General features: G+C 63.2%; 52 protein-coding genes, 1 tRNA gene and 1 other RNA gene (2 of these 54 running past the window's edge). 29 read left to right on the forward strand and 25 right to left on the reverse strand.

The genetic code is table 11. From position 1 onward, the window contains the following. The 3 genes in view from LSG43_RS03095 to LSG43_RS03105 are tightly spaced (at most 9 nt apart) and all read left to right on the forward strand, a layout consistent with a single transcriptional unit that may run on beyond the window. Window positions 1-387, forward strand: the end of a protein-coding gene (locus LSG43_RS03095; protein ID WP_231801185.1) for a TadA family conjugal transfer-associated ATPase. 1,101 nt of this gene lie to the left of the window's left edge; the window shows 387 of its 1,488 coding nt (coding positions 1,102-1,488); its start codon lies beyond the left edge, outside the window; its stop codon occupies window positions 385-387. Window positions 388-391: 4 nt separating this feature from the next. After that, the gene (locus tag LSG43_RS03100) at window positions 392-1,369 is read left to right on the forward strand and encodes a type II secretion system F family protein (RefSeq protein ID WP_231801186.1); all 978 of its coding nucleotides are present in this window, start codon (window positions 392-394) and stop codon (window positions 1,367-1,369) included. A gap of 9 nt (window positions 1,370-1,378) precedes the next feature. After that, window positions 1,379-2,371 (forward strand): type II secretion system F family protein, encoded by a 993-nt coding sequence (locus LSG43_RS03105; RefSeq protein WP_231801187.1) that lies wholly within the window; start codon window positions 1,379-1,381, stop codon window positions 2,369-2,371. A gap of 110 nt (window positions 2,372-2,481) precedes the next feature. Here LSG43_RS03105 and LSG43_RS03110 read toward each other — a convergent pair whose 3' ends face one another. Then, window positions 2,482-3,264 carry a tetratricopeptide repeat protein gene (locus LSG43_RS03110; protein WP_231801188.1) on the reverse strand — a complete coding sequence of 261 codons (783 nt, stop codon included), beginning with the start codon at window positions 3,262-3,264 and terminating at the stop codon, window positions 2,482-2,484. Window positions 3,265-3,436: 172 nt separating this feature from the next. Here LSG43_RS03110 and LSG43_RS03115 point away from each other — a divergent pair, with 172 nt between their 5' ends. Continuing rightward, a complete protein-coding gene (locus tag LSG43_RS03115) occupies window positions 3,437-4,777 on the forward strand; it encodes a leucyl aminopeptidase family protein (protein WP_231801189.1) in 1,341 nt (446 codons plus the stop codon). Window positions 4,778-4,840: 63 nt separating this feature from the next. Next, the gene (locus LSG43_RS03120; protein WP_231801190.1) at window positions 4,841-5,767 is read left to right on the forward strand and encodes a bifunctional helix-turn-helix transcriptional regulator/GNAT family N-acetyltransferase; all 927 of its coding nucleotides are present in this window, start codon (window positions 4,841-4,843) and stop codon (window positions 5,765-5,767) included. Window positions 5,768-5,805: 38 nt separating this feature from the next. Here the strand turns inward: LSG43_RS03120 and LSG43_RS03125 are convergent, their stop codons facing one another. After that, window positions 5,806-6,747 carry a 2-hydroxyacid dehydrogenase gene (locus LSG43_RS03125; RefSeq protein ID WP_231801191.1) on the reverse strand — a complete coding sequence of 314 codons (942 nt, stop codon included), beginning with the start codon at window positions 6,745-6,747 and terminating at the stop codon, window positions 5,806-5,808. Window positions 6,748-6,842: 95 nt separating this feature from the next. After that, a complete protein-coding gene (locus LSG43_RS03130; RefSeq protein ID WP_231801192.1) occupies window positions 6,843-7,646 on the reverse strand; it encodes a c-type cytochrome in 804 nt (267 codons plus the stop codon). Between the two features lie 293 nt (window positions 7,647-7,939). On the opposite strand from LSG43_RS03130, the gene LSG43_RS03135 reads away from it, so the two are divergent. The 6 genes from LSG43_RS03135 to LSG43_RS03160 all read left to right on the forward strand — a co-directional run bounded on the left by LSG43_RS03135 (window position 7,940) and on the right by LSG43_RS03160 (window position 14,191). After that, window positions 7,940-8,782, forward strand: a complete 843-nt coding sequence (locus LSG43_RS03135; RefSeq protein ID WP_231801193.1) for a prephenate dehydratase — start codon at window positions 7,940-7,942, stop codon at window positions 8,780-8,782. Between the two features lie 42 nt (window positions 8,783-8,824). After that, window positions 8,825-8,919: signal recognition particle sRNA small type (gene ffs / locus LSG43_RS03140), an RNA gene on the forward strand. A gap of 70 nt (window positions 8,920-8,989) precedes the next feature. Further along, entirely contained in the window at window positions 8,990-10,735 is a 1,746-nt protein-coding gene (locus LSG43_RS03145) for a DNA polymerase III subunit gamma/tau (protein ID WP_439651994.1), read from the forward strand. Continuing rightward, window positions 10,732-11,055, forward strand: a complete 324-nt coding sequence (locus tag LSG43_RS03150) for a YbaB/EbfC family nucleoid-associated protein (RefSeq protein ID WP_231801195.1) — start codon at window positions 10,732-10,734, stop codon at window positions 11,053-11,055. Before LSG43_RS03145 ends, LSG43_RS03150 begins: the two co-directional genes overlap by 4 nt. 10 nt (window positions 11,056-11,065) lie before the next feature. After that, window positions 11,066-11,668: a recombination mediator RecR gene (gene recR, locus LSG43_RS03155; protein WP_231801196.1), complete on the forward strand. Its 603-nt coding sequence runs from the start codon at window positions 11,066-11,068 to the stop codon at window positions 11,666-11,668. A 123-nt stretch (window positions 11,669-11,791) separates the two neighbouring features. Continuing rightward, window positions 11,792-14,191 carry a bifunctional diguanylate cyclase/phosphodiesterase gene (locus tag LSG43_RS03160; RefSeq protein WP_231801198.1) on the forward strand — a complete coding sequence of 800 codons (2,400 nt, stop codon included), beginning with the start codon at window positions 11,792-11,794 and terminating at the stop codon, window positions 14,189-14,191. On the opposite strand, the gene LSG43_RS03165 is transcribed toward LSG43_RS03160, so the two are convergent. After that, window positions 14,188-15,330 carry a DNA recombination protein RmuC gene (locus tag LSG43_RS03165; protein ID WP_231801200.1) on the reverse strand — a complete coding sequence of 381 codons (1,143 nt, stop codon included), beginning with the start codon at window positions 15,328-15,330 and terminating at the stop codon, window positions 14,188-14,190. The two genes, LSG43_RS03160 and LSG43_RS03165, sit on opposite strands and share 4 nt — an antisense overlap. A gap of 105 nt (window positions 15,331-15,435) precedes the next feature. On the opposite strand from LSG43_RS03165, the gene def reads away from it, so the two are divergent. The 3 genes from def to truA are packed head-to-tail and all read left to right on the forward strand — an operon-like array spanning window position 15,436 to window position 17,648. Then, window positions 15,436-15,951, forward strand: coding sequence for a peptide deformylase (gene def, locus LSG43_RS03170; RefSeq protein ID WP_231801202.1), 516 nt, complete (start codon window positions 15,436-15,438; stop codon window positions 15,949-15,951). Between the two features lie 33 nt (window positions 15,952-15,984). After that, entirely contained in the window at window positions 15,985-16,908 is a 924-nt protein-coding gene (gene fmt, locus LSG43_RS03175) for a methionyl-tRNA formyltransferase (protein WP_231801205.1), read from the forward strand. A 2-nt stretch (window positions 16,909-16,910) separates the two neighbouring features. Beyond that, on the forward strand, window positions 16,911-17,648 hold the full coding sequence (truA, locus tag LSG43_RS03180; protein WP_231801207.1) for a tRNA pseudouridine(38-40) synthase TruA: 738 nt from the start codon (window positions 16,911-16,913) through the stop codon (window positions 17,646-17,648). 4 nt (window positions 17,649-17,652) lie between these two features. On the opposite strand, the gene LSG43_RS03185 is transcribed toward truA, so the two are convergent. The 4 genes from LSG43_RS03185 to dapD are packed head-to-tail and all read right to left on the reverse strand — an operon-like array spanning window position 17,653 to window position 20,791. Next, window positions 17,653-18,216: a hypothetical protein gene (locus tag LSG43_RS03185; RefSeq protein WP_231801209.1), complete on the reverse strand. Its 564-nt coding sequence runs from the start codon at window positions 18,214-18,216 to the stop codon at window positions 17,653-17,655. A 26-nt stretch (window positions 18,217-18,242) separates the two neighbouring features. Next, complete coding sequence (locus LSG43_RS03190; RefSeq protein ID WP_231801211.1) at window positions 18,243-18,779, reverse strand: hypothetical protein; 537 nt, start codon at window positions 18,777-18,779, stop codon at window positions 18,243-18,245. Then, entirely contained in the window at window positions 18,776-19,945 is a 1,170-nt protein-coding gene (dapE, locus tag LSG43_RS03195) for a succinyl-diaminopimelate desuccinylase (RefSeq protein WP_231801213.1), read from the reverse strand. Before dapE ends, LSG43_RS03190 begins: the two co-directional genes overlap by 4 nt. Continuing rightward, complete coding sequence (dapD, locus tag LSG43_RS03200) at window positions 19,946-20,791, reverse strand: 2,3,4,5-tetrahydropyridine-2,6-dicarboxylate N-succinyltransferase (RefSeq protein ID WP_231801215.1); 846 nt, start codon at window positions 20,789-20,791, stop codon at window positions 19,946-19,948. 694 nt (window positions 20,792-21,485) lie between these two features. Between dapD and LSG43_RS03205 the strand changes: the two genes are divergently transcribed. Then, window positions 21,486-22,337, forward strand: a complete 852-nt coding sequence (locus LSG43_RS03205) for an LOG family protein (protein ID WP_231801219.1) — start codon at window positions 21,486-21,488, stop codon at window positions 22,335-22,337. Window positions 22,338-22,415: 78 nt separating this feature from the next. Here LSG43_RS03205 and LSG43_RS03210 read toward each other — a convergent pair whose 3' ends face one another. The 3 genes from LSG43_RS03210 to argB all read right to left on the reverse strand — a co-directional run bounded on the left by LSG43_RS03210 (window position 22,416) and on the right by argB (window position 25,478). After that, window positions 22,416-23,630 (reverse strand): aq_1923 C-terminal domain, encoded by a 1,215-nt coding sequence (locus LSG43_RS03210; protein ID WP_231801221.1) that lies wholly within the window; start codon window positions 23,628-23,630, stop codon window positions 22,416-22,418. 151 nt (window positions 23,631-23,781) lie between these two features. Next, the gene (locus LSG43_RS03215) at window positions 23,782-24,486 is read right to left on the reverse strand and encodes a pyrimidine 5'-nucleotidase (protein WP_231801223.1); all 705 of its coding nucleotides are present in this window, start codon (window positions 24,484-24,486) and stop codon (window positions 23,782-23,784) included. A gap of 101 nt (window positions 24,487-24,587) precedes the next feature. Beyond that, window positions 24,588-25,478, reverse strand: coding sequence for an acetylglutamate kinase (gene argB / locus LSG43_RS03220; RefSeq protein WP_231801225.1), 891 nt, complete (start codon window positions 25,476-25,478; stop codon window positions 24,588-24,590). Between the two features lie 140 nt (window positions 25,479-25,618). On the opposite strand from argB, the gene LSG43_RS03225 reads away from it, so the two are divergent. The 5 genes from LSG43_RS03225 (at window position 25,619) to LSG43_RS03245 (ending at window position 29,022) form a co-directional block, all read left to right on the forward strand. Further along, window positions 25,619-26,164 carry a sigma-70 family RNA polymerase sigma factor gene (locus tag LSG43_RS03225; protein WP_231801227.1) on the forward strand — a complete coding sequence of 182 codons (546 nt, stop codon included), beginning with the start codon at window positions 25,619-25,621 and terminating at the stop codon, window positions 26,162-26,164. Continuing rightward, window positions 26,161-26,877: an anti-sigma factor gene (locus tag LSG43_RS03230; protein ID WP_231801229.1), complete on the forward strand. Its 717-nt coding sequence runs from the start codon at window positions 26,161-26,163 to the stop codon at window positions 26,875-26,877. Before LSG43_RS03225 ends, LSG43_RS03230 begins: the two co-directional genes overlap by 4 nt. A 107-nt stretch (window positions 26,878-26,984) precedes the next feature. Beyond that, window positions 26,985-27,536, forward strand: coding sequence for a fasciclin domain-containing protein (locus tag LSG43_RS03235; RefSeq protein WP_231801230.1), 552 nt, complete (start codon window positions 26,985-26,987; stop codon window positions 27,534-27,536). 211 nt (window positions 27,537-27,747) lie between these two features. After that, entirely contained in the window at window positions 27,748-28,242 is a 495-nt protein-coding gene (gene msrB, locus LSG43_RS03240) for a peptide-methionine (R)-S-oxide reductase MsrB (RefSeq protein WP_231801231.1), read from the forward strand. Window positions 28,243-28,317: 75 nt separating this feature from the next. Beyond that, a complete protein-coding gene (locus LSG43_RS03245; protein ID WP_231801232.1) occupies window positions 28,318-29,022 on the forward strand; it encodes a glutamine amidotransferase-related protein in 705 nt (234 codons plus the stop codon). Window positions 29,023-29,075: 53 nt separating this feature from the next. On the opposite strand, the gene yihA is transcribed toward LSG43_RS03245, so the two are convergent. From yihA to rpmH, 4 genes are all read right to left on the reverse strand, one after another. Beyond that, window positions 29,076-29,708: a ribosome biogenesis GTP-binding protein YihA/YsxC gene (gene yihA / locus LSG43_RS03250; RefSeq protein ID WP_231801233.1), complete on the reverse strand. Its 633-nt coding sequence runs from the start codon at window positions 29,706-29,708 to the stop codon at window positions 29,076-29,078. Between the two features lie 132 nt (window positions 29,709-29,840). Continuing rightward, complete coding sequence (gene yidC / locus LSG43_RS03255) at window positions 29,841-31,661, reverse strand: membrane protein insertase YidC (protein WP_231801234.1); 1,821 nt, start codon at window positions 31,659-31,661, stop codon at window positions 29,841-29,843. Beyond that, window positions 31,654-32,025: a ribonuclease P protein component gene (rnpA, locus tag LSG43_RS03260; protein WP_231801235.1), complete on the reverse strand. Its 372-nt coding sequence runs from the start codon at window positions 32,023-32,025 to the stop codon at window positions 31,654-31,656. The genes yidC and rnpA overlap by 8 nt, the downstream gene beginning before the upstream one ends. 19 nt (window positions 32,026-32,044) lie before the next feature. Next, window positions 32,045-32,179: a 50S ribosomal protein L34 gene (gene rpmH, locus LSG43_RS03265; RefSeq protein ID WP_127073147.1), complete on the reverse strand. Its 135-nt coding sequence runs from the start codon at window positions 32,177-32,179 to the stop codon at window positions 32,045-32,047. A 238-nt stretch (window positions 32,180-32,417) separates the two neighbouring features. Here rpmH and LSG43_RS03270 point away from each other — a divergent pair, with 238 nt between their 5' ends. From LSG43_RS03270 to LSG43_RS03300, 7 genes are all read left to right on the forward strand, one after another. Then, a complete protein-coding gene (locus LSG43_RS03270) occupies window positions 32,418-33,857 on the forward strand; it encodes a dihydrolipoyl dehydrogenase family protein (protein ID WP_231801236.1) in 1,440 nt (479 codons plus the stop codon). 54 nt (window positions 33,858-33,911) lie between these two features. Next, window positions 33,912-35,324 carry a sensor histidine kinase gene (locus tag LSG43_RS03275; protein ID WP_231801237.1) on the forward strand — a complete coding sequence of 471 codons (1,413 nt, stop codon included), beginning with the start codon at window positions 33,912-33,914 and terminating at the stop codon, window positions 35,322-35,324. Window positions 35,325-35,461: 137 nt separating this feature from the next. Next, window positions 35,462-35,538: transfer RNA gene (locus LSG43_RS03280), tRNA-Arg, on the forward strand. A 388-nt stretch (window positions 35,539-35,926) separates the two neighbouring features. Continuing rightward, window positions 35,927-36,505 (forward strand): transglutaminase-like cysteine peptidase, encoded by a 579-nt coding sequence (locus LSG43_RS03285; protein WP_231801239.1) that lies wholly within the window; start codon window positions 35,927-35,929, stop codon window positions 36,503-36,505. Window positions 36,506-36,637: 132 nt separating this feature from the next. Next, entirely contained in the window at window positions 36,638-36,856 is a 219-nt protein-coding gene (locus LSG43_RS03290; protein WP_231801241.1) for a hypothetical protein, read from the forward strand. Between the two features lie 261 nt (window positions 36,857-37,117). Further along, entirely contained in the window at window positions 37,118-37,918 is an 801-nt protein-coding gene (locus LSG43_RS03295; protein WP_231801243.1) for a sugar transferase, read from the forward strand. Window positions 37,919-37,969: 51 nt separating this feature from the next. Continuing rightward, a complete protein-coding gene (locus LSG43_RS03300; RefSeq protein WP_231801245.1) occupies window positions 37,970-39,028 on the forward strand; it encodes a UDP-glucuronic acid decarboxylase family protein in 1,059 nt (352 codons plus the stop codon). Window positions 39,029-39,071: 43 nt separating this feature from the next. On the opposite strand, the gene LSG43_RS03305 is transcribed toward LSG43_RS03300, so the two are convergent. The 8 genes from LSG43_RS03305 to LSG43_RS03340 form a co-directional block, all read right to left on the reverse strand. Next, window positions 39,072-40,166, reverse strand: a complete 1,095-nt coding sequence (locus LSG43_RS03305; RefSeq protein WP_231801247.1) for a glycosyltransferase family 4 protein — start codon at window positions 40,164-40,166, stop codon at window positions 39,072-39,074. A gap of 8 nt (window positions 40,167-40,174) precedes the next feature. Continuing rightward, window positions 40,175-41,134, reverse strand: coding sequence for a glycosyltransferase family 2 protein (locus LSG43_RS03310; protein WP_231801248.1), 960 nt, complete (start codon window positions 41,132-41,134; stop codon window positions 40,175-40,177). Continuing rightward, window positions 41,100-42,446, reverse strand: coding sequence for an O-antigen ligase family protein (locus tag LSG43_RS03315; protein ID WP_231801250.1), 1,347 nt, complete (start codon window positions 42,444-42,446; stop codon window positions 41,100-41,102). Before LSG43_RS03315 ends, LSG43_RS03310 begins: the two co-directional genes overlap by 35 nt. A 5-nt stretch (window positions 42,447-42,451) precedes the next feature. After that, window positions 42,452-43,717, reverse strand: coding sequence for a lipopolysaccharide biosynthesis protein (locus LSG43_RS03320; protein ID WP_231801251.1), 1,266 nt, complete (start codon window positions 43,715-43,717; stop codon window positions 42,452-42,454). 183 nt (window positions 43,718-43,900) lie between these two features. Continuing rightward, the gene (locus LSG43_RS03325) at window positions 43,901-44,329 is read right to left on the reverse strand and encodes a hypothetical protein (protein ID WP_231801252.1); all 429 of its coding nucleotides are present in this window, start codon (window positions 44,327-44,329) and stop codon (window positions 43,901-43,903) included. Between the two features lie 112 nt (window positions 44,330-44,441). Further along, the gene (locus LSG43_RS03330) at window positions 44,442-46,589 is read right to left on the reverse strand and encodes a GumC family protein (RefSeq protein ID WP_231801254.1); all 2,148 of its coding nucleotides are present in this window, start codon (window positions 46,587-46,589) and stop codon (window positions 44,442-44,444) included. 77 nt (window positions 46,590-46,666) lie between these two features. Continuing rightward, window positions 46,667-48,094: an O-antigen ligase family protein gene (locus LSG43_RS03335; protein WP_231801256.1), complete on the reverse strand. Its 1,428-nt coding sequence runs from the start codon at window positions 48,092-48,094 to the stop codon at window positions 46,667-46,669. 15 nt (window positions 48,095-48,109) lie between these two features. Beyond that, a complete protein-coding gene (locus LSG43_RS03340; protein WP_231801258.1) occupies window positions 48,110-48,796 on the reverse strand; it encodes a hypothetical protein in 687 nt (228 codons plus the stop codon). 339 nt (window positions 48,797-49,135) lie between these two features. Between LSG43_RS03340 and LSG43_RS03345 the strand changes: the two genes are divergently transcribed. Beyond that, window positions 49,136-50,992, forward strand: a complete 1,857-nt coding sequence (locus tag LSG43_RS03345) for an ABC transporter ATP-binding protein (RefSeq protein WP_439651995.1) — start codon at window positions 49,136-49,138, stop codon at window positions 50,990-50,992. 43 nt (window positions 50,993-51,035) lie between these two features. Here LSG43_RS03345 and LSG43_RS03350 read toward each other — a convergent pair whose 3' ends face one another. Next, on the reverse strand, window positions 51,036-52,082 hold the full coding sequence (locus tag LSG43_RS03350; protein ID WP_231801259.1) for a dipeptidase: 1,047 nt from the start codon (window positions 52,080-52,082) through the stop codon (window positions 51,036-51,038). Between the two features lie 173 nt (window positions 52,083-52,255). Here LSG43_RS03350 and LSG43_RS03355 point away from each other — a divergent pair, with 173 nt between their 5' ends. Next, a complete protein-coding gene (locus tag LSG43_RS03355) occupies window positions 52,256-53,458 on the forward strand; it encodes an endonuclease/exonuclease/phosphatase family protein (protein WP_231801261.1) in 1,203 nt (400 codons plus the stop codon). Window positions 53,459-53,462: 4 nt separating this feature from the next. Here the strand turns inward: LSG43_RS03355 and amt are convergent, their stop codons facing one another. Continuing rightward, on the reverse strand, window positions 53,463-56,642 hold the 3' portion of the coding sequence (gene amt / locus LSG43_RS03360) for an ammonium transporter (protein WP_231801263.1). Its footprint extends 60 nt past the window's final position; the window shows 3,180 of its 3,240 coding nt (coding positions 61-3,240); its start codon lies beyond the right edge, outside the window; its stop codon occupies window positions 53,463-53,465.

The following is a 56,642-nucleotide window of genomic DNA, read 5'->3' on the forward strand; positions in this document are numbered from 1 at the left end:
CACGCCAACTCGCCGCGCGAGGCGCTTTCGCGTCTGGAATCCATGATCACCATGGGCGGCTTCGCGCTGCCCTCGCGCACGATCCGCGAAATGATCGTCTCTTCGATCGATGTCATCGTCCAGGCCGCGCGCCTGCGCGACGGCTCGCGCCGGATCACGCACATTTCCGAAGTGCTCGGAATGGAAGGCGATGTGATCGTCACCCAGGACGTCTTCCTTTACGACATCCTGGGCGAGGACGCCGGCGGCAACCTTCTGGGCCGTCACCGCTCGACCGGTATCACCAAGCCTCACTTCACCGAGAAGGCGCGCTACTTCAACGAGGAAGCGGCTCTGGTCGACGCTCTCGAACGCGCCAATGTCGAACACAACGAGATGATCCGGTAAACCGATGTCGCCATTGCTCCTGGGAATTCTGGTGATCGTTTGCATTGGGGCGCTGGGCTTTGCCTTCGTGCCGGCGCTATCTGGCGGCGACCGCGCAGCCAAGCGCATGAAGGCCATGCAGCGCGACCCGCAGGTCAACCGGCAGATGGCGAGCGCGCAGCGGAGCCGCGAGACGCGCCGGCGCACGGTTCAGGACGCGCTCAAATCCCAGACGGACGCGCTCAATGCCAAGCGCAAGAAGAATACGCTCAAGAACCGGCTATTTCAGGCCGGGATCAAGACCGATACCCGCGTGTGGATACGCAACTGCATCATTTTGGGCACGGTGTTGTTCGTCGTGCTCTTCTTCTTGCAGATCCCTGTGCTCTTCGCGCTCGTATTTGCGGTCGCCGGCGCGTATGTGCTGCCCAACATGTTTCTCTCGGCCCGCCGCAAGCGCTATCAGGCGGCCTATCTCGATGAACTGCCCAACGCCGTGGAGGCCATCGTGCGCGGCGTCAAATCGGGCCTCCCCCTCAACGATTCCATCCGGCTCGTTGCCAAGGAACTCAAGGAGCCGGTCAAGTCCGAGTTCACGCGGGTGCTCGAGCAGCAATCGGTCGGCAAGTCGATGACCGAGGCGGTCGAAGTTCTTTTCGACCGCGTGCCGTTGCCCGAGGTCAACTTCTTCGTCGTCGTGATCACCGTGCAGCAGCAGGCGGGCGGCAACCTCTCCGAGGCGTTGTCCAACCTTGCCCGGGTGTTGCGCGACCGCAAGAAGATGAAGGGCAAGATCAAGGCGATGAGCTCCGAGGCCAAGTCCTCCGCCATGATTATCGGCGCGCTGCCGCTTTTTGTGATCGCGGCGATTTCCGTGGTGAGCCCGTCCTATCTGGTGCCGCTCTGGACCACGAGCGGCGGGCTCGTGGCGCTTGGCGGCGCGGTGTGCATGCTGGCGATGGGTATCTTCGTCATGTACCGCATGGTCCAGTTCGAGTACTAGGAGCGTTCGGTGTCGATCCTCGATCAAATCGCAAGCTCTGATTTTCTCATCGCTGTCTTCGCCGCGATTTCGGCGGCGGCGATTGTCTTTACCCTCGGTGCGCAGCTTTCCGAAAAGGTGGAACGCAAGGACCGGATCAAGAAGGTCGCGCTCGAACGCGAGCAGATGCGCGCGCGAGAGATGTCGCGCCTGCGCAACCAGGCCAGCGCAAAAGCCGATGGCGGTGCCGCACGGGGTATCCGGGGAGCCGAAACCAAGTCCTACATGCGCGATGTCGTCGATCGCTTTTCTCTGCAAAAGGCGTTCGTGGACGAAAATACCGTCGAAAAGCTCGCGCAGGCCGGCCAGCGCGGTCAGGCCGCGCTCACACGGCACCTGTTCATACGGTTCGTGACCCCCATCGTCCTGCTTGTCGTTGCGGTACTCTATCTCATCGTTCTGGCGCCGGGCGGGCGCCCGCTCTATCTCAACGTGACCTATGCGGTCGGCGTTGGCCTGGTCGGCGCCTACCTGCCGATCCTGCTGCTCAAGAACCAGACCCAGAAGCGTCAGCAATCGATCAAGCGTGCCTGGCCCGATGCGCTCGACCTCGTACTCTTGTGCGTGGAATCGGGCATGTCGATCGAACATGCCCTCAAGCGCGTCGCCAAGGAAATCGGACTCCAAAGCCCCGAGCTTGCAGAGGAAATGGCGTTGACGACGGCGGAACTCTCTTTCCTCGAGGACCGCACCCGGGCGTTCGAAAATCTCGGCCGCCGGACCGGGCTCGACGCTGTCCGTTCCGTCATGACGGCGCTCATCCAGGCGGATCGCTACGGCACGTCGGTGGGGCAGGCATTGCGCGTCATGGCCGAGGAAAGCCGCGAGGCGCGCATGATGGAGGCTGAAAAGAAGGCCGCAGCGCTACCGCCCAAGATGACGGTGCCGCTGATCCTGTTCTTCCTGCCGGTACTCTTCATTATCATCATGGCACCGGCCATCATTACAGCGATGACGATGTAACGGTAGGGCTCTGTCGGTCGTGTAGAGATCGATCCGGCGCGCGCCGCAGGCTCGCGCGTTCGGCCTTCAAATCATGCCACTGGCATGATTTGCCCCTTCGGGTCGGCGCCTCACCCCTGGGTATCGCCCCGGATTTCGTCCCAGCGGTTCTGTTGGGTGAGCATGGCGCGGATATAGGCCATATTGGCCTCGACTTCCTCGGCTGGAAGCTCCTGCGCGTAGATGGCACGTGCTTCGTCGAAGCGGCCCTGAAGGCCGAGCACGAGGGCAAGGTTCTGCCGCACGCGGGTCGACGCGCCGGGCAGAGAGACCGCGTAGCGCAGGTGCTGTTCGGCCTGGCGCAGATCGCCGGTCATCGAATAGGAAAGCCCCATATTGGCATGCAGCGCGGGGCGGTCCGGCGCCAGCAGCAGCGCCTGGGAATAGGCTTGCCGCGCGGCCTCGTGCTGGCCCATCTGATCGAGGATCGCGCCTTTGACCGAAAGCGCCTCCCAATCGGGCGCGACGGGGTCCATCGTGTTGCCGAGCACGGAAAGCGCCTGATCGAACCGTCCGTCGGCGGCGAGCGCTTTGGCGTAGGCAAGGCTTACGGCCGGCCCGCCGCGTGATTGGCCCACAAGATATTCCATGACCTGGACCGCCGGCGCCGTCTGTCCGGCCGCGCGCAACGCCGCGGCGTAGTGAATGCCCAGCGTCGCATCGCGCGGATCGTTGCGGTAGCGGCTCGCGAGATCGGCGACGGTGGCCTGGATCTGGGGGCCCGAAAGGTTGGAATAGTCCGCGTTGACCGCCGCCGTGCGGTTGGTCGCGCACGCCGACAACGCCACAAGCGCGACGGAGGCAAGAAGCGCCGAACGGCTCGCTGAGACAATGCGCGCAAGGCCAGTGGCCATGAAGGGAACTCCGTTGACGTCCATAGAGGCGGGTTTCCGCCCGATTATCCCTTAAGCGAACGTAAATCATTAACCCTAACGGGCGGTTAAAGCGGCCGGGCGGAGATTGCCCGGACGCAGGCGAGCGGCTACATCTGGAAGTCCCGCCCAAGCTTTTCCGGAGATTCGCGCCATGACCGATCCGATCCCCCTCGTCTGCGTCCCCAAAGGCATGCTCTGCGAGGCGCCGCTTTCCGAGGCGCACCGTGTCTGGGCCGAGGCCAACGGGTTCGATGGGCAGGAAGGGAAGCTCGTCGCACTGCCCGGCGAGGATGGCGTTTCGGGCTATGTCCTCGGCGTTGGCGCCGAAGGCGCGGGTTCGCCATTGGTCACGGGCCTCGCCGCCGCGATGCTCAAGCCCGGCTCGTACCGCCTCGAAGGCGCCTATGGCGATCCGACGCTCGGCGCCTTGGGTTTTCGCCTCGGCGCCTATCGGTTCACGCGCTACAAAAGCGCCGATGCGGCCCCCGAACTCGTGCTGCCTGACGGCGCCGATGCGGCCGAAGTCGAGCGGCTGACCCAGGCTGCATTCATTGCCCGCGATCTCGTCAACACCCCGGCCAACGACCTGGGACCGAACCGCTATGAGGCCGTCATCCGCGAATTCGCAAAGGTCCGCGGGATGGACGTCAAGGTCGTCGCCGGCGACGACCTGATTGACGCAAACTTCCCCATGATCCACGCCGTCGGGCGCGCCAGCCCCGAGGCGCCGCGTCTTCTCGACCTCACATGGGGGCGCGAGGGAGACCCGAAAGTGACGCTGGTGGGCAAGGGCGTCACCTTCGATACCGGCGGGCTCAACATCAAGCCGGGCAACTCCATGGCCCTGATGAAAAAGGATATGGGCGGCTCGGCGAACGTCCTGGGGCTCGCACACGCCATCGTCGACGCCAGGCTCAAGGTCCGGCTCCGCGTGTTGATCCCCGTCGTCGAAAACGCGATTTCAGGCGCAGCCTTCCGCCCTGGCGACATCCTGCCCTCGCGCAAGGGGATCAGCGTCGAGATCGGCAATACCGACGCCGAAGGCCGTCTGATCCTGGCCGACGCACTGGCCCTCGGGGACGAGGACAGCCCGGATCTCATGGTCGACATGGCGACGCTGACCGGCGCCGCGCGCGTCGCGCTCGGGCCGGAGCTGCCGGCGCTTTATGCGCGCGACGATGCGTTCGCCAGGGACCTCGTCGAAGCCGGGATGGCGATCGACGACCCGCTTTGGCACATGCCGCTCTGGAGCTCCTACGACAAGCTCCTCGCGTCCAAGATCGCCGACGTCAACCACATCTCCTCGGGCGGGCTGGCCGGTTCCATCACGGCCGCGCTGTTTCTCAACCGTTTCGTCACACCCCAGACCGATTGGGCCCATCTCGACATCTTCGCCTGGGCGCCCGAGGCGCGGCCGGGCCGCCCGTTCGGCGGCACGGATCAGGGCGTCCGCGCGCTTTATGCCGTCCTCAAGGAGCGTTACGGCGCGTGATTTGATTGACTCTGGTGCGTATATTGTTGACTATATCAACAATTATGCTCTCCAGGGTTTGTCATGTCTACCGTTGCAGAGGACGACATAGCCGCTTTTCGCGCCTTCAACCGCTTCTACACGAAGGTCATCGGCCTTCTCGAGGAGGGAATGCTCAAAAGCCCGTTCTCGCTTGTCGAGGCGCGGCTGATCCACGAGATCGGGCGCCGTGGCGCAACGACGGCGGCGGCGCTCGCAGAAGAGCTGGACATGGACCGGGGGCAGTTGAGCCGCCTCATCCGTCGGCTCTCCGACCAGGACCATCTTTCGATTGTCCCCGATGACGGCGACCGGCGCACCAACAGGCTCATGCTGACGACCTCGGGCGAGATCGCCTGCGCAGAACTCAACGCCCTCAGCGACGATGCCGCCGAGGCGTTGCTGGAACCGCTCGACGCCGCTCGCCGTACCAGGCTGCTCGCGAGCATGCGCGCCATTCGCGACATCCTCGCTCCTGCCGACATGAGCGGTGCCCTCGTCCTGCGCCCGCCGCGGATTGGCGACATCGGTCATCTTATCGAGCGCCAGGCCGCGCTCTACAACAGCGAGTACGGCTGGAACGCCGAGTTCGAAGCGCTCATCGCGCGGATATACGCCGAATACGCCGAGGCGCCCGCAACCCCGCCAAAATATCTATGGGTCGCCGAAATCGGAGGGCAAATCGCGGGGTCGGTTTTCGTTCTGCCGGCACACGAAACGGAGACAGCGCAGTTGCGCATGCTCTACGTGGAACCCTGCTTCCGCGGGCGCAGGCTCGGGCGGCTGCTGGTGGATGCCGCCGTGACCTTTTCACGCGACTCCGGCTATCGCCGCGTTATCCTGTGGACACAAGACTGCCTCGCTTCGGCGCGCAGGATTTATCAGGCCGCGGGCTTCGAGCTCCAGCGTGAGGAGCGCCACCACGCGTTTGGGCACGACCTCAATGGACAGTATTGGGCGCTGGATCTCTAGAGGCTGTTCCGGCGCCGCGTCCGCCCGGCATCGCCCCCCTAATACCCCCGCTCCCGATCCACCAGGTTCGTCAGCGGCGCGCCGCGCTCGTGCGCCCTAAGCATATCCGAAAAATACCGCACCCCGTTCGCTTCGTTCGAAACCGCGGCGATGTGCGGGGTGATGTAGCAGTTGTCGAGCGCCCAGAGCGGGCTCTGCTTGGGAAGCGGCTCCACCTCAAAGACGTCGACGCTCGCCGCGCCCAGGGTACCGTCCTTCAGCGCCTCGACGAGGTCCGCCTCGATCTGATGCCGGCCGCGCGCGGCGTTGACGACGACGGGGCCACCGGGCAGCTTGCCGCGGCGCAGGCCCTTGAACGTTGCCATGTTGAGGATGCCTTGCGTTTCTTCGGTCAGTGGCAGCAGATTGACGAGGATGTCCGTCGCCGCGAGGAAATCGGCAAACGCTTCCGCACCCGCAAACGTCTCGACGCCGTCGATCGATTTCCGGCTGCGGCTCCAGCCGTTGACTGTAAAGCCGAGCATGCCGAGCTTGCGCGCGGCGTCTTCTCCCAGAACGCCCAGCCCCATGACGCCGACCGCTATGGCGGTCGCAGGCGGCGGGTAGAGTTGCGTCCAGACCTTGGCCCTCTGATGTGCCTGGTAGCGCGAGATGAGCCGGTGATGCATGGTCACTTGCGCAATGACATAGTCGCTCATGGACTGCGTCATATCCGCATCGACAAACCGCACGATGGGCACGTCGGGCAGGTTGGGGTGCGTTAGAAGCGCGTCGACGCCCGCGCCGAGCGAAAAGATCGCCCTGAGACTGTCGAGCCCCTCGAAGGCGTCGGGCGCGGGCTTCCAGGCGAAGACGTAACGGATCTCCGAACGCGGAACGGCGTCGCCCTCCGCGTAGACCGGATACCCATCAAGCGCGCGCCGGAATCGTTCCACCCAGGGAGATTGATCGAGGCCGGGGAGATGGACGAGAAGCGCCATGGGATAATCCTGTGAACCAAAAAAAATAGGCCGCGCCGGAGACCGGCACGGCCATGATAGGGAATTTTCCAGGCGCTGTCAGTGCGCGGCGGGGGCTACTGTCCCGCGGCTTCGCCGTCTTCCTGGGCTTCAACGGTATCTTCGACAGGAACCGGCTCTAGCGTAGCGTCCCCGTCTTCGACGGGCGCCGTTTCTTCGGCGCCGGTCTCAGGAGCTGCCTCGCTCTCGCCTGCCTCGGCCGGCGCAGCTTCACCTTCGCCCTCGACCGGGACCTCGACGGTTTCGGCGGGGCTGGCGCCCTCATCGGCCAGTTCGGCCTCGTCCTGTGCTTCGCTCGGAGCCTCGGCCGCAGGGGCCTCGGGCAGCGGCGCCGGCGTATCGGCCTGCTCGCGCAGGAAGGCGATGAGGTTGGCACGGTCTTCGGGGTTGGAAAGACCCGCGAAGGTCATCTTCGTGCCCGGCGCGAAATTGCGCGGGGATTCGATGAACGCGTCGAGGTTTTCGTACGACCAGACTTCCCCGGCAGCACCCAGAGAGGCAAGCGCGTCCGAATAGGCAAAGCCATCATGGGCCGCGATGGGGCGCTCTACGATACCCCAGAGACCCGGACCGGTGCGGTCTTCGTTGGACGCGGAAAAATCGTGGCACGACTGGCAGCGGTTGATGAGGTTCGCCCCGGCCTCGGCGCTTGCGGTCTGCATGCGCTCGGCAATCGAGGCGACTTCCGGTGCGGCTTCGGCAGCCTCTTCGCCGGTCCCCTCGGGCATCGGCAGCTCATAGGTGGCGCCGCGGCCCTCGATCGGATGATAGATGGCCTCGGCAAGAAAGCCGACGCCCATGACAAAGACGAGCGTGCCAAGAATGGCGCCGAAGATCTTGTTGAGTTCGAATGAATCCATAGTCTCGGTCTCTCCGTACCGTTTCCCTCGCCGGCGCCGGCCGTGCAAAAATCTCGTAAGGCATAAGCGGACGCTGGGCCACCCGGTCCATGACCCGCAAAAGAAGGGTCGCGCCAAAGTCCCGGATTCGCCCACCAAGCCCGCGCGCGGACCTTATAATAGAAGTTTTGGCGCGCGCAACCGGCATCGGTAAAGGTGCGACAATTGCCGCAAATCCCGCCAAGATTGACTCCGCCGCGGGCGGGGGCCATTAGAGGCGCGCACCGATCATAATTCGATATGGATACCGGACAATGGGTCACAAGATAGCGTTTCAGGGCGAGATGGGAGCCTTCAGTCATGCGGCGGCGCACGGCTTTTTTCCCGACGACGAACCGATGCCCTGCGTGACCTTCGAGGAGACCATCGGCGCGGTGCAGAAGGGCGAGGCGGACTATGCCGTCGTCCCGGTGGAAAATTCGCTCTATGGCCGGATCACCGACATCCACCACATCCTGCCCGAAAGCGGGCTGCACATTATCGGGGAATACTACCTGCCCGTGCGCATGAACCTGCTCGCGGTCCCCGGCGCGACGCTCGCGGATATCAAGTCTGTTCAGAGCCTTTCGGTGGCGCTCGGACAGTGCCGCAAGTTCATTGCCGAGCACAAGCTGCGCACGGTCAATGCCGTCGACACCGCGGGTTCGGCGCGCGAGGTCGCGCAAAAGGGCGACAAGTCGCTCGCCGCCATCGCCTCGCGCTTTGCTGCCGAAATCTACGGGCTCGACGTTCTCGCCGAAAATATCGAGGACGCGTCTCACAACACCACGCGCTTTCTGATCATGGCGCGCGACCCCAAATACGCAACGCCGAACGGCACGAGGGTCAAGACGACCTTCGTCTTTCGCGTGCGCAACGTGCCCGCCGCGCTTTACAAGGCCATGGGCGGGTTCGCGACCAACGGGGTCAACATGACCAAACTCGAAAGCTACATGGTCGACGGCTCGTTCACCGCAACGCAGTTTTACGCCGATATCGAAGGGCACCCCGAAGACCGGAACGTCACGTTCGCGCTCGAGGAGCTCGGGTTTTTCTCCGATCACTTCAAGATACTGGGTGTCTATCCTGTTGCGGAGAACGCGCCGGATTCCGAGTAGGGCCCTTGCATTCGGCGCGCCGATGTAACACATAGGGCGTTGGGAGGTTGGTGACGGACGAACCGCTCGCCAACCGGGTCAGGTCCGGAAGGAAGCAGCCCTAACGAGTACGGCACGGGTCGTCGTCAGCCTCCTGCTACTTGGCGCCAAGCTCAGGCCATTCATCAAGCCCGACAGTCACAGCCGGCGCCCCGTCCGCATTTGGCGATGGGCACGCGACAGGAAGATATGGCGACCTCCGACCCGCAAAAGACCCCCTATCAGGTTCTGGCTCGCAAGTACCGGCCAGGCAGTTTTGAAAGCCTGATCGGGCAGGATGCAATGGTGAGGACGCTTTCGAACGCGTTCAAGTCCGGCCGAATCCACCACGCTTTCATCCTGACCGGCGTCCGCGGCGTGGGCAAGACGACGACGGCGCGGATTCTGGCGCGCGCCTTCAACTACGCGGATGAAACCGGGGCGCACCCGACGCTGGACCTTCAGAAGGAAGGCCTGCACTGCGCCGAGATCATCGCAGGCACCCATGTCGATGTGATGGAGATGGACGCCGCTTCCAATACCGGCATCGATTCCATCCGCGAAATCAACGCGATGACCCGCACGCCGCCGATGAGCGCACCCTATAAGGTGTTCATCATCGACGAAGTGCACATGCTCTCGACCTCGGCCTTTAACGGGCTATTGAAGACCCTCGAAGAGCCGCCCCCTTATGTGAAGTTCATCTTCGCGACCACCGAAATCCGCAAGGTTCCCGTCACCATCCTTTCGCGCTGTCAGCGGTTCGACCTGCGGCGGATCACGCCCGAGGTGATGACTCAATATCTCACGGGGCTGCTCGAAAAGGAGGGCGTCCCGTTCGAGCCCGAAGCGCTGGCGATGATCGTGCGTGCGGGCGAGGGGTCGGCGCGCGACTGCCTTTCTTTGACCGACCAGGCGATTGCCCATGGCGACGGGCGGATCACCGCCGAGGCGGTGCGCATGATGCTCGGGCTCGCCGACCGCGCGCAGGTGATCGACCTTTTCGAGAACGTCATGCACGGGAACGTCGCCGCCGCGCTCGACGGGCTGCGTAATCTTTACGATTCGGGCGCCGATCCTTCGACGATCATCGCCGATCTCGCGGAATTCACCCATCTGGTGACCCGCATCAAGATCGTGCCCTCCGCCGCCGAGGACCCGGTGCTGACCCCGGACGAAAAGACCCGTGGCGCCGACCTGGCCAACCGGCTGGGCCTGCGCATTCTCACCCGCACCTGGCAGATCCTGTCCAACGGGCTCACAGAAATCGCCCAGTCGGGGAACGGATTGCAGGCGGCCGAAATGGTGTTGATCCGGCTCGCTTACGCCGCCGATCTTCCCAGCCCCGACGAACTGATCGAAAAGCTGACCGGCCAGCCCCCCGAAACGACAACGGCCCCCTCGGCGCCGGCCCCGGGCGGCGGCGGTGCCAACGCGCGCGCAGCCGCGCCGATGGCCCGGCCTCAGGCCCATGCCGCACCCGCAGCGGAAACGACGCTGCCCGCACCGGGCAGCTATGCCGAACTCGTGGCGCTTGCCGGGGAAAAACGCGATATACTGCTCAAGCACGCGCTCGAATCCGACATGAAGCCTGTGAGCTTCGAAACCGGACGGATCGAGGTGGCGCTGACGCCGACGGCGAACCCGTCGATTGTCTCGGTACTGTCGGCCCGGCTCAAGGACTGGACCGGACGACCCTGGCTCGTGACGGTGTCGACCAAGGAAATCGATGCTCCGACCTTGCGCGAGGCACGCGAAGCGGACCGGCGCAACGCCCGCGACGCGGCGCTAGAAGATCCGATGGTGAAGGCGGTGATGGAAACCTTCCCCGGCGCCCGGCTCGTCGACATCAAGACGCGTGAAACGGCGCCCGAAAACGAGGCGCTCGAAGACCCCGAGGCGATTGAAGGCCTCGAGACGGAGGACGACGAATGAAAGACATTATGGGCATGATGAAGAAGGCCCAGGAATTCCAGCAGCGCGCCCAGGAAATGCAGCAAGAGGCCGCTTCGACGATCGTCGAAGGCACATCCGGCGGTGGCCTGGTGACGGTCTCGATGACCGCCAAGGGCGATCTTCGCGGCATGAAGATCGATCCGTCGCTTCTCAAACCCGAAGAGGCGGAAATTCTCGAGGACCTGATCGTCGCCGCGCATGCGGACGCGCGCCGCAAGGGCGACGACTTCATGCAGTCGAAAATGAGCGAAATGACCGCCGGCCTGCCCATCCCGCCGGGCATGAAGTTCCCGTTCTAGAGCAACGCCGATGGCAAACCCGTCCGGCGGACCGGAGATCGAACAGCTCATCCAACTGCTTTCGCGGCTGCCCGGGCTCGGGCCGCGCTCGGGACGGCGCGCCGTGCTGCACCTCATCAAGAAAAAAGAGCAGCTGATGATCCCGCTGGCCGCCGCGCTCGACCGCGCGGTCGAGGCGGTCAAGGTCTGCGGGACCTGCGGCAATGTCGATACGGTCTCGCCGTGCACGATCTGCGCGGACCCCCGCCGGGCAGAGAGTGGGCTTCTGATCGTCGTCGAGGACGTCGCCGACCTCTGGGCCCTCGAACGCGCCGGCATCGGTCCGGTGCGCTACCATGTGCTCGGCGGCGTGCTCTCGCCGCTCGACGGTGTGGGGCCGGATGACATTTCCATCGACGCCCTGATCGCCCGGGCCCCTGAATACAGGGAAATCGTCATCGGCGTGAACGCCACGGTCGAGGGGCAGACCACTGCTCACTACATTACCGACCGCCTTGCCGGGTCGGGCGTCAAGATCACGCGCCTGGCGCATGGCGTGCCGGTGGGCGGCGAGCTCGACTATCTCGACGAAGGCACGCTGAGCCAGGCACTCAAGGCCAGGACCAGCTTCTAGCGGTTCTGGTGACCATTGGTTAAGCATGGGGGACGCGAACGGCGCGCGTCTCCAGTCCCGTCCGAGTTTGTTTACGTATTTGCCCCAAAACACGTCACGTGTGGGACGAATTACGCGTGACTCATGATTGATGTACTCAATACGCTGCTTTTCGAACACGAATTGCGGCTCGTGGCCCTGGCCGTCATTGTTTGCATATTGGCCTCGTTTTCCTGCGTGTCTGTGCTCGTGCACGCGCGGCGCACCGAAGGCGTCTGGCGCTATGTCTGGCTGGGCGTTGCCGCTGCATCCGTGGGCTTCGGTATCTGGACGACGCACTTCATCGCCATGGTTGCGTTCGACGCGGGCTTTCCCGCCGGTTACGACATCGGGCTGAGCGTTCTCTCCCTTCTGGTTGCCGTCGCGATCAGCGGGCTCGGACTGTGGTTCGCCGCGACGGGGAACAAGCGCTCCGATCTGATCTTGGGCGGCGCTGTCGTGGGGATTGGTATCACCACCATGCACTATACCGGCATGGCCGCCATGCTGGTCGGCGGCCAGATCGGCTGGGACTGGGGTCTCGTTGCCGCCTCGATCCTCTTTGGCATCGTTTTCGGCGGCCTCGCGCTCTGGTTTGGAGCGGATTCCGTTTCGCGGCGCTCGCGCTGGATCGGGACCGGTTTTCTGACGCTCGCCGTGGCGTCCATGCACTTTACCGCGATGGGTGCGGCAGGGTTCGAGAACTGCTTTGCCATCGTGACGCCCAATCAGGTCACCACAAACGTGATAGCGGTCGTGGCGGGCGGCCTTTCCATTCTCATCTTGCTCCTGGTTCTCGGCGCGATCTACGTCGATCTGCGCGACCGCATGCACGCAGCACGCGAAGCCTCGCGCATGCGCGGTCTGGCCGATGCGGCGGTTGAGGGTCTGATCGTGTGCGACGGGCTCGACGTCGTAACGGTCAATGCCAGCTTTCAGCGTTTGATCGGAGATCGGGCGGTCGATCTTGTCGGGCACAAGGTGACCGATTTTCTGCCGGCATCCGCCGTCCAGTCCGTGGGTGGCCGGGCCGACGGACTCGTCGAAACCGAGCTGCGCACGCTCGAGGGAAAGATCATCCCGGTGGAAATCGTGTTGCGCGAAGTGGACTTCGGCGGGAAAGCCCACAAGGCAATCGCGGTACGCGACCTGCGGGCGCGCAAGGATGCCGAACGTCACATACGCTTTCTCGCTCACCACGACGCGATGACCGGACTTGCCAACAGGGCAAGCTTCAATACCCGTCTCGATGAGGAAATCGCGACTGCCGGTCGTCTTCAGCAGCGCTTTGCCATTCTCTATCTCGACCTTGATCGCTTCAAAGAGGTCAACGATCTGTTCGGTCACGCCGCGGGCGACGCCATGCTGCAAAAAGTTGCCGGCGCGCTTGAAGAAACGCTCGGCGGCCAGAACCTCGCGGCGCGCCTTGGCGGGGACGAATTCGCCGTGATCCTGTCCAACCTGTCTTCGCCCGCCCAGGCCGGGAACGTCGCCCAAACCATTCTCGATGCATTTGCGCACGAAAATGCGTCTGCGGACAACGGCATTGTTATCTCGGCTTCGATCGGCATTACGGTTTTTCCGGACGATGCGCAGGACGCCGAAAGCCTGATGACTTACGCCGATACCGCGCTTTATTGCGCCAAGGAAGAAGGGCGCGGGGTCTACCGGTTCTTCGAAAGCGAAATGGGCACCCAGGTCCGCGACCGGCGGCAACTCGAATACGAGCTGCGCCAGGCCGTAGCCAACGAGGAACTCACGCTCGTCTACCAACCGCAAGTCGACCTTGCTACGGGCGATACCACGGGATTTGAGGCGTTGGTGCGATGGGACCATCCGGAGCGCGGCGCGGTGCCTCCAGGCGATTTCATTCCGATCGCCGAAGAAAGCGCGCTGATCCTCTCCATCGGCGAATGGGTGCTGCGCGAGGCCTGTATGGAGGCTGCGCGGTGGAGGGCGCCGCTGACGATTGCGGTCAACGTTTCGCCCTTGCAACTCCATGCGCCGCATTTCGCGCGTTTCGTTGAAGAGACGCTGATCCAGTCGGGACTGGCGCCGTACCGGCTCGAGATCGAAATCACGGAAACCGCGCTCATTCGCAACATGAACCGCGCGCTCACCAGCCTGCGCAAGATCAAGGCCATGGGGGTAAAAATCGCCATGGACGACTTCGGCACAGGCTATTCGTCGCTTTCCAATCTGCGGGCGTTCCCCTTCGACAAGATAAAGGTGGATCAGCAGTTTATCCGCGCCGTTCACGACAACGACCAGTCCGCCACAATCGTTCGGGCGGTGTTGGGGCTGGGCAAGGGCCTGAACCTGCCGGTCCTCGCCGAAGGCGTCGAACGGGCCGAGGAGGTCGAGTTCCTCAAGGGCGAGGTTTGCGACAGCGCGCAGGGTTACTGGCTGGGCCGTCCGCAGACCATCGACAATTATGCGGCCATCGTGTCTGGCCGTGCCACCAAAATCTCCCCCGCTCCGACCCCCACGCGGGCCATCGCCTAATCGGACAGCCGGGGCCGCTCTTCGAAATCGAGCGCCTCGATCCGCTCGCCGCGCTTGGAGATCTTGCCGCTCGATGTGAGGATCTGGTCGATATCGGTATTTGCCTGGGTGAAATGGGACTGGAGCTTCTGCACCCGGTCGGTGAGCCGGCCCACATCGGCAAGAAGCATCGAGACTTCCTTCTGGATGACGTGCGCCTGCTCGCGCATGCGCACGTCGCGCAACAGCGCCTGCACCACCTGGATCGACAGCATCAGAAGCGACGGTGAAACGATGACGACTCGAGCCCGTGCGGCGCGCTGGACGACGTCTTCGAAACGCTCGTGGAGATCCGCGAAGATCGATTCCGAGGGCACGAACATGAAGGCGGTGTCCTGGGTTTCCCCGGCAATCAGGTATTTTTCCGAGATCGCCTTGATGTGGACGCCAAGATCGTTGCGGAACGCGGTCATCGCCTGGCGCGCGGCATCGGGGTTTTCCGCTTCGTTGATCCGCTGCCATCCCTCAAGCGGGAACTTGGCGTCGATCGCAAGCGACGGCGCGTCGTTGGGCATGTGAACGAGCGCGTCGGGCCGCGACCCGTTCGAAAGCGTCGCCTGGAACGAATAGGCGTTCGACGCCAGCCCGTCCGAGATGATTGCCTCCATCCGGCCCTGGCCGAATGCGCCACGCTGCTGCTTGTTGGCAAGGATCGACTGGAGCGAAACGATCTCGCCCGACAGCTGGGTGATGTTGGTCTGCGCCCGGTCGATCACGGCCAGCCGCTCGTTGAGCTTGGTGAGCGTTTCCTCGGTTTTGGTGCGCGTCTCGGTCATCGACTGATTGACGCGGTGGCTCGAGGCGTCGATGCGCTCGGTGAGCGCGCGCGCGAGATCGGAGGTGCGGGTGCCGAAGATTTCGCTCATCGTCTGCATGCGCCCGGTCATTTCCGACTGCACACGCATAAGGTCCGCGAGGTGGCGTTCCATCTCGCTCGTGCGCTTGGCGTCTTCGAGCGCCGCGTCCTCGCGCGCCCGCGCGCCGCGCATCTGCACGGCGATCGAGACGATGAGCAACACAACCGTGAGCGCCAGCCCCACAGCGAGCGCCAGGGTCAATGTGATGGGCGTTCCGCCCAGTTCGAACAGAACCGTTTCCATAATGTTCTTGTTATCTGATTCGCGCGCGACCATATGGGGTTTGCTTGACCGCAAAGGCCCAACTGCTCTATCGAAAGCGCCAACAGCCGATAAACAGAGACGTTCATGACCATTCGCCCGATCCTCATCCTGCCCGATCCCCTGCTGCGCAAAGTGGCCGAGCCCGTCGAGAGCTTCGACGACGAGCTCAAGAACACGGTCGAGGATATGTTCGAGACCATGTACGACGCACCCGGCATTGGCCTTGCGGGACCACAGATCGGATATATGAGGCGCGTCGTCGTGATCGATCTGGCGGATGAGGAGAACCCGGATTCGGGCAAGATCGCCATGATCAACCCCGAGATCGTCGCCATGAGCGACGAGACCGTGGTGAGCGAAGAGGGCTGCCTGTCGATCCCGGACCTGGTCTACGACGTCGAGCGGCCCTCTGAGGTGACGGTCAAATACTTCACGCCCGAGGGCGAAGAGGTGACCCGGGAAGCCAAGGGGCGACTTGCCGTATGCATGCAGCACGAGATCGATCACCTCGACGGCGTGCTCTATATCGACTACCTCTCGCGGCTCAAGCGCGACCGGGTCATCAAGAAATTCCAGAAAGCCGCCAAGCGCGCGAGCTGACCGGCGGACGCTCCGCCTGAAAAGGAGTACGCCTTGCGAGTCGTCTTTATGGGGACGCCGGACTTCGCCGTCCCGACGCTGACCGAAATCGTCATGCGCGGGCACGAGGTGCTGGCGGTCTATACCCGCGCGCCGCGCCCGGCGGGACGCGGGCAGGACGTGCGCAAGTCGCCCGTGCATGCCGCGGCGGAGGAATTCGGCATTCCCGTCTTCACGCCGAAGAATTTCAAGGACCAGGCAGATCGCGATACCTTCGCCGCGCTGGGCGCCGAGGTCGCCGTGGTGGTGGCCTATGGATTGCTGCTGCCACCCGAGGTGCTTGGGGCTCCCGAAAAAGGTTGCCTCAACCTCCACGGTTCGCTTCTCCCCCGCTGGCGGGGTGCCGCGCCCATTCAGCGTGCCGTGATGGCGGGCGATGCCCGGACGGCGGCGAGCATCATGCGAATGGAAGAGGGGCTCGATACCGGGCCGGTGGGGCTGGTCGAGGAAATCCCTATCGGACCGGATACGACCGCGGGCGAATTGCACGACGAGATGATGCGGCGCGGGGCCGATCTGATGGGCCGCGCGCTGGCGGCGCTCGACCGCGATGCGCTCGAATTCACCCCGCAGCCCGAAGACGGCGTCACTTACGCGAAAAAGATCGAGAAGGCGGAAACGCGGATCGACTTTTCGCTGCCGGCGCAAGAGGTGCACAATCACATTCGCGGTCTTTCGCCGTTCCCGGGCGCCTGGTTCGAATTCGAACGCGGCGGCAAGACGGTGCGGGTGAAGGCACTGCGCTCGACGCTCGCGGAGGGCGCGGGCGCGCCGGGCACGGTGCTCGGAGGGCTGACGATCGCATGCGGCGAGGGCGCCGTGCGGCTGATGCAGGTCCAGCGCGAAGGCAAGGGGGCCATGGACGCGGAAGCCTTTCTGCGCGGCGCGGGCGACCTTGCGGGCCAAGCCGTCGGCTAGCGATGCCACGCTACAAGCTCACTATCGAATATGACGGCACCCCCTTCGTGGGGTGGCAGCGGCAGGCGGATGCCTTGTCCGTGCAGGAGGCACTGGAGACGGCGATCCTCGCGTTTTCCGGCGAGGACGTAAGGACGCAGACGGCGGGGCGCACGGATGCTGGCGTGCACGCGCTGGGGCAGGTGGCCCATTTCGATCTTGAACGGGAATGGGATCCGTTCCGCATATCCGAAGCCCTCAACTTCCACCTCAAGCCGCATCCGGTGGCCATTCTCGCATGCGAGGCGGTGGGGGGAGATTTCGAGGCCCGGTTCTCGGCAACCGCGCGGCATTACGAATACCGCATCCTCAATCGGAGGGCGCGCCCTGCGCTCGAGGCGAGCCGGGTATGGCACGTTTCCGTGCCGCTCGATGCCGAAGCGATGCACAAGGCCGCCAAACCGCTTCTGGGCAAGCACGATTTTACAACGTTTCGATCGGCGCAATGCCAGGCCAACTCGCCCATCCGCACGCTCGACCGGCTCGACGTTTCCCGCGAAGGCGAGATGGTCGTGATCCGCGCCTCGGCGCGGTCGTTTCTGCACCACCAGGTCCGCTCGCTTGTGGGGTCACTCAAACTCGTGGGCGAGGGCAAGTGGGCGGTGGCGGACGTGCGCGCTGCGCTCGAGACACGGGACCGGACCCGCTGCGGGGCGATGGCGCCTTCGGCGGGGCTCTATCTCGTCGCCGTGGACTACTGAGCCGTCACGATTGCAGCGCCGGGCCGAGAATGGCACCGGCGACCAGAAGCCCGATCATTACGCCCACGACCTGGCCGACCATCAACATCGCGATGCCGGCGGCGCGCAGCCCGACGACCAGCCGGGCGTTGTTGATGTAAGTGGCAAGGCCCGCTACCAGCGCGATCAACAGGATCGCCTCGCCCGGCAATCCCACGAGCGCGAGAATCTGGAACGCGATGCCGAAGAATGTGCTGAGCCAGTTGCTGACGGTGAGATAGGCGACGAACCTGTCGGCCTTGTCGAGAAATCTCAGAACCACCCACGACGCGCCCGTCAGGATGCCGTAGAGCAGGACGTCGGAAAAAAAGAAGCTGAAGCTGGTGACGCCGGATGCCGACGGCACGGTGATCGCGGTTACGATCAGCGCGATCGCGACAGAGACGATCAGCCCGATGAAGCTCGAGACCAGCCCGCTCAAATCGTCGGAAAAATAGCTCGGCGCTTCACGCCGCCCGATCGCAAGCCGCCAACAGCCGTCTGCGGCAGAGAAGGCTTCCTGGACCAGGCTTGAAGTCTTTGCACTCACCGTGGACGCTCCGATGCTCTTGTGGGCTAAGCGAAAACGGCGAAGCCGCCGCCCATCATGTAGAGCGCCAGCGGCAGGCCCGCAAGGAAGTTGATGAGCGCAAATCCGAGCGCCGGTGCGAAATCGGCTCCGGCGGCTACCCGGGCAAGCCGAAAAAGAAAAAACGCCGTCAGCGTAACGATCACGCCCCAGAGCTGAACGCCGACGAGCAGCGTGAGCCCGCCGATAAAGGCCATCAGCGCGAGCATATAAAGACCCGGAACGTAGATCGTGACGATCGGCGCCTCGAATTTCAGGACCCGCTTGCCGAGGCTGGTCGCGAAAATAAAGGCGAGGACCGGGAGGATATAGCCCGCCATGACAATCAGCATCACGACCGGCACCGGCATGCCATAGCGCACGGCGAGCGCGACGATGGAAAACAGCACGCCGGCGAAATAAAGGACGAACCCGCGATTGAGCGCCGGGGCATCGAAAGCGAAGTGCTCGTTCCAGTCCGGCTTGCCGGCGAGGATTTTCGACCAGCCCGACCCGGCATTGGTAATCGCTTCGACAAATGTCATTCTTGGTCCCCCGACAAAAACCGCGCGATGAACCGCCCATAGAGCGCCGAGAGACGCTCGACATCTCCAAGCGGTACGCGTTCATCGATCTGGTGCATGGTGGCCCCCACAAGCCCGCATTCAACCACGGGACAATAATCGGAAATGAACCGCGCGTCCGACGTGCCGCCGCCGGTCGAAAGCGCCGGTTCAGTCCCCAATTCGTCCTTCATGATAGCGCACAGCAACGCCACATGGCCAACCGGGGCGGAGAGGAAGCATTTCGAAACGCGGCCCCTGGGGGTGAAGGAGAGGGCGCAGCCTTTCGCATCGACGCTTTCGAGCCGGCGCGCGATCTCGGCTTCGATCGTTTCGGCGGACCATGTGTCGTTGAACCGGATGTTGAACCGAAGCGTCGAGCGCGCCGGGATGACGTTCGAGGTCGGATTGCCGGTATCGATCGAGGTGATTTCGAGATTGCTGGGCTGGAAATGATCCGTGCCTTCGTCCCATTTCGCATCGAGCGCCAGCGCCGCGCCGCAAAGAACCGGCAGGGGGTTGGCAGCCTTTTCGGGATAGGCGACATGCCCCTGTGTCCCGGTGACGACGATCTCGCCCGAAAGCGAACCGCGCCGGCCGATCTTGATCGAATCCCCCAGCGTTTCGGCCGAGGACGGTTCCCCGACGATGGCGAAATCGAACTTGTGTCCCTGCGCCTTCGCCCACGCCATGAGCTTGTCGGTGCCGTTGACGGCATCGGCCTCCTCGTCATTGGTGATGGCGAGCGAGATCTGGCCCATTTCGAGCGCATTGGTGTTTGCGAGGCTGGCCAGCGCGGCGCAGAAGGCCGCGACGCCGCTCTTCATGTCCGTCGCGCCCCGGCCCCAGAGCACGCCGTCAGCGACATCCGCAGCGAAGGGATCGTGCGACCATGCTGCGGCGTCGCCCGGCGGGACGACGTCCGTATGCCCGGCAAAAAGCAGATGCGGGCCGGGCGCGGCGCCCTTGCGGGTGGCGAAGAGGTTTTCGACCGGATACGACCCGTCGCCCTCGAATGTGAGACGCGTCACCGTGAACCCGAGCGGGACGAGGAAGGCTTCGAGCACATCGAATGCGCCCGCCGTCTCGGGGGTGACCGAGGGGCAGCGGATCAGGTCGGCGAGAAGCGTTTCGGCGGTCGATGCCATCTAGTCCCGCAGCAGCTCGTTGATCGAGGTCTTCGAGCGGGTCTGGGCGTCGACGCGTTTGACGATGACCGCGCAGTAGAGGTTCGGTCCCGGCGTGCCGTCGGGGAAGGGTTTCCCCGGCAGGCTGCCCGAGACGACGACCGAATAGGGGGGCACTTCGCCGATGAAGACTTCGCCGGTGTTGCGGTCGACGATCTTGGTCGACTTGCCGATGAAAACGCCCATCGAAATGACCGAGCCCTCGCGCACGATCACGCCCTCGACGACTTCGGACCGGGCGCCGATGAAGCAGTTGTCCTCGATGATGACGGGCCCCGCCTGCAGCGGTTCGAGCACCCCGCCAATGCCGACGCCGCCCGAAAGGTGCACGTTCTTGCCGATCTGCGCGCACGAGCCGACGGTGGCCCAGGTATCGACCATTGCGCCGTCGTCGACATAGGCGCCGAGATTGACGAAGGACGGCATGAGGACGACATTTTTCCCGATATGGGCCGAATGGCGCACGAAGGTGCCGGGCACGGCGCGGAAGCCCGCCTCGCGGAAACGGTTTTCGCTCCAGCCGGCGAACTTCGAGGGCACCTTGTCCCACCAGTTCGCTCCGCCCGGACCGCCGGGAATAGGGGCCATGTCATTAAGGCGGAAGGAGAGGAGGACCGCCTTCTTGAGCCACTCATTGACCTGCCAGTCGCCGTCCGCGCCCTTTTCAGCCACCCGCGCCTTGCCGGAATCGAGGAGCGCCAGCGCTTCGTTGACCGCGTCGCGGACCTCGCCCTTGGTGTCGTGGTTGACGGCGTCGCGATTGTCGAAAGCGGAATCGATGGTCTGGGCGAGCTGGGCGTGGGACATTGGCAAAGCCTCTTGTTGGTCTCGATTTGCGGCGGACCATAGCCCAAGGGGGTGGCGCACGGAACCCCGGATGTTGGGGATGAAGACGCGCCAAAGTGTCCGATGGCGCGTGCACCTCGGGTGTCATTGAACGTGGACGGTATGCGGCGAGACGCGCCTCATACTGAAATATAAAATAGCGAGACGAGCCTCGCCGCATACGCCCGGGATTTTCGGCTTATGGCGGCGTCCCGGGCTGGGGTTTGTTGGTCTTTAGTGGGTCGGTTGGTCGAACCGAAATAGTGGAAGCCACTTTTTCTGCCAACCTCCCAAGCCCCCAATTGACCGGTGCCCCTCTCCCTTTCGGGAGTACGACGGGGATATCAGTCCCCGTCCGGCCTCTGTCCGCTTTGGGCCTTCCCCGCAGCGACCCGCGAGGAACCCGGACCGGACCCGCCCAAACGTTCGTTGCGCTCGCGCCCATCAGAAGCGGGTCCGTAACGAGCATCATATTTGACATTCTGGGGGCGGGGATAAGTTTGATCCTGGAAGGCTTCGGCACAGCCTCCGGATCGGCAGCGCTTGTGACGACGGGTGCGGAGCCGCCGCGCATCATTTCCGCAGTCGGTCGGAATTCCCCTTGCCCCCATCGTTAGCCGGTCATACACACCGCTTATGCCAGAATGACCGCGCAGACGGGAACCAAGGAGCCGCTATGGGTCGCAAACGCCACTCCTCGCTGAGGTCCTCCAAGGATGACATCGAGGTTGTCCGCCATTCACCACAAACACCGCAGACCCAATCCTCCGCCTACCGGCTCGCCTTTGCCGATGACGAGTTCCTGACCTCCGAGGACCTGCGCGGCATCCGGTTCCAGCTCGAATATACGAAAATCGAAACCCGCCTGCGTGACGCCGGTGTCAATTCGACGGTCGTGCTGTTCGGCGGCGCGCGCATTCCCGAGCCGGGCAAGCCCGCCTGGGCCGCCAAGACCGAGACGGCAAAAAAGAACCTCGAGGAAAATTCTGTCTATTATACCGAAGCCCGGCGTTTCGCGCAGCTCGCTTCGACCACCGCCAAGGCGACGGGCTATTCGGAATACGTGGTGGTGACCGGCGGCGGGCCGGGGGTGATGGAGGCGGGCAATCGCGGGGCGACGGACGTGGGGGCGCCGTCGATCGGGCTCAACATCGTTCTGCCGCACGAACAGGCGCCCAACGTCTACGTGACGCCGCAGTTCTCGTTCAACTTCCATTATTTCGCGACGCGGAAAATCCATTTCCTCGTCCGCGCCAAGGTCGTCGCGATCTTCCCCGGCGGGTTCGGGACGCTCGACGAGTTCTTCGAAACGCTGACGCTCATCCAGACCGGGCGCATGGAGCGTATCCCGCTCCTGCTCTTCGGCAAGGCGTTCTGGAGCCGTGTGATCAACCTCGACGCGCTTGTCGAGGAAGGCACCGTATCGCCCGACGACGTCAAGCTCTTCACGGTCGTCGATACGGCCGAAGAGGCGTGGGAGATCGTGCGCAAGACGTATAATCTGCCGGAGATTGAGGTGGAGGCTTAGGGCGCCTGGTGTCGCAGGACGCAAAAAGCAAAGGGGCGCTCCGTTGCGCCCCTTTTTTGTGCCTGCTGCGGGCCGGGCCTACTGGTTGGCCCGGACCTGAAGGTTGAGCAGATCGATCAGGAGCATCGGATCGTCCTCGACCCCCATGAATTCCTCCACGCCCACCGGCTGGGCCGGCTCGGCGGCGATTTCGAAGTTCTGCGGATCGTCGATGAAGGCGTTGACCGCGCCCGACACCATTTCCGAGAAATTCGCGTTGTCCAGTTCGGCGAGCAGCATCGGGACGGTGAACTTGAGCCCCTGTGCGAAGGTTGCGCCGTCAAGCCCCTGCTCGGCCGCGGCGAAATCGAGCGCCTTCATGAAGAGCGAGGCGTCGTTGTAGCGGATCGAGGCGCTGTCGAGCTTGAGAGCTGCGAATTCCGCGAGCATAGACTGCGACAGCCGTTCCATCTGTGCCTCGTCGATCTCCTCGCCGGCTTCGCTGAGTTCGGCCATCTTGAGGTTGATCTTCATGAGTTCGCGATAGAGTTCGCGGGTATAGCCTTCGACGGCGAAATTCATCGAGAGCGAGCCCAGCTCGTCGAGCACGATCGACATATCGGTCATCTCGGCCCGCCCGGTATCCGGCCACCAGGTGCCTTCGCCGGAAAGCTCGGCGCCGAACTGCGCGATGCCGAAGGCAGAAATCACCTCCTGGGCTTCCGCATCGTCGAATGCGCTGAGGTCGGCGCGGACGCCTGCGATCCTGTATCCTGTCGTGATGCCCCCGTCGGCCGCCGCGTTCTCGACCCAGGCCTCCATCGTATCGATCGCGAACAGCTCGGTGCCGTCTTCCTTGGCCACCGTCAGCGGGCCGGCGGAGACGCGGTCGTAAAGGTCCATGCTGACGTCGATCATCGTGTCCATGGTGATCTCGGCCGGCAGCGAAATGCCTTCGGCAAGGATATCGACGAAGGTAAGCGTGATGCCTTCGTCCTCGTCGGTGAACGCGATATCCGCGATCGTCGCGCGCTCGGCGGTGTATCCGCCGTCCGGCGTCTCGACGACACCTTCAAAGACGATCTCGCCAGGGATCACGACGAGGTCCTCGCCGGGCACCGCCAGGGTGAAATTGGCCAGCGTGATTGTGTCGCCTTCAGCCGTGGCGGAGCCGTAGTCGAGGGAGACCCCCATGAACCGGCTCACCTCGACGAGCTTGTCGGCAAAGCCGGTGGCTTCCAGTGCGAAGGCGGGTGTGGCGGTGAGCGCCAGGGCGGCGCCGGCGAGCGCCAGATGCGAAATCCGAGTGTGCATGCTTTTCGTCCCCTTGTGTGTGGTCGGGCGGGCGGATGCGGTGTGGCCCGGTCCCGGGCGATAACGCTATCGATGCCGGTTTCGATCCGATGATCGCACAGCTATGCCCGGCTCCGGTTACACGATGATGAAAAATCGGGCGAAAATGCGCTCAACCGTGCTGCTTGAGGAACGCCACGAGATCGTCGGTGATGTGGTGAACGTGCGGCTGGCCGTCGCCGCGCCCCAGTTCCCAGGGGTCGCACTGGTCGTGGATGAAATCCTCCGCAGCGACCACCTGTACGGTGACCATGCCGTTTTCGTGCGGCACCCTGAGGTTCTTCTCGAGGTCGTCGAACATCACCGCGCGGGCGGGATCGACGCCGTGCGCGGCAAGGAAGCGCTCATAGGCGGCTGGAAGCGGCTTGGGCTCGAACTGCGCGAGCCGGATGTCGAATATCCCCTCGAAGATGTCGGCTGCGCCCAGCCGCTTGAGGACGGACACGGCGTGTCCGGCATCGGCATTGGTGAAGATGAACTTGCGCCCCGGCAGCGCCGCTATGGCGGCCACGAGCTCGGGATGCGCGTTGACGGGCGAATAGTCGATGGCGTGAACAGCGGCGAGATAGTGGTCGGGGTCGACGTCGTGCGTGGTCATCAGGCCGTTGAGCGTCGTGCCATGATCCCGGTAGTAGGCCTTTTGCAGATCCCGCGCGGCCTCGAAATCGAGGCTTGTCACATCCATTACGTAATGGGTGATCAGCGTGTCGATCTGCGCGAAAAGATTGCATTCGCGCGGGTAGAGCGTGTTGTCGAGGTCGAAGATCCAGTCGGTGACATGGTCGAGCGTGCGGACAGAGGGGGTCAATTTGTTCATTGCCCCATTATGCGCCAATTCGGTGAACGGTAAATGACCGGAAACGCCGAAGTGATCGGCGCTACGGCCGGCTTCCGGTTCCGGTATGGCGGCGACAGGCCCTACCGCACGATCAGCGTGCCCGCGCCATGCTCGGTGAAAAGCTCCAGAAGCACGGCATGCGGGGTCTTGCCGTTGACGATCACCACACCCTCAACGCCCCTGTCGAGCGCTTCGATGCAGGTTTCGACCTTGGGGATCATGCCGCCCGAGATCGTGCCGTCGGCCATCAACTGCTTGGCCTCGCGGACCGAAAGTTCGGGGATGAGCGTGCCGGACTTGTCGAGGACGCCGGGCACATCGGTCAAGAAGAGGAGGCGCTTGGCGAAGACCGCGCCCGCGATAGCGCCCGCGAAGGTGTCGGCGTTGATGTTGTAGGTCGCCCCGTCGCGGCCCGGCGCGACAGGGGCGATGACGGGGATCATCTCCGAACGCGCGAGCAGGTCGAGGAGCGTGCGGTCGATCTCGACCGGTTCGCCCACGAAGCCCAGATCGAGAATGCGCTCGATGTTGGAGGTGGGGTCGATGACCGTTTTCTTGGCCTTTTCGGCAAAGACCATGTTGCCGTCTTTCCCGCACAGCCCGATCGCCCATTCGCCCTCGGCGTTGATGAGCGCCACGATCTCCTTGTTGATCGATCCGGCAAGGACCATCTCGACGATTTCGACGGTCCGCTTGTCCGTGACCCGCAATCCGCCCTCGAATTTGGATTCGATATCGAGTTTCTTGAGCATCTCGCCGATCTGCGGGCCGCCGCCGTGAACCACGATCGGGTTGACGCCCGACTGCTTGAGAAGCGCGACGTCGCGGGCGAAAGCCTTACCGAGCGCCGGATCGCCCATGGCGTGGCCGCCATACTTGATGACGACGGTCTTGTTCTCGTAGCGCTGCATGAACGGCAGCGCCTTGGCCAGGATCTCGGCATCGTAGGCGTTTTCGTGGGCGTCGGTCATGGGCGGGGATCGGTCCTCTTCTTATGTTCGCGTTCTAGCGCAAGAATTCGTCCGATGCATAGCCCTGCGCGGCGTTCCATGCTTGAATGGTTTCGGAATTGACGCGAACCGCGGCGCAACGCGGCAGCCCGAGGTGTTTTTTGGATCAGGGCCTAGAAGAGATCGCCGGGCTGATCGCCAGGACGGCACTCGCGGACCGCACGGCGTTCCGTGCGCTCTATGCCCGCACGAGCGCGAAACTTTTCGGCGTCGTGTTGCGTATCCTCGGCAATAGAAGCGAGGCCGAAGATGCGGTGCAGGATATCTACGTCAAGATCTGGCAACGGGCAGACCAGTACAGGGAAGATTTGGGATCGCCAATGACATGGCTGATCACCATCGCCCGCAATCATGCTATCGACATTATCCGCCGCCGCAAGCCCGAGACCCGCGATATCGACGACGCCCGCGAGATCGCCGACCCGAAAATGACGCCTGAACAGTCCGCGGCAAATGCGGGCGAACGCGCCCGGCTCGAAGAATGCCTCGAGACGCTGCCCGAGCAGCGCGCCGACGCGGTGCAAGCGGCCTATGTCGAAGGCTATAGCTATCAGGAGCTTGCGGACCGTTTCGCCATCCCCCTCAACACGATCCGCACGTGGCTGCGCCGCGGACTGATCCAATTGCGGGAGTGCCTGGATAAATGAGCGATTGGAACCTGCCAGGGATCGAAGACGACGGCGATCCGCGGATCACGATGGCCGAATACGTGCTCGGCCTGACCGACCCGGCCGATCGGGCGGCCATCGAGCGCGCCATTGCAAGCAACCCCGAAATCGCCGCCGAGGCGCGGTTCTGGGAGGCGCAGTTTGCCGGGCTCAACACCGAGTACCGGCCGGTGACGCCGCCGGCGGGTACGCTGGCGAGAATCGAGGGCCGTCTGTTTGGCGATCAAACGGCGCAGAAGAAGGCGCGCTGGTATGACAGCCTCGTCTTCTGGCGCGCTGCAACGGGTCTTGCGGTGATGATCGCACTCGTCGCGGTGAGCCTTGCCGTTCTGCCTCCGGCTGGTCCGGCGCCACAGTCCGAGTTGGTCGCAGCGCTGGAGCCGGTTGAAAGCGATGTGTCGGTCCTCGCGCTTTATGAGCCGTCGGACGGGGCGTTGCGGCTGACCGCCCAGGGTGCGCCCGCCGGGGAGGGCAAGGACTATGAGCTTTGGCTTATCGCCGGCGAGGATCCGGCGATATCGCTTGGTGTGATCGGGGTAGGGCAGGCCCATCGCGTACCGGTCGACGCCGCGCTACAGCCGCTCTTTGGCGAGGGCGTGACACTCGCGGTAACGCTTGAGCAGACCGGCGGCTCGCCCACCGGCGTGGCCCAGGGCCCGCTCGTGTCGGCCGGGACGGCGACGGCGATCTAACGACGCAAAAAAATCTCTGCACCGCTGAAACTTTGCGAGACGGCCTCTCGTAGCTGGGGGTGTTGCCGGGGTGATCCGGCACACCAACCTTTTAAGGAGAGACCATCATGATCCGCTTTTCTCTGACCGCACTTGCGGCCTCGACCATCCTCGCCGGCGCAGCCTTTGCGCAGGACAACCCGATGGTGGGCGGCGCGGAGATGTTCGCCGAGCGTAATATCGTCGAAAACGCGATGAACTCCGCCGACCACGAAACGCTCGTCGCCGCCGTCCAGGCCGCGGGGCTCGTCGAGACGCTGCAGGGCGAGGGACCTTTCACGGTCTTCGCGCCGACCGACGAGGCCTTTGCCGCGCTGCCCGAGGGCACCGTAGAAACCCTGCTGCAGCCGGAAAACAGGGACCAGCTCGTCCAGATCCTCACCTGTCACGTGGTCGCGGCCAATGCGATGTCCGAAGCGATCATCGGCATGGTCGACGACGATGGCGGCATGCATCCGGTGGAAACCGTGGGGGGATGTACGCTTGAAGTCACCTATGAAGGCGATCAGGTCATGATCACCGACGAAAACGGCAACACTGCCAACGTGACCATCGCCGACGTCAAGCAGTCGAATGGCGTAATCCACGTGATCGACGCGGTACTGCTGCCCGCCATGTAAGCGCGTCGGTGTCCACTGCGGGCCGGCCGGTGCTCCCTGGCGCCGGGCGGCCCGCGGGGATGCCTGGTCGGACCATTCCGCGCGGTATCCTTGGCGGGGTGCATGAAGCGGTGGTCCGGCCGGGTTCCGGCATGGCTTGTGATAACGCGCTCTTGATTTGGACGTGCGCGCAAGCGTCTGAAATCATGCGGCCGCGTCAGGAGGATACGACATGATTTCCCGCCGTTCGATGATTTTGGGTGCATCCGCTGCTGCCGCGGGGCTTGGGCTTTTCGGCCTTTCGCAGCGTTTCGCGATGGCTCAGCATGCCGAGGGCGAATTCGAGATCGTGCTCTCCGAAGCCGAATGGCGCGAGCGGCTGACGCCCGAGCAATTCTACGTGCTGCGCGAGCACGGGACCGAGCGGGCGTTCACCTCGCCGCTCGACAAGCACTACGAGGCCGGGCTCTATCATTGCGCGGGATGCGACCTGCCGCTTTACGCCTCCGAAGCCAAATACGACAGCGGCACCGGTTGGCCGAGCTTCTGGGAATCGCTCCCCGATGCCATCGGGACCTCGACCGACACCTCGTTCGGCATGGTGAGGACCGAATGCCACTGCCGCCGCTGCGGTGGACACCTGGGGCATATTTTCGACGATGGGCCAGAGCCCACCGGCAAACGCCACTGCATCAATGGCGTGGCATTGACCTTCGTTGCCGCATAAAGGCCCTGTTGCATTCTTGTTGCGTTGCCCCCATAAGTCCGCCCGTTTGAATCAAGCATTGGGCTGCGCGCGCAAATGAAACTGACGATCATCCGGACCGGTGGCGTACCCGCGCCCCTGGCGGATCAGTATCCCTCCTATCCGGCGATGTTCCAGGGCATGTTCGAGCGCGACGGCGCAAAGCTCGCCTATGAAACGGTCGAGCTCGACGCTGGGGCGCCGCTGCCCGACCCCGAAAGCCTCGACGCCATCCTGATCACCGGATCGGCCTACGGGGTTTACGATGACGTCGCGTGGATGGAGCCTCTGCGGGCGTTCATTCGCGGCGCCCACGCGGCGCGGACCAAGATGGTCGGGATCTGCTTCGGCCACCAGGTGATCGCCGACGCGCTCGGCGGCGACGTGCGCAAGTCCGAGAAGGGTTGGGGGCTGGGACGGCATACCTACCAGATCGCCTGCCGCCCGCCCTTCCTCGATGCGCCGCGCGCCAGCCTTTCGGTGGCCTGCTCGCACCAGGACCAGGTAATCACGCCGCCCGAGGGCGCCAGGGTGGTGCTGTCATCCGAATTCACGCCCAATGCCGGGTTGCACTACGCCAACGGCACAACGCTATCCTTCCAGCCGCACCCGGAGTTTTCCGACGAATATGCGCTCCAGCTTGTCAGGCTGCGCAAGGGGCTGGCAGAAGACGCCGTGATCGAAAAGGCCAAGGCGTCCTTCGCCAAGCCCTCCGATAGCCCGCTTTTGACGCGAGCGATCAGCCGGTTCCTGGCCGCCTAGAGCAGGTCAGTTTCAAACGCGGGGTGATCCGCCCCAATTTTCCAAGAAGCGCTCTAGTATCCCTCGCGAATCCGCGCGATCTCGTGGCGCAGGGTGTCGATGCCGATACCCTTTTCGCTTGAGGTGACGATGATTTGCGGGTGCGCGGCAGGGCGCTTGGCGATGGCCTTTTGCGTGGCCTCGATGACGGCGGTGGCGTCTTTTTCGGCGAGCTTGTCGGTCTTGGTGAGCACGACCTGGTAGCTCACGGCCGCCTTGTCGAGTTCATTCATGACCGTCGCGTCATTGGCCTTGGGGCCGTGGCGCGCGTCGACAAGCACGTAGACGCGCCGCAGGTTGGGGCGGCCGCGCAGGAACTGGTGGATGAGCTTGTTCCATTTTTCGACCGCCGGTTTGGGGGCCTTGGCGAAACCGTAGCCGGGCATATCCACAATCCGGATGCCCCCGGCCTGGGGCGCAAAGAGGTTGAGTTCCTGCGTGCGGCCGGGCGTGTTGGAGGTGCGCGCCAAAGCGCGCTGGCCGACGAGCGCGTTGATGAGCGAGGACTTCCCGACATTCGAACGGCCCGCGAACGCGACTTCGACGGTGTCGTCGGCGGGAAGGTCGGACACCCGCACGCAGCCTTTCAAGAACTCCCACGGGCGGGCAAAGAGCAATCGGGTGGTGTCGTCGGGCTGCTCGGTCATGGGAGGTCCTGATTGTGTCGGGCAGTCTTGCCTACTCTGTCCCCATCCCATTCCGCAAGAGGGAGGGATGCGGAGGAGGAGCGCAACGAAAAAGGGCCGGCGAACCGGCCCTTATCGTGTGCTTCTTTGCGCCTACTCGGCGGCGTTGGGCTTCTTGCGCTTGAAGCTGGCCACGATGTTGCCGAAGAGATCCACTTCGACGCCGTGCCGCTTCATGATCACCCATTGCTGAACGATCGAGAGGAAGTTGTTCCACGCCCAGTAGATGACGAGGCCGGCAGGGAAGGTCCCCAGCATGAACGTGAAGATAATCGGCATCCACGCAAAGATAGCTGCCTGTGTCGGATCGGTCGGGGGCGGGTTCAACCGCATCTGGACCCACATAGTGATGCCCATGATGACCGGCCAGATGCCGATGCCCAGGAATGCGCCGATAACCGGGACCATGGTGGGATCGTAGGGCAGAAGGCCGAATAGGTTGAAGATGTGCGTGGGGTCGGGCGCCGCAAGGTCCTGAATCCAGCCAAAGAACGGCGCATGGCGCATTTCGATGGTGACGAACAGCACCTTGTAGAGCGAGAAGAAGACCGGGATCTGGATGAGGATCGGCCAGCACCCGGCGATCGGATTGATCTTCTCGGTCTTGTACAGTTCCATCATCGCCTGCTGCTGGGCGGTGCGGTCGTCTTTGTATTTCTCCTGGATTTCCTTCATCTTCGGCTGCACCCGCCGCATGTTGGCCATCGAGGCATAGCTCTTGTTGGCCAGCGGGAAGAAAATCGCCTTGATGATAACGGTGACCGCCAGGATCGCGAGGCCGAAATTGCCCAGGATCTGATGGAGGAAGCGGATCACGAGGAACATGGGCTTGGTGATGAAGTGGAACCAGCCCCAGTCGATCAGCAACTCGAACTGGCGGATGCCGAAGCCCTGCTCATAGCTGTCGATGATCGATTCCACCTTGGCGCCGGCAAACGCAAGGCTCGTGTGCACCCCGGTACCGCCCGCGGGCACGATGACCGCGCTCTCGGAGACGAAATTGGCGCGGTAATCCTCGCCGCCATTGGAGCGGGTCGAGTGGAAAAAGCGCGCGTTGACCGCCTCGTCCTGGTTGGGGACGATGGCGGTTGCCCAGTATTTGTCGGTGAACCCCAGCCAGCCGCCGGTCGAAGCCACGTCGCGCGAGCCTTCGTCGCGGAGGTTCTGGTAGGTCATCTCGATGAGGTTGGCATCGCCCAAAACGCCGATCGGACCTTCATGCAGGATGAAGAAGTTCTGCGTGTAGGGCGTATAGAGCCGCGCGACCCGCGAATAGGGGTAGAGCGCCACGTCGCCGCCCGTCGTGTTCTCTACGCTCTGTTCGACCGAGAACATGTAGTTCTCGTCGACCGAAATCGTGCGGCGGAAGACAAGGCCTTCGCCATTGTCCCAAACAAGCGTCACCGGCGTTTCCGCGGTGAGCGTTTCGCCCTCCTCGACGGTCCACTCGGTTCCCGCGTCGGGCAGCGCGACATCGGTATTGGCGGGCGCGACCCAGCCCTGCTCGAGGTAGTAGGGTTCGGGTGAACCTGCCGGCGACAATAGCGTGATGGTCGGGCTGTCGGGGTCGGTGGTCTCCTGGTACCGGAGCAGATGCAGATCGTCGATCCGCGCGCCGGTAAGGTTGATCGAGCCCGAAAGTGCGCCTGTATCGATCGCAACCCGATCCGAAGCCGCCAGCGCCGCTTCGCGGCTTTCGAAGCTCACGATGTCGGAGGTTCCCGACGGCGCTTCGCCCGCCGCGCCGGTCTCGGCCACGGGCGCTGCGATATCGGCGCTCTCGGCGGCCTGCTGCTGGGCGGCCTCCTGCTGCGCCTGCTCGAGCTGCGGCCCGGCGACGAAATACTGCCATCCAAAGAGCACGATCATGCTCAGGACGACAGCCAGGATCATGTTGCGATTGTTTTCATTCATGGTGTTTTCGGGTCCGCTGGGCCGGGGCGTTTAAGCGTTCGATCGAAGTGCAAAGGCGTTCGACAAGCGCGGCAAAGGGTTCATTTAAGCTTTCACGCCGGCCGATCAAGACATAGTCGTATCCGCCTTTGAAGCGGTCATGACATGCATGTACGGCGGCCCGCAGCCTGCGCTTGATCCGGTTGCGCTCGGGCGCATTGCCGACCTTCTTGGTTACCGTATATCCCACGCCGGCACCGGGCTCGGCAACTGGAACCGCCTGCAACACAAAGCCGCGCCCGGCAATTTTCTTGCCCCGCGCGGCTCTTAAAAATTGCGCCCGCTTTTTCAGGCGCCTGAGCGCAGATGCCGGTGCCTCCGGCATGACGACCGGACGGCGTCGCTTACGCGGACAGCCGCTTGCGGCCCTGGGCGCGGCGGCGGTTGAGGATCTTGCGGCCGTTCTTGGTGGCCATACGGGCGCGGAAACCGTGCCGGCGCTTGCGCACGAGGTTGCTCGGCTGAAAGGTACGCTTCATTGCTCTTCATACCGCGCGCGCCGCGCGCGATCCTCTAAAAAGATAAAAGATGATCCGAATGTCGAATGCCCGCGCCATGACCCGCGAACGGGCCCGGCCGCAGGCAAGGTTGCGCGGCTTATAAGAAAAAGGGGGGGTAAAGTCAATCAATCCCGATCACGATATTGCCAGCGCTGGCCAGCGCCGGCGGCTGGCGCTAAAAGCTGGGAAAACCGGGCGTATCAAGCGGGGATAACTCTTGGCCGAAACGATCAGGACCGATCTGTGTATCATCGGCGGCGGACCGGGCGGACTGGCGGCCGCCAGAGAAGCCCGGGCCGCGGGCGCCGGCGTGGTGCTCGTCGAGAAGGGCGCGCTCGGCGGCGTGGCGCTCAACCGGGGAAGTCTCGCGGCGCACGCAACCGCGGCGGCGGCAAAAAGGGCGCACCAGATGCGCACGGCGCGCGATCTGGGGATCGGCGCGGAGGAGCCGCGCGTCAATTTCGCGCGGCTCAACGGGCATATCGCCGAGGTGATCGCAGCCGCTGCCGCCGAAGCGAGCCAGGAGCAACTCGCCGCCGACGGGATTACCGTGATCCAGGGAGCGGCGGGGTTCATCGATGCGGGCACGCTCAAGGCCGGCGAGACACAGGTCCGCGCACGGCGCTTCGTCATCGCGACGGGCTCGCGGCCCCTCGTTCCGGATATTCCCGGGCTCGGCGATGTACCGTTCCACACGCCCGAAACGATCTTCGAGCTTACGCGTAAACCCGGCCATCTGATCGTGCTCGGCGGCGGGGAGACCGGGCTGGCGCTCGCTCAGGCCTATCTGCGGCTCGGTGTCGGCGTGACGCTGATCGATATTCTCGAGCCGCTCGGCGATTGCGACGCCGAGCTCACCGCCATCGTCTTGCGGCGTCTGAAAGCCGAAGGGCTCAATCTGATGTCCAATACCGGCGTCGTATCGGTCAGCGGCACCGAGGGCGAGATCGCGCTCGAGGTCAAGTCCGGCGCCGAGGAGCGGCAGATTGGCGGGACGCATCTTCTGGTTGCGGCGGGCCGCCGGCCCGATCTCGACGGGCTGGGCCTTGGCCACGCACGCGTCCGCACAACCGGGGGACAGCTCGAACTCAACGCCTTCGGGCGCACGTCAAACCGCCGGATTTATGCACTCGGCGCGACGGCTGGCGACGCCCGTTCGGTGCACGCGGTCCGGCACCAGGCGAGGCAGATCGTCGGGCACGCGCTCGGCGGCATGTTCGGCGTGCGGACACGGCCGGCAATCCCGCACGTGGTCTATACCGATCCGGAAATCGCGCAGGTGGGGCTCACCGAGGTAGAGGCGCGCAGCCGGCACAAAGCGCGCTTTACCATCACCCGCTTCCCGTTTGCGGCCATAGATCGCGCCCGTGCGCTGGGCGAGACGGAAGGGCATGTCAAGCTCATCACCCACGAAAGCGGACGCATTCTGGGCGCCGGAATTGCCGGGCCGGCGGCAGGCGAACTGATTGCGCTGTTCGCGCTGGCCGTCGCCAAGCGGCTCACCCCCCACGACCTCCAGAGGCTCGTCGTGCCGCATCCGGCCCTTGCCGAAATCGTTCCGGCGCTGGCCGGGGCGTACGCGGAAACCTATGCCGAACCGGGCTGGCGTCAGCGGGTTGCAAAAACCCTGGGACCTCTGCGGGCGATCTGGCGGTAACCGCGTCCGCAAATTGGATTTCCAGCCGCCGCGTAGATGCTTTATGGGTTGCGTATGACCGATCGCGTTCATGCCGGGCCGTTTTCAGGGTTGAGTTTCAAGCTGATCGCCGCGATAGCCGGCGTCATCCTGCTTGTCGAAATCGCGGTCTTTTTCCCCTCTCTCGCCAATTTTCGCGCCGGCTGGCTCGATGACCGGCTGCGCGTGGGCGGCGTTGCCGTGCGGGTTTTTGACGCAGTGCCCGACGTCACCGACCTGCCGGTCGAGATCACCGAGCCCTTGCTGCAATCGGCCGGGGCCCTCGCCATCGTCTATCGGCGCGAGGGGCAGTCGGACCTTATTTCGCTCGACGCCGCGATGATGCCCGAGGAGACCCACACCGCCGACATGCGCGACCGCAACCCGCTCAGGCTGATCGCCGATGCGGTCGATACGATGGTGTCGGGCGGGCGCACATTGCGCATCGTGGGGGTGCCGCCGGGCGCCGGCGACGCGGTGGTCGAGGTCATCATGCCCGAAAGCCCGCTGCGCGCAGACATGCTGTTTTACGCCGGCAACATTGCCATGCTCTCCCTCATCATTGCCGGGGTTACCGCCTTCGCCCTTTATGTATTTGCCGAGCGCCTTCTGATCGGACCCCTTCGGCGGCTGACAGGCGCCGTCCTCGCCTTCGGGCAGAACCCGGAAAACGGGCGACTGATCATACGGCCGAACAAGAACCGCAAGGACGAGATCGGCGTGCTCGAACGTGAGTTCTCCCAGACCCAGGAAGAACTCTTCACCATGCTGCGCCAGCGCCGGCACCTGGCCGATCTTGGTCTCGCGGTCTCCAAGATCAACCATGACCTGCGCAATATGCTGACCTCCGCGCAACTGCTTTCCGACCAGGTGGCGACGCTCGACGATCCGAAGGTGCAAAGGCTGGCGCCGCGGCTCGTCAATACGATCGACAAGGCCACCGAATTCGCCCAGAGCGTGCTCGACTACGGCCGCCAGCAATCGCGTCCGCCCCGTCCCGCCCCGGTCGATCTGCGCGCACTGGGCACCGAAGCGAGCGTGGCAGCCGGGCTCGCCGGGCACCCGCATATCGTCTTCGACAATCGCGTACCCGACGATCTCGTCGTCACCGTCGACCCCGATCACCTCGCCCGCGTCTTTATCAACATCTTCAAGAACGCCCGTGAGGCTCTCGAGACGGCCGCCGATACCATGACCAGCCCGACGGTGACATTCTCGGCCGAGCCGCGCGAGACCACGCTGAGGCTGACCCTGGCCGACAACGGCCCCGGGCTGCCGCCGCGCGCGCGGGAAAACCTGTTCGTCGCCTTCAAGGGCTCGGCGCGTTCGGGCGGCACGGGGCTCGGGCTCGCGATCGCGCGCGAGCTCGTCGAGGCCAACGGCGGAACGATTGCGCTCGCCGAGACGGAAAAAGGCACGGCCTTCACCATCGACCTGCCCCTGCGATAGGCGGGATCGGAAGGCCGTGTCGTTTCATTGCAAAGATTATGTGACCAAGGCTTGCAATAGCGAACAAGCCGTTATAAGCGTTGCGCCAGCCGATCGGGGGTTGACCTCCCGGTGCGATTTTTCCATATCGGCAGCACGCGCTCGTAGCTCAGCTGGATAGAGCACCAGACTACGAATCTGGGGGTCGGGAGTTCGAATCTTCCCGAGCGCGCCATTTCTTTACCGCTACCTTTGCCAGCGCTGGATGTCCGTTTCCTTCAGGGGGTCGGGGCCAGGGCAACTCTGTCGCCTGACTCTTTTCAGGTGGGGCCGGTCCTCGTCTAAATATTAGAAAAGACAAGGCGATTCCGGTGCGAATTCCGCAGTCGTTTCATGATAAAATTTTAGCAACGCGCAGTCCTTGTGCGTGTAGTGCTGCTGAATTCACAATGTTGCCCGAATCGGATACAAAAACGTCACCCGTTCGAAGGGGAGTTCTATTTTTCTGTCACTTCTTTCCGGTCGGGAAGAAGCCGGATTTGGTTAAAATAGACAGGAAACTCTCAGAAAATTCAAAAGGATGTGCGCGCACAGTCGCAGCAACGATTTCGCTCGGAGGCTAAATGCGGATCACCCCCAGAGTCGGTTCGGCGATACTTGCTCTATCCATCCTCCTTGTAACGCCGTCCGCGCACGCTATCGCGCCATGGCCAGGGCAGGAGAGTTTCGGCCCGCTCGGTCGCATATCGACCGCCGGGAGTTTCGCGACGCCCTTGGGTTTTCAGGTTTTCTGCTTGCGCGCGCCCGCGCGTTGCCAGCCCACCCCTGAGGCCACGCCGGAATTGACGCCCGATCTCTTTGCGCTGCTCGATCAGGTCAACCGCGAAGTCAACGCCGCGATACGGCCTCAGCTGCGCGCGAGCCAGATATGGGAATTGGGGGCCGAGGCGGGGGATTGCAAAGACTACGCAATGAACAAGTGGAACCGGCTGATCGAGATGGGCGTGCCCGCCGGGGCCCTGCATTTGGCGATTGGGTACACCGAGGACGGTGTCGGCCACGCGGTCGTGCTCGTTCGCACCGCCCAGGGTGATCTTGTTCTCGACAATCTCGCGGACGAAGTCCTGGCGTGGAACGAAGTCACCCACGACCTTGTGGCGATGGCGACGAGCAATCCGCTCCGGTGGACGGCTGCGAGTTGATTTTCGTCCGGTGTCTGGCGGCGCCGGGCTGCAATTTGCGCCAGGGAAGGCCCTGGAACACGTTAACGAGACATTAGCCACGACGCGCTCATCATCGACACGCGTGAGATGTCGTGCAGACCGGGTATGCCGATGTTGGCTTTTACGAGCCTTTTTGCAGCAGGGTTCTTCCAGCTCTTCGCCGGGGGCGCTGCCCTTCTGGCGGGCGTGGCGATTCTGCTCGGCGTGTCCGTCCTGGCCGTGTCTTTTGCCGGCCTGCCGATCCTGACATCGATCGGGCTGCTTCTCGCCTTCAATCTCGGACTTGCAGCCGCGCTTGTGGGCCACGCCCTTCTGGCCGATCGATTCTGACCTTCTCTTGCTGACTGTGCATCCGGCCTTTTCCCGGCCGGCCCATTCCGCGGGGCCGGCTAGCCAGGTCAATTGTCCAAATAAGATGTAACCAGTCAGGATAATACTGCGCGGCTAAGTATGCGGAAATAGTCGGGAAATTATCGATCTCTGCAATTTCGATATGCGAATTCGTCATTTTATGGTATTTAAATAACATGGTTAGTGAAGCGTTGACGGCGTTTCCGGACCAAATTGAAATGACATAGCGGGAGAAAAACCGTGTCGGGGGACGCAGCAGGGGGCCGCAGGTTCATGCAACCTGCGGCACGGTTGGCTAGTATCCACAAGACCTCCGGCGCCATTTCGGGATCAGACCCTAAAAAGCCGGATCAGTTGGCGCAATTGTCGAGGTCAGAACTGCCGATCGAATACATCGGTGAGTGGCCTGCGGAGCCGACGTTCAGTCGCGCCCGCGCTGCGCAATTGGCCGTCAAGCAAATGCTTGACGTGTTGCTCGCTGCGATGGCGCTTTCCGTACTGTGGCCGTTTCTGCTCGCCATCGCCATCGCCATTCGCACGACAAGCAAGGGTCCGGCGCTCTTTTGCCAGATGCGCGAAGGTCACAACGGCCGCAGTTTTGCAATCTACAAATTCCGCACGATGTACACGGAGGCCTGCGACACGTCGGGTGTCGCCCAGACGGTTGCGCACGACCCGCGGGTCACCCCGCTTGGCGGAGTGCTGCGCCGCACGAACGTCGACGAGCTGCCGCAGCTTTTCAATGTCCTGCGTGGCGAGATGTCTCTGGTCGGGCCGCGACCGCATCCGATCGGGATGCAGGCGGCCGGGCAACCCTATCGGGATCTTGTCCCTTACTACGACCTTCGGCTGGCGATGAAACCCGGCCTTTCGGGTTGGGCCCAGGTGTCGGGGCTGCGAGGCCCTACGCGCAACCCGGTCCTCGCGCGCGCGCGGATCGACCATGACATCGCCTACATCCAGAACTTCTCGGTTCTGCTCGATCTCAAGATCATCATGCGCACGGTTTTTCAGGAGATGAGGCACGGAAGCGGAAGCTGACTAAAGAATAGGTAACGGTGCGCGCAAGCGCGGGGACGGAGTTGGAGTAAGATGAAAGCTGGATACAACGTTAAAAGGGTTCTGGTTACCGGAGGAGCGGGTTTTATCGGGTCGCATCTTTGCGACCGGCTTTTGCGGGACGGACATGAGGTCCTGTGCGTCGACAATTTCTTCACCGGCAGCAGGGCCAACATCGCACATCTTATCGGGCACCCCCGATTTGAATTGATGCGTCACGACATCACGGTGCCGCTCTACGTTGAAATCGACGAGATCTTCAATCTGGCATGCCCAGCCTCGCCGGTTCACTATCAGTTCGATCCGGTGCAAACGACGAAAACGAGCGTCATCGGCGCCATGAACATGCTGGGATTGGCCAGGCGGGTGAAAGCCCCCATCCTTCAGGCGTCGACCTCCGAAGTTTATGGCGACCCTTACCAGCATCCTCAAAACGAAACATACTGGGGCAACGTCAATCCGATCGGGCCGCGGGCGTGTTACGATGAAGGCAAGCGTTGCGCCGAGACGCTCTTTTTCGATTATCGCCGCAAGTACGGCATGCCGATAAAGGTCGCCCGCATCTTCAATACCTACGGACCGCGCATGAACGTTGCGGATGGGCGCGTCGTTTCGAACTTTGTGGTTCAGGCCCTTCGCGGGGAAGCGTTGACGCTTTATGGCGACGGAGAGCAGACGCGTTCGTTCTGCTATGTCGAGGACCTTGTCGACGGACTCATCCGGCTGATGGCCACCGACGACTCGACCACGGGACCGATCAACCTCGGCAATCCAGCGGAGTTCACCATCCGGGAACTGGCAATGGCCGTAACGCGGATCACAGGTTCGGGCAGGGCGCCGGTCAACCGGCCACTGCCCGTCGACGATCCCAGGCAGCGCAAACCCGATATCGGCGCCGCCAAGGCGTTCCTCGGATGGGCACCCAAAGTGCAGCTCGAGGAGGGCCTGGAGGCCACCGTCGCCTATTTCAGGGATATCCTGGAGCTACCCGAGCCTCTTCCGGCCGTGCCAGCGGTGACCGTCGAAGGCGTCTTCACTGCGACGCAGGTCATGCCGCAGCGCCACAACGGGACGCTGCATTCGGTCCGGTAAGTCATCCGGCTCCCTGTCACAGGGAGCCGGCTTTCCCGTTCGTTCACGCTTGCACTGCGCGCGCATAGCATTCGGCCGTCTGCGCCGCTATGCTGTCCCAGCCGTATTTTTCCATCACGAACGCTCTGTTGTCGGCATATTGTCGAGCCAGCGCCTGGCGGTCGCGGAGTGCCGCCGCAAGCGTATCGCGCAGGCTGCCCACGCTGTCGCGTTCGCAAACCAGCGCCCGGTACCCTCCATTGCCGTCCGCGACGACTTCGAGATTTTCGGGCAGATCGCTGACGATGACAGGCAAATTGTGGCCAAGCGCTTCGATCAGGGCGACCGGCAGGCCTTCAAGCACCGACGGCAGCACGAAGAACGCGGCATTGCCGAAAAGGCCGTCGAGCGCCTCGCCATAGACAGGCCCGGTGAGAACGATCCTTTCGTCGCCCGCTGCGAGGCCGGAGAGCCTGGCTACCGCATCGTCGCTGCCGCCGCCGACGATCACCAGCTTCATATCCGTTTCGAGCTGGCGGAAGGCCTCGATCAGGAGGTCGACACGTTTGCATTCGACCAGCCGGCCCACGAAAATGAAATAGCCCTTGGGCGCCAGCCCGAGTTGCGTTCTCATGTGATCCTCTGCCGGGACGTTTTTCACCGTTGAGCCGTTGGGAATGTAGTCGAGCGGCTTTCGATGGCGGGCCTCCAGATCCGAGCGCATCGATCGCGAAACGCAGATGACGGCATTCGCGTGGCGCATGGCCATGGTTTCTCCGAACCGGATATAGGTCCGGGCGATCAACCCCCATTTTTCGCGCAGGTAGTCCAGGCCGTGGCAGGTGACCACGACGGGACGGCGAAACAATCGAAACAGACCAGTCATGACCGCGGGGCCGAACGCGTGCAGGTGCACCAGGTCGTACCCTTGTCCGAGCGCGTGCAGGCTGGCGAGCATCGAATAGACCACCATCTCGGTGTTTTTGCCCCGGATGGTCGGGATGTAGACCAGCCGCATGCCCTTGTAGGTTTCCGTGGCGCGACGACCCATGCAATAGACCGTGACCTCGTGGCCGGCATCGACCAGCCTCGCCCCGATTTCCTCAACGGCCACTTCGATGCCGCTGTAATTGGCGGGCAGGCCGCGCAACCCGATCATCGCGATTTTCATCCGCTTTCGCTGCCCCCGCTTACTGTTTGACCCTTGGTGCGCGCCCTGTCGCGCGTGAGCCGCGAGATCGCGCGACCCGGGGATAACGCCGCGCCCGCCAGCAAATTCAGGTGGCCCGAGATCCTGCGGCCCTCGGCAAGTTCGGCGATCGCGATCCTGTACTGGCGCAGCGCCATCACATCGAGCTTGTCGGCGATGCGTGTCCAGATCGGCCTGGATCGTGCCGTACCGAGGAATGCGGCGTAGCTGATCTCCTGCATTCCGGCCCGCCGCCGGCGTGCACAGTCCCGTGCATAGGCGATGCCGATCGTCTGCCGCTCGAGATGTTTTAGCGAGACGTTGCCGGCATGATACCTGTAGCCATAGAGATCCGCCTCGAGGTTCGCCATGCGGCCGACCTCGCTGAACCGCAAGAACATGTCCCAGTCTTCGCCCATGCCGCTGACACGATAGCCGCCGGCAGCGCGCATGGTTTCGGTTCGGGCCATCATGGCCCCGTGGATGATCGAGAGCTGGCCGGTCTGGAGTCCTGCCTCGATGTCCGCATGTGCAACGGGGAGCCGAGGGGTCATCGCCTTGCGGCCCGATTGCCCGAAATAGTGGAACTGGCATCCAACCATCGCGACGTCGGGATTGTGCGCCAGGAACTCGTATTGAAGCCTCAACCGGTCCCGATCGCACAGATCGTCGGCATCCATGCGCGCGAACAAGGGTGTCTGACACGTATCCAGCCCGCGCTGGAGCGTGGCACCCAGGCCCAGGTTTCGGCCCGAAGGCGCGACCTTGAGGCGCGGATCCTGGATCGAGTTCAGATAAGCCAACGAGCCGTCGGTTGAGCCGTCGTCGAGCGCCAGAATCTCGATGTCCGCAAGCGTCTGGTCGAGCAGGCACGCAAGAGCGTCCCTGAGATAGGGTAATCCGTTATAGACCGGTAGAAGGACGGTAACCTTGGGCATCTGGGCTATCCTGAACGATCGGCCGCCCGAGCAGCCGCGTTTCGTGAACCTGTTTGCGGACGACCATCAACTGGGCGATGAAGGCCGCAACGAATGGGCCGAGATTGACGACGAAACCCGAATCCAGCGCGCTGAAGGCAAGGATCGGGCCGCATATCCCGATCGGAGCGACCCGCGCGTGGGCGCGCAGGCGCTTGCCGGGGAATGCGAGCCGTACGGACCAGTAAAGCAGTGAAAAGACGCATAGCGTGGCCATGATCGCACCAAGCACACCGGTCTCGATCATGGCCTGCAGGAAAAGGTTGTGCGCATGCACGACCCCCTCGCCCCAGTAGCGTCCGATAAGAGGATCGGCCCGGAGCGAGCGGAAGCCTTCGCCCCACCAGCTTGCCTGGGCGCGTTCGAGCGCGATCTCGTAAATCGAGGAGCGCCCGGTCAGCGAGGCGAATGCGTCGACCGACTGGCCGCGCAGGAAATACTCCATGGCATCGTCGACGGCCGCCGGTACGAAGATTACAGACAAGGCGGCGACGCTGCCTGCGAGAACAAGGATGTGGGTGCGCCGCTGCAGGATCATGACGATGACGAGGCCCAGCGCCATTCCCGCGATCGCCGTGCGGCTGACCGTGGCGAGGACGGTCACGAACAGAAACCCGAAAAGCAGCCAGCCCCAGGGCGTTCTGTCGTCCGGGTCGTTGGCGAACGCGGCGACCGCACCCATGGCCGCGACAACAGAGAGCTGACTGGGGTGCCCGATCGCTGTCGAGAGCCGCCAGATTTCACCGGGCGAGCCGCCATACCGGATGTACATTTCCTCGGCGCCAACGATCCAGTCCATGCCGAATGTGAGCCCGGTTTCGCCCAAGGCGACCAGGATCCAGTTGAGCGCGGCGTAGGCCGAGATCCAGTACAGCAGCCGCTTTGCCGACAGGCCGACTGAGGCAAGCAACATCACGAACACGGCGATCTGGAAGACGTAGAACGCGCTGAATGCCGGCGAAATCGAGTAAACGACGCTCAGCGCGGCAAAAACCATGAAACCGGCGTACCAAAAGAGCGGCCCCCCGTCGAAGACCCACCAGACGGTCCTCCGGCGAAGAACAAGAAGAGCGGCGATGGCCGCCAGAGCGACCCAGGACCCGATTTGAAACGCAACCTGCGCATCGATCGCGTTCTGCCCGACCAGCGCATCCACATCGCGCGTCCGGAACGATCCGAAGGTTGCGACGATCCAAAGAAAGACGAGCCAGCCCGATATGTCGGTTGCGAACCTTTCCGGTCTTGTCGTCCGAACCGGCCTTGCCCGCGCCATCGCCTTCAATTCCTTGTGACGTGCCAAAAGGCGGCGGTTCTGACGAGGGCGGCGAGCGTGTCGCCGACAAGTAGCGCAATGGCCGCTCCGACAAGGCCCAGGGGTTCGAAAAGTGCCACGGTTGCACCGATCGTCGCCAGCAGCCCGGCCACATTGGCCGCGGCATTCCAAATGGATCGATGGACGGCCCAGACGGCGACATAAGCCGCCATGGCGGCGGATCGGACCAACGCCGCCACTGCAAGCGCCGTAATCACGCCCTGAAGGCCACCGAACCCGTCTCCGTAGAGCAGGGCCAGTAGGGGGCCGCCAACAAGGATGAGCGGAATGGCCAGCGGCAGGACGATGAGGGACAATCTGACGGCTGTGGTCCCCGTGTAGCGCCGAAGTTCACGCGTTTTTCCTTCGCTCGAAAGGAGCGCGGCCTGGGGCATGACGGCGTTCGCCAATCCTTGGGTGAGCGGGTTCGTCAGCATGACGAGCGTATGGCATGCCGCAAATTGGCCGACGAAGGACGGCGTTGCGAGAACGGCAAGCAGCCAGGGCGCAATATAGAGCTGCGCAATGAACGTGCCCAAAGCCAGAAGATTGCCCGATCCGAGCCGGAGGTGCGAGCCAAGGTGTTCCCGCCAAGCCGCGGGTTCCAGGCTCAGAGCAGGCGCTGCGCGTCGCCACCATGCCCAGATGCCGACGATCTGGGCAACAAAAGCGCCCAGCAGGATTGCAAAAAGGCTCGTGAGGCGTGTGATTGCGAGCAGGCCCAGCCAGCCTATGTGGAGGGCCGCGATCGCAAGATCGAGCCCCAGAGCGAGGTTCGGCTTGAAGGTCGCCATCGCGTAACGCCGCGCCAGTTCCCGGGTCAGAACCGCGGGCAGCCAGAGCGCCGCCGCCGCCAGCGGTAATGTCAGTCCGGGAACGTTGAAATACGCATAGGCGGTTGCCAAAACGGCGGAAGCGAAGACAACCGCCACCAGCAGCGCATGATGAATAAGCACGCTGCCCAGATAAGCCCGCCGGTGCGCGTCGGCGTATTTGTGGATCAAAGAGGTCATCGGAGCGGCGATCAGAGATTCGGCCGCCGCGATCAGAAAAGTCAGAACCGTGAAGATGAGGATGTAGATACCTAGGTCGCTCGCGCCCATCCAGCGACCAATGAAGACCGTGGTCACGAAGTTCACGCCACTAATGACGGCCTGGTCGAGAACAGAAACAAGCCCGCGCGACCGCATCATCGAGAAGACTGACGGTCGTGCGAGAACTTTCTCTGCCATGGCGGGAGCACTTAACTTTCCAAATCCACCGGCAACATTCTAGCCATCCCGCGTGCCGCCAAGAAGTGGATTTCGAATAAGTGATTAATTTTGACGGCGCCACAGCATAACGGCTGCCCTGTCGGGCAGCCGACTTATGTGTGCTGTGTTTCCGAAGCCAGGCAGAGGTCCGAATTCGGGAGCCTAGTTATCGCTCGCGAACCTTTGTGTGCCGATCGCTGCCACCGGAATTTCGCCACAGGCTGCAACCGTATCGATAAGTTCACGAACCTGCTGAGCCAATGCCGGATCGCTGATTGCATCTGCCAGAACCGTGAGCCCCGCCACCTCTATCGGGTTAGGCGGAGTACAGGGGCCCGCCAGCAGCCTTTCAGCAATGAAAACCGCGGCGTTGACCAGCTCGGAGTCGGCTTCGCCGGTGGGAAGCGAACTAACGCCTGAAGCATAGGCTTCAGTCGCTCCCGTGCACAGTCCAACCGTTGCCGACGCGGATATGCATCCTGCGTCAATACCGGAAAGATCAGGCGTAGCAGTAACTTGTGCCGGCACCGATGCCGTGGACCCGACTAAGAATGCAACGGATAGGGCGAGTACTTTCGACTGAATGCCCATTTGTTACGTCCCCTTATGGTAAACATAGAGTAAAATAAGAGAAAGTGACGAAATAGTCAATGTTACAGTGCGATGACGGCTGCTTTTGCCGAAGGGCGAATACGGGTTCCCTTCAAATCTCCTGATAGTAGCTCGCGTAGCGGCCGCCATAGCTCGATTGCCCACGCTCCTGCTGGTTGAGGGCGACGGCGATTTCCGCCTCGGGCGCACAGGACTCCTGGAGGATTGTCACCGCGTTCCGTACCTCGGACTGACTGGTGCTTGCCCATTTGACGACGAGGACGAGAATATCGGCGTATTGTGCGAGATGACTTCCGTCCACCACAGGCAGGATCGGAGGCGCGTCGAGAATAACCACGTCGAAGCTCCTGGTCGCCGCCTTGATCAGCTCCTCAAACGCCTTGCCCTGGAAGAGCTGGTCGGCCGGCGCTTCGAGATGCCTCGCGCCGGCAAGCACGCTGAGGCCGGTTTCCGCATCCTCGAAAATCACGCGGGCCAGCGCGCTCCGGTCCACATCGCCTTTGAGGTATTCCCAAAGGCTGTGTTCGGGCGCGATGTCCAACTGCCGGTGCACTGCGGGCTTTCTCAGGTCGCAGTCGATGATGATGGTCTTTTTCCCCGACAGTGCATACGTCCGCGCCAGCGATAGCGCGACGGTGGTCTTTCCTTCCGCCGGAAGAGGCGAACTGACCATGATGATCGCCCCCTGCCTGGCGTCGGGCAGCGCCGTCTCGGCGGTGCGATACCGGACATTGAGGTGCCGATCGATGCCGGCGCGCAACCTCCGGACGGCCTCGGCATAATGGGAAAGAGGCGCGGCGACGACGACATCTGAAACGGATTTGGCCTCCGCGCCGGCCAGATGCTTCTGGCGCGGAATCTCCGCCAGCACCGGGAGCCGGAGGATCGCCTCTGTCTGCACCTTTGAGGTCAGTCCGCCGATGTAATTTTCGTAGAGAAAGCCCAGGCCGACCCCAAGCCCGAGTCCGCCCAGCGCCGCCAGCGCGAGCATAAGATTGGTGTTGGGGAAGCTCGGCGAACGCGCGGGCAGGGCCCGCGAAATAATCCGGCTGTCGGCGATCTGCAGATCCGTCTGTACGCCAAGCTCGAAACTCCGCGACAAAAGCGTCTGATATTGGGATCGCGCAAGCTGGGCGGCCTGTTGGAGTTCATAAAGCCGCGTGAGCATGTCGATCGGCAGGTCGCTTGCGAGCAGATCGGAGCGGATCTGCTCGCGCAGCCGGCTTTCCGAACTCTCAAGCTGGGCAGCGTTAGTCGACAGTGTATCGATCTGGGTTCTCACGCCCTGCTCGAGTTCGGCCTCGATCGCAGCGAGTTCGTTGCGCAGGTCGATGGCGGCCGGTGACGCCGCGTCGGTGCCCGCCAATACGCTGGAAAGTTGCCGGCGTTGCGCATCAAGTGCGGCAAGAGCGTCATTTTCGAGCGCGGTCACAGTTGCCGCGAGGTCGCCCTGGCCCATGTAGCGGTTGACATCGCGCAGCAAAAGCGTGGTCGCTTCGCGTTCGGCTGAAACCGACAGGAGTTCCGCGCGCAAGCTTTCGACGCTGCTGCCGGCCTCGGCGGCGAGCCGTTCGAGGTTCTGGGAAACAAACGCGTCGAACGCTTCTTCGGCGCGCACGATGGCATCGCTCGCCTCGGCGAGGCGCGCTTCGAGCACCGCCTGCGAAGCAGAGACTGACTCGATCTTGGTACGGACCTGCTGGGCGATATAGGAATCGGCCAGCGCATTGGCCAGTTCGGCAGCGCGGTCAGGGTCCTCGGACTCGACCGTCACATCGACCAGATAGGTAATCCCGCGCCGCCGCACGCTGAGGGCATCCTGGAAATTCTCAACGACATCACGCAGGGCCATATCGCCGGTCGGCAGGTCCGGATTGTCGATGCGCAGGAAGGTCAGTATCCGGTCGCGCAGGCTCAACGTCACCCCGAATTCCGGATCGGAAACGAGCCCATGCTCCTGGATTACGGCAAGCACATTCCCCTGTGACTGGATGATCTCGACCTCACTGTCGACACGCGAACTCTCGCTGGTGCCGCTCGTAGTGATTTCTGTGGGGTCGAGCAGGTTCTTGTTCGCCGGATCGATAAAAATCAGCGCCGACGACGAATAGCGCGGCGTGAGCGAAAAAATAACGACGACCGCCAACCCTACAACAACGAGAAATGTTCCGATGATCAGGCGCTTCTGGCGGCGCAGCAGGGCGAGAGCACCGCGGATGTCGATACTGGGTTCGTCCATCAAGTCTCCGTTGGCGGCTTGCCGCTCGGGATAGCGTGTCGATTGACTGGTTGGTTGGGCGCCCGGCGAGTGCAGCATCATCTACTCTCTTGTCGATGCGTGTAGTGCGATACGCCAAGGGCGAGGATCGCAAGGAGGAAGAAGGTGTTGGCCTGCATTTCCAGGCTGAAGTCGACCGTCGAATGCACAGCGCCTACCGCGAGCACGCCAACGGCAACGAGCGGCAGCCACCAATCCTGCTCCCGCCGCCGCACAAATCGTGCACATTGCCACCCGATGATCAGGAGGATGACCATCGGCAAGGAGCCGAACACGACCCCCATCTCGGTCCAGCGGCTCAGATAGGTCGAATGGGCGCGGTCCCAGATACGATCGGGGCTTACGGGCAGAGCATGGAACAGGGGGTAGGCGACCTCGAACGCGCCTCCGCCGAACCCAAGCCAGGGCCGCTCGGCGATCATCTGGATGACCTGAGTGTAAAGCGCGACGCGAACGTCGAGATCCTGTTCGGTGCTTCCGAGCCTTTCGAGCGTGCCCGATCCGAAAAGGAAAAAGGCGGCGACGGTTAGCCCGAGGGTCAGCCCGGCGCCGAGAAAAAACGCGTCCTTGCGCCGCGACCACAGCTTGAGCCCGACGACCAACGCGCAAAGGGCACAGCCAAGCGCGCCGGCGGCAAGTCCCATACGCGAGCGCGTCGCAACCAGTGCCGCAGCGATGACGACGGTTCCCGTCAGATAGAGCGCAGCGGCAACAAGGCTTTCGTTGGTGCCGCGGCGGCCGTTGCCGGAAAACAGCGCCCGCAATGCAGAAACGAGCCCGATGACCAGTCCGAACGCCAGGAAGGTCGCGTAGGAATTCCGGTTGACGAAAGTGCCTGTCGCGGAACCCTCATAGGCCCACTTTTCGAAAAACAGCAGCGGGTCGCCAAGCTGGGTGACGGCCAGCAGCCCGTAGGCGGCATGGGCGCAAACGATGATGAATATCGCGCGGAGCACGAGGGCCGCGCGGGTCCGGTTCGCCGCGAGCTGCAGGACGAGGAAAAAGAACATCCCGTAGGTCAGCATGCGCAATGCCATGAGAGCCGTCTCGCCCGGCGCGACGCTTATCGCCAGGGTGGGTATTTTCGTTCCATCCCGGGTTATGGCGTAAAGGCCATCCCAGAAGTCCCCGAGCGGGAGAAACTGGACGATCAGGAACGCAACACTCGCTGCCCATAGCACGACGATGCTGGCCTGCTGACGCACGGAAATCCGCCAGGTCTCTCCCGCGCGCATCATTGCGACGGCATAGACAAGAGCCGCGAGGCCAACCGCGACTGCGTTCACGGCCCAGAAGAACGGCCGGTTGCCGCCAAGGGGAATGGGGGCAAGAAACAAGAAAACGACAAGAGCAGCCGAAAGTGCGGTGTTGGTTCCAGCTTGACCGCTCCCGAGCGCGAAAGAACTTCTGCGCGATGCGGGGTGCGTGGTGCGGACGCGGATGGGATCGATGGACGATGTCGACATGTCTGCGATACCTTCCTAGAGCGCCGCTGCCGCGGCACGCACGTTCTGAACGAAGCGCTGCTGGATCGCGGGATCGAGCGTCTCGACGACCTCAGTGATGCGCTCCCGGAACGCCTCGTCATTGACATAGCGCAAGGCGATCGATGCGACACCGCGCTGGGAAGCCGCCAACAGGCCCAGGTCGGCCAGATGTAGCGCGCGGGTGGCGTCGTCGAGCCGCTCGAAATTCTCTTCGGCAAGAGCGACGCGCACTTCGGCGATCCATTGTTCGGCCGGACCCGTGCGTTGCGACATCGCAAGCCAATGGTTGCCGGTTTCGACAGCGTCGGCCTGGAAGTGCATGAAGGCGCCGGCGTACCAGGTGTAGCTGTCCGTCGGCATTGCGGCGATCGCCTCTTCCATGAGTGCCAGGCACTTCCGGCGCACCTGAGCAAGCGGCTCCTGAGGGCGCAGCGTTGCGCGGAGCCCGCTTAGCGCGACCAGGCAAACATCGGTCGCCACGCGAACGCCGTGGATGGAGACCGGCAGAGGGACCTCTTGGGTTCTCAGCCGCTCGAAGCGCGCGTTCACCGAGCCGGAGCCCCAGAAATAGGGCGCAGCCTCCAAACGCACCAGCAAGCCTCCGGAGATGATCAGAACCAGAGCGGCCGCGACGACGATCAGGTGCCCAAGACGACGAGAAAGCAATTTGGTTATCACCATGTTGGAGCTTTCTTTGTCCATTGATTGTGATTTGATCGCCGGTTTTGGTCAACGACTTGTCGAAATGCCGGTTAATGCGCGCAAGAAGTAGTAAAATCCCGATCCCGCGGCCTGTTTTGCGTTACCGGTTCAAGTCATAGTGTCAGGAATACTGACATGTTCACGCATATGTGTGTCCGGAATGTCACGCGCGACAAATGACCGGCCGCAGCCTGTTGTCCATCAGGAGAGTGCCGTTTATAACGACGGACGAACTTGAGTACCCGCCAAGGGAGAGCGAAATGAAAGCGGTCATGTCCAATCAGAAAGGAGATATCGACAACAAGGACATGAAGCTTCATGTACGTTCCATTTTCTTTGGCGAGGACGCGCGATGATGCGCAAAATAAGCATTTCCTAGCCAGATTTTTTCCCAAACCGCGGGCGAAAGGGCCCTCCGACGCTTTAGGGCGCCGGCGCTTTGCGCGTGCCCGGAAATTCTTCTCGTATTATCGGCCCCACCTGCCGCTTCTGGCGGCGGATCTGGCCTGTGCGCTGCTGGTTGCCGCAACCGCGGTGGCGCTGCCGGTTTGCGCAAACTACGTGACGACGCGGCTGCTCGAATTGCAGGACACGCCGGAAGCCATCGCCCAGATCATTACGATGGGCGGCGTCATGCTTGCCATTCTGGCCGTCCAGGTACTGGCAATCTTCTTCGTCGACTACCAGGGCCACGTCATGGGCGCCAAGATCGAGGGCGCAGTGCGCAAGGAATTGTTCGAGCACTGCCAGAAGCTTTCGTTCTCCTACTATGATCGTCAGCGGGTCGGGCAGCTCATGAGCAGGATCACCAACGATTCCCTGTGGCTGGGTGAACTCTTCCACCACGGGCCCGAGGATCTCTCGATCGCGGCGCTTAAATTCATGGGCGCCATGCTGGTGCTGGCGTTCATTGACCCCGTGCTGACCGCATTGATCGGCGTGCTCACGCCATTTGCCGTCATCTACGCGCTCTATTTCAACGAGCGGATGAACCGGGCGCTGCAACGGAGCAAGGAGCAGATCGCGCGTGTCAACGAGCGCGTGGAGGATGCCCTGGCCGGTATCCGCGTCGTCCAGTCGTTTGCCAACGAGACGCTGGAAACCGCCCGGTTCGAAAAGGAGAACGCCCGCTTCGTCGAGAGCCGGCGCGACGGCTATAAGAGCGAGGCCTATTTCTCGGTGGGCGCCGAAACGTTCGCCCAACTCGTGATGGTCCTCGTGATCGTCGTGGGCGCGGTGCGCATCCTGACGGCCGGCTTGTCGGTCGCCGACATGCTGACCTTCCTTTTGTGCGTCGCGGTGCTGGTGGACCCGGTCCAGCGCCTCGCGAACTTCGTGCGGCTCTGGCAGGAGGGCTATACCGGGTTCGCAAGGGCCATGGAGCTGCTCGAGGTGGCACCCGACATTGCCGACCGCCCCGGCGCCATCGATGTCCCTCATATGGGTGGCGCAATCGCCTTCAGGGACGTCAGCTTCCGCTATGGGGACGAAGGCCCGGACGTGCTGCGGAACCTCTCGCTCGACATTGCGCCGGGCGAATTCGTGGCTCTGGTGGGACCGTCCGGCGTGGGCAAGAGTACGCTGTGCGCGCTCATCCCACGCTTTTACGACATCCATTCGGGCGTCATCACCATCGATGGCCGGGACGTGCGGGACCTCACGCTTGCTTCGTTGCGCCGCGGCGTGGGCGTCGTCCAGCAGGACGTTTACCTCTTCTCCGGCACTGTAGCGGAGAACCTGCGCTATGGACGGCCCGATGCAACCGACCAAGAGGTTGTCGCGGCGGCCAAATCGGCCAACGCCCACGACTTCATCTCGGCCCTGCCCAATGGATACGATACCGATATCGGTCAGCGCGGGGTCAAGCTCTCAGGGGGGCAAAAACAGCGGCTGACAATCGCACGGGCCTTCCTCAAGAACCCGGCCATTCTGATCTTCGACGAAGCAACGAGCGCACTCGATAATGAGAGCGAGCGGGCGGTGCAGCAGGCGCTGTTCGAATTGACCCGCGGACGGACGACGATTGTCATAGCACACCGCCTGTCCACCGTGCGCCACGCGGACAGGATCTTGGTGCTGACAGAGAACGGCATCGGCGAGGAGGGCACGCACGACGCTCTGATGGCTGCCGACGGACTTTATGCAGCACTGCACAAAGTCCAGGCCAGCATCTAGCCGCAACAATGAGGCCCGCCGCGGCGCTCGCGGCGGGCCTTCCTCAATCGATGATCCGCGACAGCACCCGCATCCAGTTTTCGAACGCGATTTTTTCGAGAAGCGCGGCATCGTAGCCGTGCCGGGCGAGGCGCTCGAAGAGGACCGGCAGGTGCCGCGCCGATCCGATGGCATCCGGGATAAGCGCGCCGTCGAAATCCGAGCCAATGCCCACGCGGGTTTCCCCCAGCCGCTCGACCAGAAAATCGAGATGCCGCACAATCAGCGTAAGGTCGGTATCCGTCCGCATCTGTCCGTCGGGACGCAGGAAGGCGGTGGCGAAATTGAGCCCGACGATCCCGTCGCTCTCCCGGATCGCATCGAGCTGGCGGTCGGTGAGGTTGCGCGGGACCGGGGAAATCGCGTGGGCGTTCGAATGGGTGGCCACCAACGGCGCGTCTGACAATGCGGCCACGTCCCAGAAGCCCTTTTCGTTAAGGTGCGAAAGGTCGATCATGACACCGAGACGGTTGCACGCCTCAACGAGGCGCTTACCCGCATCGGTCAGCCCGGGGCCGGTATCGGGGGAGCCTGGAAACCGCATGGGTACGCCATGCCCGAAGATCGTGGGCCTGCTCCACACCGGGCCGAGCGATCTCAGCCCGGCGTTATAGAGCGTTTCGAGATAGGTAAGATCGGCGTCGATGGCGTCGGCGCCCTCCAGGTGCACGATGACCGACAGCGCCCCGCGCTCGTGCGCCGCGCGGATGTCGCGCGTAGAGGTGCAGATCGAGACGGCGCCGCCCGAACGCTCAGCGAGCGATTTGAGCAGGGCAAGTTCGGTATCGACCACCTCCTGCGCCGCTTCGCGATCGAGTGGCGGGGGCAGTGGCAGATCGTAGGTTTCGCCCATGAGGGCGGTCAAATCGAGCTTTTCGGCGGAAGGTACATAGAGCGCGAAAAAGCCTCCTGCCAGGCCGCCGGCCCTCGCCTTGGGCAAATCGATATGCCCGGGACCGCCGCCATCAAGAAACGCCGCGACAGGGTCGCCCTCCCTCTGGAGAAAAAGACGCAGGGCGACATCGTTGTGACCGTCGAATACGGGAATCATGAAAAAAAAGTCCGGCAGGATGGTAGCGACGTCGGAGGGTACGGGTGGCGCGCCAGCGTGGCAAGCCAGGGCCGGCTTGGGCAAGCGTCACATATCCGTCTTTGAAAACCGGGAGTGTTCGGCAAACGGGCCTTACTAGCGGCTCTGGACGATCCACCACGGAGGCTCTGGAAATGATACGTCTGCTCCTATCGTTTGCCATCGCATTTCTTGCCGGCACGGTTTCGCTCGCGGCGCAGCAACCGGCGGAAGACGGCGCGATCCGCATCGCGACGTTCAACGCTTCGCTCAATCGCGGCGAGGAGGGGCAATTGGCGTCCGACCTCGCCGATCCCGCGGCAACGCAGCCCGCGCGGGTTGCCGAGATCATCCAGCGGGTCAACCCGGACGTCGTCCTCATCAACGAATTCGACTACGACGAGGACGGCGCGGCGGCCCGGCTTTTTGTCGACAACTTTTTAAGCCGGAGCCAGAACGGCGCCGAGCCCTGGGTGCCGGCGGCCATCTTCAGTGCTCCATCCAATACGGGCATTCCAACCGGTATCGATCTCGACCGCGATTCGAGCCCGGTCGGGCCGGGCGACGCGTTCGGCTTCGGATTTTTCCCCGGTCAGTACGGCATGCTCATCCTCTCCAAGCTCCCGATCGCCCGGGACGACGCGCGAACGTTCCAGGAATTTCTCTGGCGCGACATGCCCAACGCCCGCCTGCCGGACGATCCCGGCACCTCGGCACCGGCGGACTACTATACGGCGGAAACACTGGAGAAATTCCGGCTTTCCTCCAAGAGCCACTGGGATGTTCCGGTCGAAGCAGGCGATACGGTCATTCACCTTCTCGCCAGCCACCCTACGCCTCCGGTTTTCGACGGGCCGGAAGATCGCAACGGCACGCGCAACGCCGACGAGGTGCGCTTCTGGATCGACTACGTCGGCGGTGCCGACTACATCTACGACGACGCCGGCGAAACGGGCGGCCTTCCCGCGGACGCGTCCTTCGTCATTCTGGGTGACCTCAATCTCGATCCCAACGACGGCGACGGCATGCGCGACGTTGGCGCTGCGCTGCTTGCGGCCGAAAGGGTGCAGGATCCCATGCCGGCGAGCGAGGGCGGGGCTGAGGATGCGGCGGCGGACGGCGGCGTAAACGGCGGCCATACAGGCGATCCCCGGTATGACACGGCCGATTTCTTCGATGGAATGGGCGGTGCCGGGAACATGCGCGTGGACTATGTACTGCCTTCGGCCGACCTGACGGTGACCGGTTCGGGCATCTTCTGGCCTACTGCCGACGACCCGCTCGCCGAATTGCTCGGACCCGAGGACGCGCAAACCTCGGACCATCGCCTGGTCTGGGTGGACATTGCGATCGAATAGCGCTCTAGCCTGCTTTGTCCGCCGCTACCGGCGCGAGGGCCGCGAATGAGCCACGCGCTTCGAGCACTTGCAGCGCCCGGTGCATGTCGGGGCGTTCGGAGACACTGCCGCTTTCGAGCCATGCGACCGCATCGGGCAAGGGCGACGGCAGGGCGTCGACCGGCATGGGCCGTCCGGTGAGAAAGCCCTGGACCTCGTCGCACCCGCTTTCCGAGAGCAGTGTGAGTTCGCTCTGCCGCTCGACGCCCTCGGCGACAATTCGCAAATCCAGAGATTTTCCCAGCTCGATCACCGCCTTGGCAATCGCGAGGGCGTTCTTGTCGTCGGACAGGTTCTGGACGAAGGACCGGTCGACCTTGATGCAATCGAAGGGGAAGGATTGCAGATAGGAAAGGGAGGAATAGCCGGTACCGAAGTCGTCGAGCGCGATCTTGATGCCCACCGCTTTGAGGCGCTTGAAGATCGAAATGGCCCGCCCCTCGTCTTCAACCAACACGCTTTCAGTGAGCTCGAGCTCCACACGTTGGGGCGCGATTCCGACCTCCTCGATAATGCCGAGAACCTTTTCGACGAAGGTCCGGTCGCGGAACTGAACCGGGCTGACGTTGATGCTGACCGTATCGGTCCCGAGCCGGTCGCGGGCAATGATGCACGCTTGCTTGAGCACCCATTCGCCAAGGGCGACGATTTGGCCGCTGGCCTCGGCGACGGGCACGAATTCGGCCGGCGAAATCTGACCGCGCTTGGGGTGATTCCAGCGCAGCAGCGCCTCGTAGCCCGAAATCCGCCGCTGCTTGAGGTCGATCCGCGGCTGGAAATAAAGTTCGAGCTCGTTCCGGTCGATCGCCTGTTCGAGATCGGCCTCGAGCATGCGTCGCACCTGCAACTGCGCGTCCATGCCCGGCTCGAACACGCTATAGGTGCTGCGCCCGCCCGCCTTGGCGACGTAAAGCGCCATATCCGCACGGGCGAACACGAGGTCGCCCTCGTTGCCGTCGCGGGGAATTACGACGACGCCGACGCTTGCGCCCACGCGAACGCGGACTTTCTCATCCACGACGATAGGCTGACACAGCGCTTCAATGATCGAATGGGCGAGGTCACTGGCCTGGTTCTCGAAATGGATGTCGGAAACGAGGACGGCGAATTCGTCCCCGCCAAGCCGGGCCACAATGCCGTCCTGGCCTACGGTCTGCGTCAGGCGTTTCGCCGTCTCGCGGATCACCGCGTCGCCCGCGGGATGACCGTGGATGTCGTTGACGTCCTTGAAACGGTCGAGGTCGACCAGAAGCAAGGCTCCCATGGTGCTGCGGTTGACGACCCTGTCGATCGCGGTTTCGAGTTGATCGTTGAAAACGGCACGGTTGGGAAGGCCGGTGAGGGGATCGTGCTGGGCAAGGAAGCGGATGCGGTCCTCGGCGATCTTGCGCTCCCTGAGGTCGGATATGGCAAAAACCCGCGTCATCCGGCCGTGATACACAACCCGCTTGGTGCGGATCTCCACCGGGATATCCCTGCCGTCGATCGCAACAACGGCAACTTCGAACGGGTGTCCGTCGTCCGCAGCAAGCGCCCTTTCGACGATGCCGACACCACCGGGGCTGACGATATCGTTGAACGGCAGGCCGCGCAGTGTTTCAAGCCCGCGCCCCAGCAGGTTTTCGAGCGCCTTGTTGCCATCCTGGATGCGGCCGTCGACGGTGACGCAGATGCCTTCAAAGGCGGCGTCGGCCATTGAACTCAGGCGCTCGGCTTCCTCGCGTGCGCGGGCGATCTCGCGCTGGTCACCGCGAGCCTTTTCGGCGGCCTCGACCCGCGACATGAAGCGGTTGAACAAATGCGTCAGCGCTTCGGCGTCGTCGCCATGCTCGACCGGAAGCCGGAGATCCAGCCCGGCCTTGCCTGTGATCAATGCGCCAAGCGCCGTCTCCACGTGCCCCACGCCGATCCGCGTATTGTGTTCGATTTCGTTGAGGCCACGCTGTTCCTCGGCGCGGGTGGGGCGGATCGACCAGAAATGCTCCATGAGCTTGAAGCAGGCAAAGCCCAGCCCGAAGGACCAGACGAAGTTGAGAACGACGCCGAAGAGCTGGACGCCGAACTGCGTGAGGACGTTCGTATGTGGCAGCGTGTCCGGCATCGCGAGGAAAACCAGAGCCAGCGTGCCGGCGACGCCGGAAAAGCCGTGCACGCCGATTGCACCGACCGCGTCATCGATCCTGAGTTTATGTTCGAGCAGCCAATTGCCCCAGATCGCCGCGATCCCGCCGATGAGCCCGACGATCAGGGCGCCGGTTCCATCGAGCACATGACAGCCGGCAGTCACAGCGACGAGACCGCCCAAGAGCCCGCAGATGGGCTTTTCAGGCAGCGCGATATCGTCGAGCGCGAGCCCGAGAACGTAGCCGATGAACCCGCCTGCGCCCGCCGCGAGGATGGTGTTGGCGATGATCGGACCGATTGCGGGGACCGCGGCGGCGGTGGAGCCGCCATTGAAGCCGATCCAGCCCACGAACAACAGCATGGTGCCCGCCGTCGTCAGCACCGCGCTGTGGCCCGAAAGCCGGACCGGTTTCCCGTCGGGCCCGTACTTTCCGGCGCGAGGACCCAGGACCCAGCATGCCGCCAGCGCGACCCAGCCGCCCGTGGCGTGAACCACCGTGGAGCCCGCGAAATCGACGAAGCCGAGATTGGCGAGGAACGCCCCGGCGTTTTCAAGGAGCGCGGCACCCCAGGCCCAATGCACGAAAACCGGATAGACGAGCCCCGCGACGACCAGCGAGCACACCACATAGGAATGAAGCCGCAGCCGCTCCGCCACAGCGCCCGAGACGATGGTCGCGGCGGTGCCGCAGAACATCACCTGGAAGGCAAAAAAGGCGTATTCCCAAGGCGTTAGATTGCGCAGAAAGAGGAAGTCGGCGTCCCAGCCGACCGGGCCTTTGCTGGTCCCGAAGCTCAGCATGAAGCCGAATATGGCGAAGACGAAGACGGCCGAGACCAGGTCGAGGAGGTTTTTCTGGGCGACGTTGACGGAGTTTTTGGACCGCACCATGCCCGCTTCGAGCAGCATGAAGCCGGCTTGCATCAAAAGTACGAGGCCTGCCGCGACGAGGAGCCAGACCATGTCGAGCCTGAGGCTCAGATCGGCGAGTTGTGCCGCGGCATCCTGCGCATATGCCGG

The sequence above is a fragment of the Pelagibacterium xiamenense genome, assembly GCF_021166475.1.
Lineage (GTDB): Bacteria > Pseudomonadota > Alphaproteobacteria > Rhizobiales > Devosiaceae > Pelagibacterium > Pelagibacterium xiamenense.

Excerpts from the sequence above, each read along its gene's own strand:
- LSG43_RS03100 (WP_231801186.1), top strand. The coding sequence starts at position 392 with ATGTCGCCATTGCTCCTGGGAATTCTGGTGATCGTTTGCATTGGGGCG.
- LSG43_RS03110 (WP_231801188.1), bottom strand. The coding sequence starts at position 3,264 with ATGGCCACTGGCCTTGCGCGCATTGTCTCAGCGAGCCGTTCGGCGCTT.
- LSG43_RS03115 (WP_231801189.1), top strand. The coding sequence starts at position 3,437 with ATGACCGATCCGATCCCCCTCGTCTGCGTCCCCAAAGGCATGCTCTGC.
- LSG43_RS03120 (WP_231801190.1), top strand. The coding sequence starts at position 4,841 with ATGTCTACCGTTGCAGAGGACGACATAGCCGCTTTTCGCGCCTTCAAC.
- LSG43_RS03125 (WP_231801191.1), bottom strand. The coding sequence starts at position 6,747 with ATGGCGCTTCTCGTCCATCTCCCCGGCCTCGATCAATCTCCCTGGGTG.
- LSG43_RS03130 (WP_231801192.1), bottom strand. The coding sequence starts at position 7,646 with ATGGATTCATTCGAACTCAACAAGATCTTCGGCGCCATTCTTGGCACG.
- LSG43_RS03135 (WP_231801193.1), top strand. The coding sequence starts at position 7,940 with ATGGGTCACAAGATAGCGTTTCAGGGCGAGATGGGAGCCTTCAGTCAT.
- LSG43_RS03145 (WP_439651994.1), top strand. The coding sequence starts at position 8,990 with ATGGGCACGCGACAGGAAGATATGGCGACCTCCGACCCGCAAAAGACC.
- LSG43_RS03150 (WP_231801195.1), top strand. The coding sequence starts at position 10,732 with ATGAAAGACATTATGGGCATGATGAAGAAGGCCCAGGAATTCCAGCAG.
- recR (WP_231801196.1), top strand. The coding sequence starts at position 11,066 with ATGGCAAACCCGTCCGGCGGACCGGAGATCGAACAGCTCATCCAACTG.
- LSG43_RS03160 (WP_231801198.1), top strand. The coding sequence starts at position 11,792 with ATGATTGATGTACTCAATACGCTGCTTTTCGAACACGAATTGCGGCTC.
- LSG43_RS03165 (WP_231801200.1), bottom strand. The coding sequence starts at position 15,330 with ATGGAAACGGTTCTGTTCGAACTGGGCGGAACGCCCATCACATTGACC.
- def (WP_231801202.1), top strand. The coding sequence starts at position 15,436 with ATGACCATTCGCCCGATCCTCATCCTGCCCGATCCCCTGCTGCGCAAA.
- truA (WP_231801207.1), top strand. The coding sequence starts at position 16,911 with ATGCCACGCTACAAGCTCACTATCGAATATGACGGCACCCCCTTCGTG.
- LSG43_RS03190 (WP_231801211.1), bottom strand. The coding sequence starts at position 18,779 with ATGACATTTGTCGAAGCGATTACCAATGCCGGGTCGGGCTGGTCGAAA.
- dapE (WP_231801213.1), bottom strand. The coding sequence starts at position 19,945 with ATGGCATCGACCGCCGAAACGCTTCTCGCCGACCTGATCCGCTGCCCC.
- dapD (WP_231801215.1), bottom strand. The coding sequence starts at position 20,791 with ATGTCCCACGCCCAGCTCGCCCAGACCATCGATTCCGCTTTCGACAAT.
- LSG43_RS03205 (WP_231801219.1), top strand. The coding sequence starts at position 21,486 with ATGGGTCGCAAACGCCACTCCTCGCTGAGGTCCTCCAAGGATGACATC.
- LSG43_RS03210 (WP_231801221.1), bottom strand. The coding sequence starts at position 23,630 with ATGCACACTCGGATTTCGCATCTGGCGCTCGCCGGCGCCGCCCTGGCG.
- LSG43_RS03215 (WP_231801223.1), bottom strand. The coding sequence starts at position 24,486 with ATGAACAAATTGACCCCCTCTGTCCGCACGCTCGACCATGTCACCGAC.
- argB (WP_231801225.1), bottom strand. The coding sequence starts at position 25,478 with ATGACCGACGCCCACGAAAACGCCTACGATGCCGAGATCCTGGCCAAG.
- LSG43_RS03230 (WP_231801229.1), top strand. The coding sequence starts at position 26,161 with ATGAGCGATTGGAACCTGCCAGGGATCGAAGACGACGGCGATCCGCGG.
- LSG43_RS03235 (WP_231801230.1), top strand. The coding sequence starts at position 26,985 with ATGATCCGCTTTTCTCTGACCGCACTTGCGGCCTCGACCATCCTCGCC.
- msrB (WP_231801231.1), top strand. The coding sequence starts at position 27,748 with ATGATTTCCCGCCGTTCGATGATTTTGGGTGCATCCGCTGCTGCCGCG.
- LSG43_RS03245 (WP_231801232.1), top strand. The coding sequence starts at position 28,318 with ATGAAACTGACGATCATCCGGACCGGTGGCGTACCCGCGCCCCTGGCG.
- yihA (WP_231801233.1), bottom strand. The coding sequence starts at position 29,708 with ATGACCGAGCAGCCCGACGACACCACCCGATTGCTCTTTGCCCGCCCG.
- yidC (WP_231801234.1), bottom strand. The coding sequence starts at position 31,661 with ATGAATGAAAACAATCGCAACATGATCCTGGCTGTCGTCCTGAGCATG.
- rnpA (WP_231801235.1), bottom strand. The coding sequence starts at position 32,025 with ATGCCGGAGGCACCGGCATCTGCGCTCAGGCGCCTGAAAAAGCGGGCG.
- rpmH (WP_127073147.1), bottom strand. The coding sequence starts at position 32,179 with ATGAAGCGTACCTTTCAGCCGAGCAACCTCGTGCGCAAGCGCCGGCAC.
- LSG43_RS03275 (WP_231801237.1), top strand. The coding sequence starts at position 33,912 with ATGACCGATCGCGTTCATGCCGGGCCGTTTTCAGGGTTGAGTTTCAAG.
- LSG43_RS03285 (WP_231801239.1), top strand. The coding sequence starts at position 35,927 with ATGCGGATCACCCCCAGAGTCGGTTCGGCGATACTTGCTCTATCCATC.
- LSG43_RS03290 (WP_231801241.1), top strand. The coding sequence starts at position 36,638 with ATGTTGGCTTTTACGAGCCTTTTTGCAGCAGGGTTCTTCCAGCTCTTC.
- LSG43_RS03300 (WP_231801245.1), top strand. The coding sequence starts at position 37,970 with ATGAAAGCTGGATACAACGTTAAAAGGGTTCTGGTTACCGGAGGAGCG.
- LSG43_RS03305 (WP_231801247.1), bottom strand. The coding sequence starts at position 40,166 with ATGATCGGGTTGCGCGGCCTGCCCGCCAATTACAGCGGCATCGAAGTG.
- LSG43_RS03310 (WP_231801248.1), bottom strand. The coding sequence starts at position 41,134 with ATGCCCAAGGTTACCGTCCTTCTACCGGTCTATAACGGATTACCCTAT.
- LSG43_RS03315 (WP_231801250.1), bottom strand. The coding sequence starts at position 42,446 with ATGGCGCGGGCAAGGCCGGTTCGGACGACAAGACCGGAAAGGTTCGCA.
- LSG43_RS03320 (WP_231801251.1), bottom strand. The coding sequence starts at position 43,717 with ATGGCAGAGAAAGTTCTCGCACGACCGTCAGTCTTCTCGATGATGCGG.
- LSG43_RS03325 (WP_231801252.1), bottom strand. The coding sequence starts at position 44,329 with ATGGGCATTCAGTCGAAAGTACTCGCCCTATCCGTTGCATTCTTAGTC.
- LSG43_RS03330 (WP_231801254.1), bottom strand. The coding sequence starts at position 46,589 with ATGGACGAACCCAGTATCGACATCCGCGGTGCTCTCGCCCTGCTGCGC.
- LSG43_RS03335 (WP_231801256.1), bottom strand. The coding sequence starts at position 48,094 with ATGTCGACATCGTCCATCGATCCCATCCGCGTCCGCACCACGCACCCC.
- LSG43_RS03340 (WP_231801258.1), bottom strand. The coding sequence starts at position 48,796 with ATGGTGATAACCAAATTGCTTTCTCGTCGTCTTGGGCACCTGATCGTC.
- LSG43_RS03345 (WP_439651995.1), top strand. The coding sequence starts at position 49,136 with ATGTACGTTCCATTTTCTTTGGCGAGGACGCGCGATGATGCGCAAAAT.
- LSG43_RS03350 (WP_231801259.1), bottom strand. The coding sequence starts at position 52,082 with ATGATTCCCGTATTCGACGGTCACAACGATGTCGCCCTGCGTCTTTTT.
- LSG43_RS03355 (WP_231801261.1), top strand. The coding sequence starts at position 52,256 with ATGATACGTCTGCTCCTATCGTTTGCCATCGCATTTCTTGCCGGCACG.